35 protein-coding genes are annotated in these 42,389 nt (G+C 67.2%); 17 read left to right on the top strand and 18 right to left on the bottom strand.

Translation table 11 applies throughout. The features are described 5' to 3' along the window. The first annotated feature begins 60 nt into the window (after positions 1-60). On the top strand, positions 61-2,394 hold the full coding sequence (locus tag ACTQ49_RS12710; protein ID WP_441828211.1) for a heavy metal translocating P-type ATPase: 2,334 nt from the start codon (positions 61-63) through the stop codon (positions 2,392-2,394). Between the two features lie 153 nt (positions 2,395-2,547). Here ACTQ49_RS12710 and rplI read toward each other — a convergent pair whose 3' ends face one another. From rplI to ACTQ49_RS12665, 9 genes are all read right to left on the bottom strand, one after another. Beyond that, on the bottom strand, positions 2,548-3,000 hold the full coding sequence (rplI, locus tag ACTQ49_RS12705; RefSeq protein WP_441828210.1) for a 50S ribosomal protein L9: 453 nt from the start codon (positions 2,998-3,000) through the stop codon (positions 2,548-2,550). Positions 3,001-3,018: 18 nt separating this feature from the next. Beyond that, positions 3,019-3,258 (bottom strand): 30S ribosomal protein S18, encoded by a 240-nt coding sequence (gene rpsR / locus ACTQ49_RS12700; protein WP_094765601.1) that lies wholly within the window; start codon positions 3,256-3,258, stop codon positions 3,019-3,021. Between the two features lie 136 nt (positions 3,259-3,394). Further along, a complete protein-coding gene (locus ACTQ49_RS12695) occupies positions 3,395-3,973 on the bottom strand; it encodes a single-stranded DNA-binding protein (RefSeq protein WP_441828209.1) in 579 nt (192 codons plus the stop codon). Positions 3,974-4,120: 147 nt separating this feature from the next. Continuing rightward, complete coding sequence (gene rpsF / locus ACTQ49_RS12690; RefSeq protein WP_342090237.1) at positions 4,121-4,411, bottom strand: 30S ribosomal protein S6; 291 nt, start codon at positions 4,409-4,411, stop codon at positions 4,121-4,123. Positions 4,412-4,662: 251 nt separating this feature from the next. After that, positions 4,663-5,175: a hypothetical protein gene (locus ACTQ49_RS12685; RefSeq protein ID WP_441828208.1), complete on the bottom strand. Its 513-nt coding sequence runs from the start codon at positions 5,173-5,175 to the stop codon at positions 4,663-4,665. A gap of 213 nt (positions 5,176-5,388) precedes the next feature. Beyond that, positions 5,389-6,675: an FG-GAP-like repeat-containing protein gene (locus ACTQ49_RS12680; protein WP_441828207.1), complete on the bottom strand. Its 1,287-nt coding sequence runs from the start codon at positions 6,673-6,675 to the stop codon at positions 5,389-5,391. A 187-nt stretch (positions 6,676-6,862) separates the two neighbouring features. Continuing rightward, positions 6,863-7,249 (bottom strand): rhodanese-like domain-containing protein, encoded by a 387-nt coding sequence (locus tag ACTQ49_RS12675; RefSeq protein WP_441828206.1) that lies wholly within the window; start codon positions 7,247-7,249, stop codon positions 6,863-6,865. Between the two features lie 84 nt (positions 7,250-7,333). Next, complete coding sequence (locus ACTQ49_RS12670; protein WP_441828205.1) at positions 7,334-8,152, bottom strand: SDR family NAD(P)-dependent oxidoreductase; 819 nt, start codon at positions 8,150-8,152, stop codon at positions 7,334-7,336. Positions 8,153-8,238: 86 nt separating this feature from the next. Then, positions 8,239-8,937: a TetR/AcrR family transcriptional regulator gene (locus ACTQ49_RS12665; RefSeq protein ID WP_441828204.1), complete on the bottom strand. Its 699-nt coding sequence runs from the start codon at positions 8,935-8,937 to the stop codon at positions 8,239-8,241. A gap of 239 nt (positions 8,938-9,176) precedes the next feature. Between ACTQ49_RS12665 and ACTQ49_RS12660 the strand changes: the two genes are divergently transcribed. The 10 genes from ACTQ49_RS12660 (at position 9,177) to ACTQ49_RS12615 (ending at position 23,339) form a co-directional block, all read left to right on the top strand. Further along, a complete protein-coding gene (locus tag ACTQ49_RS12660) occupies positions 9,177-10,505 on the top strand; it encodes an aromatic ring-hydroxylating oxygenase subunit alpha (RefSeq protein WP_441828203.1) in 1,329 nt (442 codons plus the stop codon). 28 nt (positions 10,506-10,533) lie between these two features. Further along, entirely contained in the window at positions 10,534-11,202 is a 669-nt protein-coding gene (locus ACTQ49_RS12655; protein ID WP_441828202.1) for an aromatic-ring-hydroxylating dioxygenase subunit beta, read from the top strand. A 93-nt stretch (positions 11,203-11,295) separates the two neighbouring features. After that, positions 11,296-12,402 carry a VOC family protein gene (locus ACTQ49_RS12650; RefSeq protein ID WP_441828201.1) on the top strand — a complete coding sequence of 369 codons (1,107 nt, stop codon included), beginning with the start codon at positions 11,296-11,298 and terminating at the stop codon, positions 12,400-12,402. Position 12,403: 1 nt separating this feature from the next. After that, on the top strand, positions 12,404-13,135 hold the full coding sequence (locus tag ACTQ49_RS12645) for a putative quinol monooxygenase (RefSeq protein WP_441828200.1): 732 nt from the start codon (positions 12,404-12,406) through the stop codon (positions 13,133-13,135). Between the two features lie 120 nt (positions 13,136-13,255). Continuing rightward, positions 13,256-13,612: a non-heme iron oxygenase ferredoxin subunit gene (locus ACTQ49_RS12640; RefSeq protein ID WP_441828199.1), complete on the top strand. Its 357-nt coding sequence runs from the start codon at positions 13,256-13,258 to the stop codon at positions 13,610-13,612. Next, positions 13,612-14,817 (top strand): NAD(P)/FAD-dependent oxidoreductase, encoded by a 1,206-nt coding sequence (locus tag ACTQ49_RS12635; RefSeq protein WP_441828198.1) that lies wholly within the window; start codon positions 13,612-13,614, stop codon positions 14,815-14,817. Before ACTQ49_RS12640 ends, ACTQ49_RS12635 begins: the two co-directional genes overlap by 1 nt. 144 nt (positions 14,818-14,961) lie before the next feature. Then, a complete protein-coding gene (locus ACTQ49_RS12630) occupies positions 14,962-15,279 on the top strand; it encodes a monooxygenase (protein ID WP_441828197.1) in 318 nt (105 codons plus the stop codon). A gap of 198 nt (positions 15,280-15,477) precedes the next feature. Beyond that, positions 15,478-21,252, top strand: a complete 5,775-nt coding sequence (gene pulA / locus ACTQ49_RS12625; RefSeq protein WP_441828196.1) for a pullulanase-type alpha-1,6-glucosidase — start codon at positions 15,478-15,480, stop codon at positions 21,250-21,252. Between the two features lie 354 nt (positions 21,253-21,606). Further along, positions 21,607-22,467: a C40 family peptidase gene (locus ACTQ49_RS12620; protein WP_441828195.1), complete on the top strand. Its 861-nt coding sequence runs from the start codon at positions 21,607-21,609 to the stop codon at positions 22,465-22,467. 209 nt (positions 22,468-22,676) lie between these two features. Beyond that, a complete protein-coding gene (locus ACTQ49_RS12615) occupies positions 22,677-23,339 on the top strand; it encodes an isochorismatase family protein (RefSeq protein WP_441828194.1) in 663 nt (220 codons plus the stop codon). Between the two features lie 34 nt (positions 23,340-23,373). Here the strand turns inward: ACTQ49_RS12615 and ACTQ49_RS12610 are convergent, their stop codons facing one another. From ACTQ49_RS12610 to ACTQ49_RS12600, 3 genes are all read right to left on the bottom strand, one after another. After that, a complete protein-coding gene (locus tag ACTQ49_RS12610) occupies positions 23,374-25,218 on the bottom strand; it encodes an AMP-dependent synthetase/ligase (RefSeq protein WP_441828193.1) in 1,845 nt (614 codons plus the stop codon). A gap of 49 nt (positions 25,219-25,267) precedes the next feature. Beyond that, on the bottom strand, positions 25,268-27,091 hold the full coding sequence (locus ACTQ49_RS12605; RefSeq protein WP_441828192.1) for an AMP-dependent synthetase/ligase: 1,824 nt from the start codon (positions 27,089-27,091) through the stop codon (positions 25,268-25,270). A gap of 118 nt (positions 27,092-27,209) precedes the next feature. Continuing rightward, positions 27,210-28,001 carry a deoxyribonuclease IV gene (locus tag ACTQ49_RS12600; protein WP_441828191.1) on the bottom strand — a complete coding sequence of 264 codons (792 nt, stop codon included), beginning with the start codon at positions 27,999-28,001 and terminating at the stop codon, positions 27,210-27,212. A gap of 111 nt (positions 28,002-28,112) precedes the next feature. On the opposite strand from ACTQ49_RS12600, the gene ACTQ49_RS12595 reads away from it, so the two are divergent. From ACTQ49_RS12595 to htpX, 3 genes are all read left to right on the top strand, one after another. Next, entirely contained in the window at positions 28,113-28,565 is a 453-nt protein-coding gene (locus ACTQ49_RS12595) for a hypothetical protein (RefSeq protein ID WP_441828190.1), read from the top strand. Positions 28,566-28,642: 77 nt separating this feature from the next. Further along, complete coding sequence (gene pta / locus ACTQ49_RS12590; RefSeq protein WP_441828189.1) at positions 28,643-30,736, top strand: phosphate acetyltransferase; 2,094 nt, start codon at positions 28,643-28,645, stop codon at positions 30,734-30,736. Between the two features lie 123 nt (positions 30,737-30,859). Next, complete coding sequence (gene htpX / locus ACTQ49_RS12585) at positions 30,860-31,750, top strand: zinc metalloprotease HtpX (RefSeq protein ID WP_441828188.1); 891 nt, start codon at positions 30,860-30,862, stop codon at positions 31,748-31,750. A 45-nt stretch (positions 31,751-31,795) separates the two neighbouring features. On the opposite strand, the gene ACTQ49_RS12580 is transcribed toward htpX, so the two are convergent. Then, the gene (locus ACTQ49_RS12580; protein WP_441828187.1) at positions 31,796-33,286 is read right to left on the bottom strand and encodes a carboxyl transferase domain-containing protein; all 1,491 of its coding nucleotides are present in this window, start codon (positions 33,284-33,286) and stop codon (positions 31,796-31,798) included. Positions 33,287-33,448: 162 nt separating this feature from the next. On the opposite strand from ACTQ49_RS12580, the gene ACTQ49_RS12575 reads away from it, so the two are divergent. Beyond that, positions 33,449-34,639 (top strand): acetate/propionate family kinase, encoded by a 1,191-nt coding sequence (locus tag ACTQ49_RS12575; protein WP_441828186.1) that lies wholly within the window; start codon positions 33,449-33,451, stop codon positions 34,637-34,639. 6 nt (positions 34,640-34,645) lie between these two features. On the opposite strand, the gene ACTQ49_RS12570 is transcribed toward ACTQ49_RS12575, so the two are convergent. The 4 genes from ACTQ49_RS12570 to ACTQ49_RS12555 form a co-directional block, all read right to left on the bottom strand. Continuing rightward, positions 34,646-35,674 carry a Gfo/Idh/MocA family protein gene (locus tag ACTQ49_RS12570; protein WP_441828185.1) on the bottom strand — a complete coding sequence of 343 codons (1,029 nt, stop codon included), beginning with the start codon at positions 35,672-35,674 and terminating at the stop codon, positions 34,646-34,648. Next, the gene (locus tag ACTQ49_RS12565) at positions 35,671-36,696 is read right to left on the bottom strand and encodes a Gfo/Idh/MocA family oxidoreductase (protein WP_441828184.1); all 1,026 of its coding nucleotides are present in this window, start codon (positions 36,694-36,696) and stop codon (positions 35,671-35,673) included. Before ACTQ49_RS12565 ends, ACTQ49_RS12570 begins: the two co-directional genes overlap by 4 nt. Positions 36,697-36,802: 106 nt before the next feature. Then, positions 36,803-37,831, bottom strand: coding sequence for a sugar phosphate isomerase/epimerase family protein (locus ACTQ49_RS12560; RefSeq protein ID WP_441828183.1), 1,029 nt, complete (start codon positions 37,829-37,831; stop codon positions 36,803-36,805). A gap of 1 nt (position 37,832) precedes the next feature. Further along, complete coding sequence (locus ACTQ49_RS12555; protein WP_441828182.1) at positions 37,833-39,047, bottom strand: Gfo/Idh/MocA family protein; 1,215 nt, start codon at positions 39,045-39,047, stop codon at positions 37,833-37,835. A gap of 172 nt (positions 39,048-39,219) precedes the next feature. Here ACTQ49_RS12555 and ACTQ49_RS12550 point away from each other — a divergent pair, with 172 nt between their 5' ends. Continuing rightward, complete coding sequence (locus ACTQ49_RS12550; RefSeq protein WP_441828181.1) at positions 39,220-40,215, top strand: LacI family DNA-binding transcriptional regulator; 996 nt, start codon at positions 39,220-39,222, stop codon at positions 40,213-40,215. A gap of 104 nt (positions 40,216-40,319) precedes the next feature. Continuing rightward, positions 40,320-41,303 (top strand): 5-dehydro-2-deoxygluconokinase, encoded by a 984-nt coding sequence (iolC, locus tag ACTQ49_RS12545; protein ID WP_441828180.1) that lies wholly within the window; start codon positions 40,320-40,322, stop codon positions 41,301-41,303. 77 nt (positions 41,304-41,380) lie between these two features. Here iolC and ACTQ49_RS12540 read toward each other — a convergent pair whose 3' ends face one another. Next, complete coding sequence (locus ACTQ49_RS12540) at positions 41,381-42,241, bottom strand: sugar phosphate isomerase/epimerase family protein (RefSeq protein ID WP_441828179.1); 861 nt, start codon at positions 42,239-42,241, stop codon at positions 41,381-41,383. Between the last annotated feature and the right edge of the window lie 148 nt (positions 42,242-42,389).

Raw genomic sequence — 42,389 nt, 5'->3', positions numbered from 1 at the left:
GGGCGGGGGGGGGGCGCGCCCCCCCCCCCCCCCCCCCCCCACCACTGCAGAAGGTCCCAGATGAGCGCTCCGGTCACCCCTCGCCCAGCCACCCACGGCGGCAGCGAGACCCTTGGCCAGCAGCTGGAGCTCGACATCTCCGGCATGACCTGCGCGGCCTGCGCCAATCGCATCGAGCGCAAGCTGAACAAGCTCGACGGCGTCACCGCCATGGTGAACCTGGCCACGGAACGCGCACTCGTGCAGGGACTCGGGCCCGACGATGCCGAGCTGGCCATCGCCACCGTCGAGAAGGCCGGCTACGGCGCCGCGGTGCACGACGACGAGGACGACACGTGGACCCAGCGAGCCGCCGAGGAGCGCACCTCCTCGCTGCGGCGACGGATGGGAGTCGCCGGCCTGTTGAGCATCCCCCTGATGTCGCTGACCCTGCAATTGGCCCTGGTGCCCAGCGTCCGCTTCCCGGGCTGGCAGCTGGTGTGCGTGCTGCTCGCCCTGCCGATCGTCACCTGGTGCGCCTGGCCCTTCCACCGCGCCACCATCCGCGGCATCCGACACCGCTCACTGAGCATGGACACGCTGATCTCCCTGGGTGCGACCGTGAGCTTCCTGTGGGCGCTGTGGACGCTGAAATATCCCGCCACCGATGCCGGCTGGTGGCTGGGCTTCGGCACCACGCCCGCGGGCGCCGACGCGGTCTACCTGGACGTGGCGGCAGGCATGGTGACCTTCCAACTGGCGGGGCGCTACTTCGAGTCCCGCGCCCGACGCCGGGCGGGTGAGGTGCTGCACGCGTTGGGCAATCTGGCCGCCAAGGAGGTGCGTCTGCTGCTACCCGACGGCTCCACGCAGACCGTGCCCGCCGACCAGTTGCAGAGGGGACAGCAGTACGTCGTGCTGCCCGGCGAGCGGCTCGTCGCGGACGGCACGATCATCGAGGGCAGTTCGACGATCGACACCTCCGCCATGACCGGCGAGTCCATCCCGGCCGAGACCGGGGTGGGCGACGCGGTGCTGGGCGGCACCACGAACCTCACCGGCCGCCTGGTGGTCACGGCCGAGGCTGTGGGTGCGCGCACCCGACTGGCCCAGATGGCAGCCATCGCCGACGAGGCCCAGCGGCGCAAGTCACGTGCGCAGAAGTTGGCCGACCGGATCACCCAGTACTTCGTCCCGGCCGTCATCGTGCTGGCCATCGTCGTGGGCATCGCCTGGTATCTGGCGACGGGCTCCGGAGCCCGCGCGCTGGCCAATGGCGTCGCCGTACTGATCATCGCCTGCCCCTGTGCCCTGGGCCTGGCCACTCCCACGGCGCTGATGGTGGGGGTTGGCCGCGCCGGTCAGCTCGGCATCCTGGTGAAGGGGCAGGATGCGCTGGAGTCCTCGGGCAGGATCGACACCGTCGTGCTGGACAAGACCGGCACGCTGACGACGGGCCGGATGGCCGTGACGAATGTGGTTCCCGCGCCCGGCCTGACCCCCAGCGACGTCCTGGTGCCCGCCGCTGCGGTGGAGCGCAGCTCGGAGCATCCCATCGCGGCCGCCATCGTCACGGTGGCCGACGACCTTGCGGCGATCACCACCAACGACGAGCACCGCGGCGCGCAAGACCCCGCGCCCGTGGTGACCGACTTCCGCGCGCTGCCGGGATGGGGCGCCCGCGCCCTGGTGAACGGCCAGGAGTGCGTGGTGGGTCGGCTGGACGCCCACGCCAGCTCGGCGAGCACGACATTCCCGGCCCCCGAGCCTGCCGAGGGGTGGGCCGTGGACGCCATCGAGATGGCCGAACGAGACGGTTCCGTCGCCGTCGCCGTTCGTCTGGACGGCCGTCTGCTGGGGGTCATCAGCATGGCGGACCAGATCAAGCCGAGCGCCCAGCGCGCCGTCGACCGTCTCAAGGAGATGGGACTGCGCACGGTCCTGCTGACCGGGGACTCGGCGCTGGTGGCGCGTCACGTCGCCCAGCAGCTGGACATCGACGAGGTGCGCGCCCGCGTGTTGCCCGACGAGAAGTCCACCGTCGTGCAGGAGCTGCGCGATGAGGGCCGCAATGTGGCCATGGTGGGAGACGGCATCAACGATTCGGCGGCACTGGCAACCGCCAATCTGGGCATCGCGATGGGTCAGGGCACCGAGATCGCGATGAAGAGTGCCGACATCATCATCGTGCGTGATGACCTGCGCACCCTGGTGGACGCAATCCAGCTCAGCCGTCGCACGATCTCCACCATCAAGATGAACCTGGTGTGGGCCTTCGGCTACAACGTGGCCGCCATCCCGATCGCCGCCGCCGGTCTGCTCAACCCGCTGATCGCCGCGGCTGCGATGGCCTTGAGCTCGGTGCTGGTGGTCACCAATTCGCTGCGACTGCGCACCTACGAGCCGCTGGAGTGAGGCGGGGTCCGCAACCACTGTCCAGCACCGCCATTCCTCGCCCACCCCGCTGGGCCACGAGGGACCACGAAGGGCCGGACACGGAACCAGGGCCCACACCGTGATGGTGTGGGCCCTGGGCCATTCAGAGTCTCAAGCCCCTAAGGGCCGTGATCACTTGGCGGCGGTGACGTTCACGGGGATGTGAGCGGTCACGGCCTCGTGCAGCTTGATGCCGACGACGTGCGAACCGGCCAGCTTGATCGGCTTGGCGATCTCGATGGAACGCTTGTCGATGGCGGGGCCACCGGCAGTCTTGATCGCCTTGGCGATGTCGGCAGCGGTCACGGCACCGAAGAGCTTGCCCTCGGCGCTGGCGGCCTGGGCCGCGTAGGTGACCTCGATGCCCTCGAGCTGCTTCTTGACCTCGTTGGCATGCTCGATGCCACGGATCTCACGGGCATCACGAGCGCGCTTGATGCCCTCGATCTGCTTCTCGGCGCCGCGGGTCCAGCGGATCGCCTTGCCCTGGGGCATCAGGAAGTTGCGGCCGTAGCCGTCCTTGACCTCGACGACGTCGCCGGCAATGCCGAGCTTCTCGACGGGTGCGGTGAGAATGAGCTTCATCAGTCAGACTCCTCTTTCTCAGCGCGCGGTGGACGCGTAGGGCAGCAGGGCGAGCTCACGAGCGTTCTTGATCGCGATGGCGACCTTGCGCTGGTCCTGGACCGAGAGGCCCGTGACACGGCGCGCACGGATCTTTCCGCGCTCGGAGATGAACTTCCGCAGGGTCGCGGCGTCCTTGTAGTCGACGTTGTCGATGCGAACCGACTTCATCGGAACGATCTTCTTCTTGTTCACAGGCTTGCGCTGTGGACCGGCCATTGTGGTGCTCCTCATCTGCGGGAGTTCTCCCGCGAGCCCGGCTCTCGCCGGAATGTGCCTTCCCAACTGGGAATGGTGTTCTTGGTACTGGATGGGCTACTGAGCGAGTGGGGGCCGTCTCACTGGCCCCGGTCGATCAGAACGGGGGCTCGTCGCTCTGGGCCTGTGCCCACGGATCGACGCCGCCACCGCGATTGTCTCCACCCTGGCCCTGGGGTGCGGACTGCCAACCACCGCCGGCGTTGCCGCCGCCCTGGTTGCCCCAGCCCTGGTTGCCACCGCCGGCATTGCCGCCGCCGTTGTAGCCACCACCCTGGTTGCCACCCTGCCAGTTGCCCCCGGAATTGCCGCCCGACGTGCGGGTGACCTTCGCGGTGGCGTACTTCAGGGAGGGACCGACCTCTTCGACCTCAACCTCGAAGACGGTGCGCTTCTCACCCTCGCGGGTCTCGTAGCTCCGGCTCTTCAGGCGGCCCTGGACGACGACACGCATCCCCTTCTGCAGGGATTCGGCGACGTTCTCGGCGGCCTGACGCCACACCGAACAGTTGAGGAACATGGCCTCGCCGTCACGCCACTCATTGGTCTGACGGTCGAACTGGCGCGGCGTCGACGCGACGGTGAAGTTCGCGACGGCGGCACCCGACGGGGTGAAGCGCAGCTCGGGGTCGGCGGTGAGGTTGCCGACGAGGGTGATGGGAGTTTCGCCTGCCATGTTGGTCTCCGTTGGATCGGACGTGTGGACTGATGGGAGTCACGCTGCCAGTTGCCACCGACAGTTTTCCATCCCGCACCAGTCCGGGGAATGCATTGGGTGTTGTCCGGGTGTTGCCCGGACGGTCAGACGTCAGCTGAGCAGGGCTCAGTGAGCGTCAGGACGCATCACCTTGGTCCGCATGATCTGCTCGTCGATCGTCATCAGACGATCCATTTCCTTCACGGCGGCCGGCTCGGCGGTCACGTTCAGGACGACGTAGATGCCTTCCGGCTTCTTGCGGATCTCGTAGGCGAGGCGACGCTTGCCCCACACATCGATGTTGTCGACGGTGCCACCGGCCTCGGTGATCGTCTTGGTGTGCTTGTCCATCAGGGGAGAAACCTGACGCTCGTCGACGTCGGGGTCAATGATGACCACAATCTCGTACTTGCGCATACGCGTACTCCACCTCCTCTGGTCTCAACGGCCATGGGTCGGTCCCATGGCAGGAGGGCGTGTGCCGTGGACATCCAGCTTCGGGCGCTGGCGTCCAAGGGACCACGATACCGGGTGGCACCCCCGTCGACCGAATCGGGCAGGCGACGCGGGGGGTGGGCCCCCTTCCCAACAGGAAGGCGGACCCACCCCACGTCGGGATGGCCGGTCAGCGGCTCAGGCGCCAACCGTGAAGCCAGGCCTGACCGAGGTCAGCGTCCGAGGTGACGACACTGGTCCTCGGCATTGCCCTCGACGGTGTTCTGACCGCCGGTGGGAGCCGGACGGTTGCTCTTGCACTGCAGGTTGCCGTCGACGACGTTGTACGCCGCGTACTGGGCGGCGCGGTTGCCGAACAGCTGGATGTCACCGTCGACGCGGTTGCCGGCCAGCCAGGCAGCACCGCCGTCCTCCAGCTGGATGTTGCCGTCGACATAGGCATTGGTGGTGGTGACGCGGGCATGGCCCTCGCCCTGGATGTTGCCCTCGACGTAGGTGCCGTTGACCGTGACGGTCGCTCCGTCGTAGACCTTGATGTCACCGTCGACGCTGCCGCCGTTGATGGTGCAGGTGGCCCCCTTGGGCACGATGACCGATCCGCCCACCGAGCGGTTGGTCAGGGTGCCGCGGCACCGCAGGTCGTCAGCCTGGGCATCGAGCGCCGGAACCCCGGCGAACAGCACTGCCCCGATGGCCATCGAGACGGCCAGTCCAGTCTTCTTCATGCCTACTCCTCCGAGTCTTGACGGGCCCCTGTGCCCGTCCACTGCAAGCCAACGAGATGACCATGACGACCCCGTGAAGAATCGATGAGGAATCCTTCATCCACTGGATCGGATCACCCGTGGAGTTCCCCACTGAACACGCCGGCAAGGGACTGCCCCCGCACCTTCCCCAAAGGGAGGCGCGGGGGCAGGAATCCGGACGGGAGGTGGCGCTCAGCCAAAGGCCTTGATGCCGAACCAGCTGGTGCCGGACAGTTGCGCCGCACCCCACGAGGTGCCCTGGTTGCGGTAGGTGTAGAGATTGCCGTCACGACGACGCCCCACCAACTCCGCACGACCGTCGCGGTTGTAGTCACCGGGGGTGAAGGCCGCCGTGAAGGTGTTCCAGCCGTGCCCGGTCTTGCGAACACCGGCAAAGCCACCCGTGGACGATGCGAAGTAGACGCGCATCACGCCATCCTTGGCGATGGCCGTCAGATCAGATCGACCGTCTCCGTTGAAGTCACCCGCGCCAATCAGGAAACTCATGCCGTCCCAACCATGGCCGATCTGCCGAGCCGGCGAGACCGTCTTCGTCACGGTGTAGCGGAAGAGTCTGCCGTCGGCGCGGCGGGTCACCATCTCGGTCCGGCCGTCGCGGTCCATGTCTCCGACGATGGTCATCAGCTGCATGCCGCCCCAGCCACTGCCCACGCGGGTACCTCCGGAGAAGCCCTTGTTGATGCCACCGCTGTAGCGGTACAGGACACCACTGCTGTTGCGGGCGAGGAGGTCGGAGACGCCGTCGCCCGTCACGTCGGGCATGACCCCGATCCAGTTGAATCCACCCCAACCCTTGCCGACGATCCGGCCGGAGCTGAGCTTGCCGCTCGCGCTGCCGGGGTAGACGCGCAGATTGCCCGCGCTGTCGATGGCCACCACGTCGGCGATCCCGTCGCCGGTGAAGTCACCCTTGGTCTTCTTGGCTGGGCTGGTCGTGGTGGTGCGCGGACGCAGGGCGCGGCACTGGTCCTCCGCAGTGCCACGCACGGTGTTGCCGCTGCCAGTAGGAGCAGGAACATTGCTCTTGCACTGCAGGTTCCCGTCGATCACATTGCGGGTGACGTCCTGGGCTGCGCGGTTGCTGAACAGCTGGATGTCGCCGTCGACGCGGTTGCCGGTCAACTGGGCAGCACGGCCCTGCTTGAGCTGGATGTTGCCGTCCACCCGGGCATTGGTCGAGGTGACGCGCGCGTGCCCCTCACCCTGGATGTTGCCCTTGACGACGGTGCCGTTCACGGTGACGCTCGCCCCGCCGTAGACCTTGACATCGCCGTCAACCGTGCCGCCATTGATGGTGCAGGTGGCCCCCGTGGGCACGACGACCGATCCGCCGATGGACCGGTTGGACAGCGTGCCCCGGCAGGTCAGGTCATCAGCCAGCGCGTGGGGTGCCGGCATGCCGGCGAAGACCAGTGCTCCCAGGGCCGCGGCAGACGCGGCAGTGCTGAACTTCTTCATGCTCACTCCTCGGGTCTCGACGGGCTCGATCCCGCCTGCACCCAAGCCAAGCCAGCAGCCATGAAGTCAACGTGAAGAAGTCATGAGGAATCCTTCATCGAACGTGATTCTCAATGTGCCATGGAAAATCACGAGGGTAACCACCCGAAGGGAGTCCGACTCCGACGCCGCAACGGAGCCTGCGGCGTCAGCGACGCGGACGCGGCGGGCCGGGAATCAGGATCTGACCCGATTCGCGCCAGGCCATCAAGCCACCATCCACGAACTCGCAGGTCATCCCCTGGTCCCGCACCAGTTTCACGGCATGGCCGGAGCGAAGCCCGGTGTCACAGATCAGGACGATGGCCTGGCCCGGCTCGGCAAAGGGATCGTCACCGTAGACCGCGTCCATCACATTCTCGGCGAGCTCGCGCACGTCAACCAGGCGTGCCCCGGGAACATGACCGGCCTCGTACTCCTTGAGCCCGCGGACATCGCACAGCACCCCGCCCTTGGCGAGCAGCTGGAGCGCCTCATCGACGCTGATGCCCCCTTCCGGGGTCATCCGGTTGATCAGTCGGTCACGCAATCCCATGCGAGCAATCCCACCACATCAGCCAGAGCCACCGAAGCAGTGTGGCTCTGGGCGAACATGGCGTGCAGGACAAGCCATCCCGCGTCAGCGGGCTGCCAGCAGGTCGTCGGCCACCCGTCCGATCAGCCCCTTGGCATTGGCGATGTCCAGCACGGAGCCCGACGTGGTGATGCCGTAGCGGCGCGACGCGAGCAACACGTAGGCGCCGGTGTAGTCCACCGGGTCCGGGCAGCGGTGCAGCGCGGACTTGGCGGCGACGGTGCGGGCAGAGGCCTCCGCGTCGGCGAAGACGGCACCCTCCAGCCCCATCGAGGTCGGGCCACGCAGGTCCGTGACCATGCCCGCGGGGGCCACGCCATTGACCCGCACGTCCGGGGCGAGCTCATAGGCGAGCTGCTTCACCAGTCCCATCCCGGCGTGCTTGGAGGCGATGTACAGTGGGCCGCCGCCGCCGGGATACAGGGCGGAATTGGACAGGGACACGACGAACGAGCCATTGCTGGCCCTGAGCGCATCCACGGCCGCCTTCATGCCGATCAGCGGGGCCTTGACGTTCAGCCGGAAGATGTCGTCGAAGCCGGCCTCGATCTGTTCCGGGGTCATGGCCTCGACGCCGCGGTTGGCATCCCACAGACCTGCATTGGCGATGAAGGTGTCGAGCTTGCCCCATGCCTGGACGGCGGCATCGACGGCCGCCTTGTTGGAGTCGAATGAGCTGGCGTCGCCCTGGACCACGATGACGCGCTCGGGATCGCACTCACTGCGCAGCTGCTCGGACTTCTCGGCGGAGTATTCCAGCACCACGACGCGGGCGCCCTCCTCCAGCAGGGTGTCCACGAGCGCCCTGCCCAGACCCGATCCGCCGCCGGTGAGCACTGCCACCTGGTTGTCCAACCAACCCATTTGGGAACCCCTTCGTCCGCTTGCCCTGGCCTGCGACGGGTGTTGCCGCGGCGCGGTCCTGACGCTAGGCCGGGGTCACGTCACCGTCAACAGGCCGTGCCACCACCCCTGCTCGTCTGCGTTCGCTCCACGAGCCTCGCCAGCGGCTTGCCACGCTGTTCGATGAAGGGCGGCACCGGCACGCCGACCCCTTGGCAGGCCAGCTCGACCATCCGGTCCAGCACCGCGGTGGACATCCCGGTGATGAACTCCTCGTCGCGTGGCGTCCCGGCCACCCGGGAGAGGATGCAGCCCTCGATGGTGGCCAGCGAGTAGTCGGCCAGCTGGCGGGGCAGGTCGGGGTGGGCCTCGAAGACCTCGTCGGGGATCTGTTCCAACCAGGCGACGGTGAGGTTGTGCTGGGTGAGTTCGCGCAGTTTGCGGATCTCCCCCGCGGTGCTGGACGCCTGCATGCCGCGGTCCATCATCAGCTGCACGTTGAAGCGCCACAGCCCGTAGCGCTCCGGCCGGTCGACGATGCTGCGCAGCACGCCCATGACGGGATTGGCCGCATCGCCCTCCAGGCTGCGCGGCATCACCTCGGTGGTCTGCTGCGCCTCACGGACCATCGCGGCAAAGAGGGCGTCCTTGTCCTTGAAGTGCCAGTAGAAGGAGCCCGGGTGCACTCCGGCCGCCTTCTGGATCAGGGCGATCGTGGTGTCCTTGTAGCCCCGCTCCATCGCGATACGACTGGCCGCGCTGAGAATCCGCTGGCGGGTACCGCCATCCTTGCCGTCGCCCTGCATGGCCCGCGCCTTTCCCTGTGAGACTTTCCCCACAGACCCACGTTCCAAGCTACGGCACATCCTCGTTGACCCCTCACGAGGCGCTGGCTACCGTGACATTAATCACACTTGAATACCCATTCAAGTAGCATGTGGGCAACAACAGCGGACTCCAACGTCGGAATCCAGCCAGAGCAGGAAATCCCTCCTCCGGACCGGCGACGGGAGTCGGCAACCGGTCCGTCGACAAGGGAGTTCTCATGACCGACATCACCGATCTCGTGGACATCGAAAAGGGTCGCCTCAACGGCCAGATGTTCACCGACGAGGACATCTACCAGCAGGAGCTGGAGAAGGTCTGGAAGCGCTCCTGGTGCTTCCTGGCCCACGACAGCCAGATCCCCAAGAAGGGGGACTTCTTCCAGAACTACATCGGCGAGGACCCGGTGATGGTGGTTCGCCAGAAGGATGGCAGCGTGGCCGCCTTCCTGAACCAGTGCCGCCACCGTGGCATGCGCATCTGCCGCGTGGACTCGGGCAAGGCCAAGGCCTTCACCTGCTCCTTCCACGGCTGGTCCTATGACCTGGACGGCAAGCTGATGAATGTCCCCCGCGAGGACACCGCCTACCCGGAGGACTTCGACAAGAACCAGTGGAATGCCGTCCCCGTTCCCCGTCTGCACAACTACAAGGGCTTCTGGTTCGGCAACTGGGATGCTGACGCTCCTGACTTCGAGGAATACCTGGGCAGCGCCAAGTACTACCTGGATGGCTACATCGACCGCTGGGACGAGGGCATGGAGGTGGTCAGCTTCAACCGCTGGGTGCTGCCCAACAACTGGAAGTTCATGGCCGAGCAGCCCACGTCCGACATGCAGCATTCCGAGATCACCCACGTCTCCGCCGCCACCGTGCTGAACAAGGCCTCGGACGCCGCCGACCGCACCCTGCGTGGCGACAACCCCACGGGCCGTCAGTTCTTCTCCGACTACGGCCATGGCGGCGCCTGGTACGGGGAGAAGGGCAAGGAGGTTCCCAACACCGGCAAGGCCCTGCAGGAGTGGGAGAAGCGTCCGGAGATCGCCGAGCAGATCGCCAACCGCCTGGGCGACGACCGCGAGGTCCGTGGCCACCTGAACATCTGGCCGACCTTCATGGTGCTCGGCAACTACACCATCCGCATCACCCATCCGCGTGGCCCCGAGGAGATGGAGATCTGGAGCTTCGCCTTCGCCCCCAAGGGCGCCGACGAGGAGACCAAGAACTCGCTGCGTCGCGACGTGATGCGCACCTTCAGCCCGGCCGGCATGTTCGAGGCCGATGACGCCCTGAACTGGGAGGAGATGCAGGCCATCCTGAATGGCCGCGTGGCACGTGACTCCGGCTTCACCTACCAGATGACTGGCGCCCCCATCCAGTGGGACGAGGGCTGCTACCCCGGCGGCTCCACGCAGCACGTCTTCAGCGACAACGCCGCGATCAACATGTACTCGAACTACCTGGACATGATGACCAGCGACAGCTGGGAAGAGATCAAGACCAAGCGCGCCCAGCACCGCATGGGCAAGCCCTCCGAGTCCACCAACTGATCCCGTCGACGACGCCGAGGAGACAATCATGAGCAACAACAACCCTGACAAGTCGCAGCCCAATGGCATGGACGCCGAGGAGCTCAAGGTCCACATGACCACGGTGCGCCACACCGAGCTGGACGACGCCCTCCCGGAGCTGCCGGCCACCAATCGGGTCCAGGCCCTGCTGGATGCCGTCGACCCCGAGCTGCAGCGTGGCATCGAGCGCTTCCTCTACGAGGAGGTTCAGGTACTGGACGACCTGGAGTGGGGCGACTGGATCGACTTCTTCGCCGATGACCTCATCTACTGGGCCCCGGTCCAGGAGGAGCGCTACGCCCGTGAGCGTCGCGAGAACCGCATCAAGAAGTTCGGCACCTCGGTCTACTTCGAGGAGAACAAGGTCCAGCTCAAGCAGCGCGTCGACCGTCTGCTGACCAACATGGCGTGGGGCGAGGAGCCCCCGTCGCGTGCCCGCCACGTCATCAGCAACATCCGCGTGACCAAGGGCACCCGCGACGGCGAGTACGTCGTGAAGTCCAACTTCTACGACTACCGCTCGAACGGCCAGCGCTACCACGACTCCATCACCGGTGAGCGCACCGACATCATCGTCAAGGACGAGAACTCCACCTGGGGCTTCCTGATCCGCGAGCGTCGAATCCTGTTCGACATGGCGATGATCCTCAACAAGAACCTGAGCCTGTTCTACTGATCCACAGCTGAGTTCACAGCCGCCATGGGGCAGGCCCGCCCACCGCAGGCCTGCCCCATGGCACCCCCAGACCCCATCGGGAGAGGAAGAACCTTGAAGATCACCACCCTGGCCAGCATCGGCGTGGTCGTGCGCGACCTCGACCAGGCCCTCGAGGGCTACGCCCGGCTCCTGGACATCAACGAGTGGGCCGTCCACGAACGCGGCTCCGACGTGCTCTCCCAGATGGTCAGCCGAGGCCGCCGCAGCGCCGGCACCTACCGCTCGGCCTTCGGCTCCGCAGACTTCGACCCCGAGGGCCCCGGCCCGATGGGTGGCGCGCCCCGTCGCACCCCCTTCGAGCTGGTGCAGCCCACCGGCGGCGAGACCCCCTTCAACGAGTACCTGCTCTCCCGCGGTGAGGGCATCTGCTTCCTCACCCTGCTGGCGGAGGCCGAGGAGGCCCAGATCCGCGCGCACTTCGACGGTCTGGGCATCGCCGTGGCACACAGCCACGCCGTCGACGGCCGCACACGCACCTTCTACGACACCCGCAAGGAACTGGGCGGCTATCTCCTGGAGGTGCTGCCCGCCAGCGGTGACGCCCCCACCGGCCTGAACGCCGTCGGCGGCGAGGCTCGCAGTCTGGACGGCGCCGCGCTGCGCGGTGGCCGCCGCGCCATCCCGATGCAGGGCATCAACCACTTCGGCGTCATCATCGACGACACCATGGAGTCGATCGAGCAGTACCGCCGTATCCTGGGCATCCAGAAGTTCGACATCAAGACCTGGCAGACCGAGTTCGGCCGCCTGGACAATCCCTTCTACCGGGACCAGAACCCAGTGCAGCACGGCTACTTCACCGCGCAGGGATTCGTCGGCGACATTGGCTTCGAGATCATCCAGTGCACCTACGGCGACGCCCACTACAACCGCGAGTTCACCGACCAGCGCGGTGCCGGCATCCACCACATGTTCCCCTTCCTGACCAAGAGCCAGGACGAGTGGGATGCCGTGGCCGCCGACATGACTGCCTTGGGCGCCCCGGTGGTCATGGGTTCGGACCTGCGCGGTGGGGCCTCGGCCTACTGCTACTACGACACCTTCGAGCAGCTGCACGGCTTCCTGGTGGAGGGCGTGTACCGCCGCTTCGTCGCGGAGGACCAGTACATGGCTCCCGACTGGACGGTGGACTTCGCCACCGAGATCGCGGAGGCCTGAGATGCTGCGCGTCCTGCACACCATCCACGACCTGGCAGAGCCCGAACCGCTGGTGATCCAGCTGGGAGCCATCCGCGAGATCGAGGGCTGCGATTCCGCGGAGCTCTACAAGGGTCTTGACCCCGACGAGACCTTCCACGCCGTCACCATGACCTGGGAGGACGAGCAGAGCTTCGACGCCTTCTGGGCTCGCGTGCTGGACGGTGAGTTCCCGGAGTACCTGCGTCTGGTGGAGGGAGCCGCTGACGAGTCCGGCGTCACCGAGTTGTACCGGTGCGAGCGCTTCGCGCTGAAGAACGGCGCCTGGCAGCCGGAGGAGGCCGCGGAGACCGGACGCGCCATCATGTGGCCGGCCCGCGACCAGGTGCGCGTCATCATCCAGAACGCCGTCCAGGCCAGCGATGCCATGTACGTGAAGATCCGCCAGGAGATCATCGACACCCGTCGCGAGGTGGGCTGCCTCAGCTACACCTGGTGCGAGAACGTGGAGATGCCCGGCCACCTGCTGCTGGAGGAGGTCTGGGCAGACCAAGTGGTCTATGACCAGCACTGGGCACTGCGCCTGCACATCGCCGACTTCATCGGCGACAACCTGCGCACCCCGGCCACCCCTCAGCGCGGTCCTCTGGCCCGGGAGTTCTACCGCCGTCAGGTCTTCGAGCACCACTACAACCGCTGGCAGCCCACCACAGCCTCGGAGTTCTCCGGGACCATCGTCTGGCCCGCCAGCTGAGGGCCTGACTCGCCCGGCGCCCACTTGACCCCTGACAAGGCGCAGGGGTTGCACACCTGAAAGACTTGATGTCCGCGCCAAGGAGGCCGCGGACGCGTGACAAGAACAAGGAGAGAATCCATGGCCGAGCCGATCAAGGTCGCCACCGTCGGAGACATCGAGGACGAGGAGGCCATCGTCGTCGACGGTGACACCAACGGGACGGGCGAGGACATCGCCGTCTTCTTCTCCGACGGCAACTACTACGCACTGGACGACATCTGCACCCACGAGACCGCGCAGCTGTCCGACGGCTGGATCGAGGGCGACGAGGTGGAGTGCCCGCTGCACTCGGCCAAGTTCTGCCTGTCCACCGGTGCCGCCAAGTGCCTGCCGGCCAGCCAGCCGGCCAGGACCCACAAGGTCGAGGTGCGCGGCGACGAGATCTGGCTCTACCCCGGCACCCCGGTGGACGGTGCCGTCCTCGGAGCCGAGTGATGTCCGAGCAGCTCGTCATCGTCGGCGGCGGTCTGGCCGGTTTCACCACCGCCCAGGAACTGCGCAAGTTCGGCAGCGACCTCAGGATCACCATCGTCGACCCCGAGGGACTGCCCTACGACCGCCCTCCGCTGAGCAAGGAGTACTTCGACGGGTCGATGCCCGCCGAGAAGCTCGCCTTTCGCCCGGCCGCCTGGTACGAGGAGAACCAGGTGGAGCTGGTGACCGAGAAGGTCACCCGCCTGCTGCCCGGTGAGGGCAAGCTCGAGCTGGGCAATGGCCAGGTGCTCACCGCGGACCACACGGTGCTCTCGCTGGGCGGCCGCGCCCGCATGCTGCCGATCCCCGGTGGTGACCTGCCGGGCCTGCTGCAGCTGCGCACCATCGCCGACGCCGACAAGCTGCGCGAGACCCTCAAGCCGGGGGTTCGCTTCGCCATCATCGGCGCCGGTCTGATCGGCGCCGAGGTGGCCTCCACCGCCGTGAAGATGGGCGCCGAGGTCAGCCTGATCGATCCCGTGCCGGTGCCGCTGGTACCCGCCTGCGGCGCGATCATCGCCGGCCGCCTGCACGACATGCACGAGGCCAATGGCGTGAAGGTGTACTGCGCCATGACCCAGCAGATCGAGCTGGTGGGCGAGGAATACCGGATCACGATGGCCGACGGGAACATGGTCGTCGCCGATGCCGTGCTGGTGGCCGTCGGCCTGGTGCCCAATACCGAGCTGGCCCTGGACGCCGGCATCACCGTGGACAACGGTGTGATCGTCGACGACGCCCAGCGCTCGAGCATCCCGAATGTCTTCGCCGCCGGTGACGTTGCCCGCCATCGCCTGGCCGATGGCACCCTGGGCCGCCGTCACGAGCACTGGGAGTCGGCCATGCACGCCGGTCAGAATGTGGCCGCCGCGCTGGCCGGACAGCCGCTGCCCGTGCACGGCGCCGGCTGGATGTGGTCGGATCGTTACGGCGTCCATCTGGAGGCCGTGGGCGACATGGTGAACGGCACCGAGGTGCTGCGGCAGGTGGACGGCGTTCCCGCTGCCGCCTTCCGCCTGGATGAGGAGGGCCGCATGATCGGCGCCGCGACGATCGACGGCGGAACCATGGTCCGCGCCGCCCGCCGCATCATCGACCGCGGGATCGTGGTCGACGCCGAGAAGCTGGCCGATCCGTCGGTCGACCTGAAGAAGCTGGCTCGCTGAGCCAACCGCACTGCACCCTCGCGGCGCCCCACCCGTCCCACGGGAGTGGCGCCGCAACCGTCGCCGCAGGGGGTGGCGCCCACAGCCGTCGCCACGGAGCGATACGGTGCTGTCCACACGGTGCGATCCAGTGAAGGAGCTGTCATGCCCACTCTCGTCCAGATGAACTTCCCGCACGAGGGCCCCTGGGGTTCCGAGATGTCCGAGGCCTTCCGCAGCCTGGCCGAGACCATCAATTCCGAGCCCGGCTTCCTGTGGAAGGTGTGGATCGAGAACGAGGATGCCGAGCTCTCCGGCGGCATCTACCTGTTCGAGGACCAGGCCAGTGCCCACGCCTATGTGGCGATGCACCGCGAGCGGATGGCCGGTTTCGGCGTCAGCCAGATGGACGTGCGCTACTTCGACGTCAACGAGCCACTGAGCACCCTCAACCGCGCCAGCCTGCAACCGTCGAAGAGCTGATCCGGCCCGCATCCCGGTCATTCGAGGCTCACACCACGAGACCCTTCAGCAGTTCACAGGAACTCGCAAGTGGTACTCCAGCCCTGCTCTTCCCAGTGTCAGAGGTGCCCACTAGCGTGATCCCCAGATCGGAGGCAGCGCTGCCTCCGGCACTGAGTGCCGCGACCCACTCGCGGCGCCGGAGCACAGGAGATCGACGTGGTTCACACCATCTGGCGACGGACGAGCGCGCTGCTCGCCTCAACCCTTGCGGTGACCTTTGGCATGGGGGCCCAGGCACCCCGCGCCATCGCCGCCGATCGCAGCATCACCCTGGTTGGCAGCCTGCAGAGCGAACTCGGCTGCAGTGACGACTGGCAGCTCGATTGCGACCAGACCCGGCTGGAGGCCCAGCCCGACGGCACCACCCACAGCAGGACCTTCACCATCCCCGCGGGCAGCTGGGAGTACAAGGTGGCGGTCAACCAGTCCTGGGACGAGTCCTATGGCGACGGTGACAACAACGCGCGCCTGGTGCTGCAGGGTCCCGCCCAGGTGGAGGTGAGCTTTGATGACGAGAGCCACCAGATCGGCCTGACCCCCAAGACCCTGGCCGGCGGCGTCACCGACGCGGACAAGGCCCTGGCCGGCGATTCGCTGCGCCAGGCCGTCACCCAGGAGCGCTTCTACTTCCTGATGGCCGATCGCTTTGCCAATGGCGACACCAGCAATGACACCGGTGGGATCCGTGGGAGCCGCCTGGAGCACGGTTTCGACCCCACTGACAAGGGCTTCTACCACGGTGGCGATCTCAAGGGCGTCATCAACAAGCTGGACTACATCAAGGGTCTGGGCACCACCGCCATCTGGCTCACTCCGTCCTTCAAGAACCGCCCGGTGCAGGGCGAGGGCGAGAACGCGTCGGCCGGCTACCACGGCTACTGGATCACCGACTTCACCCAGATCGATCCCCACCTGGGCAGCAATGCGGACATGAAGGCCCTGGTGGACCAGGCCCATGCCAAGGGCATGAAGGTCTACTTCGACATCATCACCAACCACACGGCCGACGTGATCAGCCATGCCGAGGGCAAGTACGAGTACATCTCAAAGGAGGCCAAGCCCTATCTGGATGCCTCCGGCAAGGTCTTCGACGATGCCGACCACGCCAACTCCCCGGACTTCCCGGCACTCGATCCGGCCACCAGCTTCCCCTACACCCCGGTGATCGCCGACGCCGACAAGGAGCTCAAGGTTCCGGGCTGGTTGAACGACCCGACGATGTACCACAACCGCGGCGACTCGACCTATGCGGGTGAGTCGAACACCTATGGCGACTTCTCCGGCCTGGACGACCTGTTCACCGAGCGTCCCGAAGTGGTCAAGGGGATGACCGACATCTACCGCACCTGGGCGGGCTTCGGCATCGACGGCTTCCGGATCGACACCGTCAAGCACGTGAACACGCCCTTCTGGAGCGAGTTCAGCCCGGCCGTGACCCAGGCGGCCACCGACGCCGGCACCAAGGACTTCTTCATGTTCGGCGAGGTCTACGACTCCGACCCGAAGGTGATGAGCACCTACACCACCGCCGGCAAGCTGCCCGCCACGCTGGACTTCGGTTTCCAGGGCGCTGCCCTGGCCGCCGCGCAGGGCAAGGGGACCACCGGGCTGCGTGACTTCTACGCCGGCGACGACTGGTACACCGATGTCGATTCGAATGCCTACCAACTGCCCACCTTCCTGGGCAACCACGACATGGGCCGCGTGGGCATGATGCTGGCCAAGGCTGGCTACAAGGGCGACGAGCTGGCGCAGCGAACCGAGCTGGCCAATTCGCTGATGTACCTCACGCGGGGCAACCCGATCACCTACTACGGCGACGAGCAGGGCTTCATCGGCGCCGGCGGCGACAAGGACGCCCGTCAGGACATGTTCGCCACGAAGACCGCGCAGTACCAGGCCGAGCAGCTGATCGGCGGCGGGACCATGGGCAGCACGGACCATTTTGACAGCTCGGCGCCGCTGTACCAGCACATCGCGGGCCTGTCGAAGCTGCGCGCCGAGCACCCGGCGCTCGCCGACGGAGCACAGATCCACCGCTATGCCACCCAGGGCGCGGGCATCTACGCCTTCAGCCGGATCAACCGGGCCGACGGCACCGAGTACGTCGTCGCGGTGAACAATGACACCAAGCCGGCCAGCGCCGGTTTCCAGACCTACACGCCGAACACGAAGTTCGCACCGCTGTACGGGACGTCGACGACCATCACGGCCGGCAAGGACAGCCAGCTCAGTGTCACGGTGCCCGCGCTGTCGGTGAGTGTCTGGAAGGCGAAGAACCCGATGCGCGACCGTGACGAGGCGCCCGCCATCCAGTTCCGGACGCCCACCGCAGGCGCCGTCGTGGGTCAGGGCCGTACCGAGGTGGCCGCATCGGTGCCCGAGAACACCTTTGCCCAGGTCAGCTTCGCGATGCGCCCGGTTGGCACCGACGAGTTCACCCCGCTGGGTACCGATGACAATGCCCCCTACCGGGTCTTCGCCGACACCAGTGCCCTGGAGAAGGGCACCCTGGTGGAGTTCCGCACCGCGGTGAAGGACGCCTCGGGCAATGTCCAGGCCACCAGCACCTTCGCCCAGGTCGGCACCCCGGCGCCGGTCGCCGATGGCGGCACCGGCAATGTCGGTCCCGTCACCCAGCCTGATGCGGTCTCCGTCGCCGGTACCCACAACACCGAGATGGGTTGCTCCGACGACTGGCAGCCGGGCTGCGACCAGGCCCAGCTCACCCTGGATCCCAAGGACACGATCTGGAAGGCCACCCACACCCTGCCGGCCGGCGAGTACGGCTACAAGGCGGCCATCAACAAGTCGTGGGACGAGAACTACGGTGCGGGCGGTGCACCCGGTGGTGGCAACATCACCTACACCAGCCCCGGCACCACCACCTTCTACTACGACCACGCCCGCCACTACGTGACCAGCGACTCCGAGGGGCCGATCTTCACCGCCCCCGGTTCCATGCAGTCGGAGCTCGGCTGCGCCGACGACTGGACACCCGACTGCATGCAGCCATGGCTCATCGACCCCGACGGTGACGGCACCTACACCTGGACCTCCACCGCCCTGCCGGCGGGCAACTACGAGTTCAAGATCGCCCAGGGACTCTCCTGGGACGTGAACTATGGCGTCGACGGGGCCAAGGGCGGAAGCAACATGCAGCTCACCGTTCCCGCCGACGGCGTCGCGGTGACCATCAGCCACGACTCCGCCACCCACAAGACCACCGTCACCACCTCGAAGGCTGGCTCCGCACCCGATCTCACGACGCAGAAGGCCATCTGGTTGGATGCCGACACCATCGCCTGGCCCGCCGATGCCCTGCCCAAGGGAGCTTCGCCGGAGCAGATGACCTGGCGCCTGCACTGGTCTGCCAGCGCGGGCCTGGCCGTCGATGCGGAGAGCCTGACCGGCCCCGACGCCCAGCAGGCCAAGCTCACGCTGGATCCCAAGGGCATCCCGGCCGATCAGCTCGCCCAACACCCGGAGCTCAAGGGCTACCTGGCGCTCACCGTTGCGAAGACGACCGTGAAGCAGGTGCCGCAGATCCTCACCACACAGATGGCCGTCGCCATGTACGACGACCTGGGTGCGGTGGTGGACGCGTCGGGCGTGCAGATCGCCAAGGTGCTCGACGCCCTGTACGCCGGCAAGGCCAGCAAGCAGGCGATGGGCACCACCTTCTCCAGTCAGGGCATCACCTGGCGGCTGTGGGCCCCGACGGCGACGAAGGTCAGCCTGTTGACCTGGCCCGCCGGATCGCCCGACCAGGACGCGTCGAAGGCCACCCGCTTCCCGATGAAGAAGGATGCCGCCGGCAGCTGGCAGACGATCACCGGCAAGAAGTTCGAGAATGCCCGCTATCTCTACGAGGTGAAGGTCTATGCGCCCAGCGAGCAGAAGGTGGTCACCAACCTGGTGACGGACCCCTACTCGGTGGCGCTCACCCTGAACTCGACCCGTTCGGTGGCGGTCAACCTGGCCAACCCGACGTGGGCGCCGCAGCAGTGGAAGCGGACCGCCTCCCCGAAGCTGGCTCAGGGCGTCGACTCGACGATCTACGAGCTGCACGTCCGTGACTTCTCGATCGGCGACGAGACCGTCCCGGCAGCAGATCGCGGCTCCTACAAGGCCTTCGCCAGCAATGGCGACGGCTCCAAGCACCTGCGCAGTCTGGCGAAGGCCGGACTGAACACCGTGCACCTGCTGCCCACCTTCGACATCGCGACCATCGAGGAGGACGAGGCCAAGCAGGCCACGCCACCATGTGACCTGACCTCCTTTGCCCCGGACTCCAAGGAGCAGCAGGAGTGCCTCAAGAAGATCGCTGACGCCGACGGCTACAACTGGGGCTACGATCCGCTGCACTTCTTCGCCCCGGAGGGTTCCTACGCCTCCAGCACGGCCGCGGCGGATGGCGGCAATCGGGTGGCGGAATTCCGAACGATGGTCGGAGCCCTGCACGCCAACGGTCTGCGCGTGGTTCTGGATGAGGTCTACAACCACACCGCCGCGTCCGGCCAGGACGACAAGTCCGTGCTGGACAAGGTGGTGCCGGGCTACTACCACCGTCTGAACGCGAAGGGCGCGGTGGAGACCTCCACCTGCTGCCAGAACACCGCCACCGAGAACGTCATGATGGGCAAGCTGATGGTGGACGCCACGGTGCTGTGGGCCAAGGCCTACAAGGTGGACGGCTTCCGCTATGACCTGATGGGCCACCACTCGGTGGAGAACATGAAGGCCGTCCGGACGGCCCTGGACCAGCTGACGCTGGCGAAGGACGGCGTCGACGGCAAGCAGGTCTACCTGTACGGCGAGGGCTGGAACTTCGGTGAGGTGGCGGACAATGCCCGCTTCACCCAGGCGAGCCAGGGCCAGCTGGACGGCACCGGAATCGGCACCTTCAATGACCGCCTGCGCGACGCCGTGCGTGGCGGCGGCCCCTTCGACGAGGACCCGCGCAAGCAGGGCTTCGGCTCCGGCGAGGCCACCGACCCCAATGGCGCCCCGATCAATTCCCATGCAGCGGACAGCCTGGACCATGACATGGACCTGGTGCAGTTGGGACTGGCCGGCAACCTGAAGGACTTCACCTTCCGCACCACTTCCGGCGCGGTGAAGACCGGGGCCCAGGTGGACTACAACGGTGCCCCCGCTGGCTACGCCAGTGAACCGTCGGAGGTGATCACCTACGTCGATGCCCACGACAACGAGACGCTGTGGGATGCGCTGACGATGAAGCTGCCCACCAGCACGTCGATGGACGACAAGGTGCGAATGAATGGCGTCAGCCTCGCCACCACCGCCCTGGCACAGACGCCGTCCTTCTGGCACGCCGGTGCGGACCTGCTGCGCAGCAAGTCCCTGGACCGCAACTCGTACAACTCGGGTGACTGGTTCAACCGCCTGGACTGGACCGGCGCCGACAACGGCTTCGGCCGAGGACTGCCCCCGGCGGCCGACAATGAGGCCAAGTACCAGTACATGCAGCCGCTGCTGGCCGACGCCGGGAACAAGCTCAGCCAGGCCCAGGTGAGGCAGGCCTCGGCTCAGGCGGCAGACCTGCTGAAGCTGCGCTTCTCCACCCCGCTCTTCCGACTGGGTTCGGCCGAGCAGATCACGGCGAAGGTGGGCTACCCGGTTTCCGGCACCAACAAGATGCGTCAGGGGGTCCTGGTGCAGCGCATCGACGACACGGCGGGCGCCGATGCGGATGCCGCGCTGGACGGGCTGGTGGTGGTCTACAACACCACGCCGCATGCCGTCACTCAGGAGGTGCCGGCCGTCAAGGGCCAGCACTTCGAGCTGAGCCCCGTGCAGGCCAAGGGCTCCGACGCCGTGGTGCAGCAGTCTCGTTTCGACAAGGCGTCGGGCAGCTTCACCGTCCCGGCCCGTACGGTGGCGGTCTTCGTGCAGCCCGCGGCCTGACGGTTCCAGCCGCCCTTCGGGCCGCCACATGGGGCGAACCCTCCGAGCACCGCTCGGAGGGTTCGCCCCTTTGTGAGAACTTCTCATGAATCACGTCAGCCCAGCGAGCGGAGAACCCTCCAGCGGATCTTCAGGGTGAATTTTGCCCCGCGAGAATCCCTCTGAAATCCCTTGCATGCAGCGTTATTGCGGATTTCGCCGCGCCAGAAGAGTGAACTTCTTTCTGCTTTCGGCTTTATTAACGTTTCTCAGGAACGTACGGTCGGTGCCTGTCGCCACAACGGCATCGCAAGGAACGCAGTCCCCGTCGTCCAGTCCACCCACACGTGGTGCTGGACAGCTAAGGAAGATCCCATGTCGAAGATCCGCACCATCACGAACACCGCTCTGGCCACCGCCGCGATCGGTTCGCTGTCCCTGGTGGCCAGCCCCTCCGCCCAGGCCCAGGTGCCGGGCGGAGACCAGGCTCCGGCTCCGGTCAGCTCCCAGGCCAAGCAGCTGCCGAGCACTGGCGCACCGCAGGCCAAGAGCACCACCAAGGCCAGCACGCAGACCGGCAAGCTCACCTTCGGCACGCGCAGCGAGGCCGTCCGCGAGCTGCAGCGCAAGCTCACCCGCGCCGGCCACTACGTGCCGCAGACCGGGTACTTCGGCACCATCACGCAGGGTGCCCTGCGCGACTTCCAGGCGGCCGAAGGGCTGACCGTCACCGGTCGTGCCACCGCCCGCACCCTGGATGCCCTGGGCGGCATCACGGCCAGCACCTCCACCCAGAAGGCCCAGACCACCTCGGCCGCCCAGACCACCTCGGCCCAGACCACCTCCGCCAAGACCCTGCGCAGCGTGACCTCGTCCACCTCGGCCAGCTCGGCCGGGGCCCAGGCGGCGGTCAACTTCGCCTACGGCGCCCTGGGCACTCCGTACGTCTACGGCGGCACCACCGCCGCGGGCTACGACTGCTCCGGCCTGACCCAGGCCGCCTGGCGAGCCGCCGGGGTGAGCATCCCGCGCACCAGCTACGCGCAGTGGGGAGGCCTGCAGAAGGTCTCCACCGCCAACCTGCAGCCCGGTGACATTGTCGTCTTCTACGGCGGCAGCCACGTGGGCATCTACGTGGGTGGTGGCGACATCATCCACGCCTCGCGTCCTGGCAAGCCCGTCGAGAAGGTCTCGATGAACACGATGCCGGTCCTTGGCGCTGTGCGCCCTGCCTGATCACCGGCGCTGTGCGCCCTGCGTGATCGACCCGGAAGCCCTTCGAGCCCCGGTGCAGTCCTGCACCGGGGCTCGAGTGCGTCTGGCTGCAGGGCCGTCACCCCGCACGCCACACCCCCTGCCGCCAGACAGCCCCTACCGCCAGACAGCCCCTGCCACCGGACAGCCCCTGCCACTAGGCTTCACGTCATCCGACCCTGGAGGTAGCCATGAGCCTGTTCCCCGGCCGCACGGGAGACGCCCTGCTGGTCGTCGACGTCCAGGTGGGCGTGATGGCCAGCCTGTGGCAGTCCCGTCGGGTGATCGACACGATTTCCGATCTGGTGGGTCGGGCGCGCGTCGCGGGCACTCCCGTCGTGTGGGTACGTCACCAGTCAGCCGGTTTCACACCCGGCAGCGACGAGTGGCAGATCGTCCCGGAGCTCATCCCGGAGATGGGCGAGCCGGTCATCGACAAGCGCCACGGCGACGCCTTTGCCGAGACTGATCTGGAGGACGTCCTGGCCTCGCTGGGCGCGGGACATGTCTGGCTGGTCGGCGCCCAGAGCGACTTCTGCGTCCGCAGCACGCTCTTCGGCGCGCTCTACCGTGGCCTGGACGTGACCCTCGTCGAGGATGCCCACACCACCGAGGACGCTTCCTACGAGAACCTCCCCCTGCCTGCCGAGCTGCTGGTGGCCACCATCAACCGCCTGGCCTGGACCACCCGCCTGCCCGGAGTCTCCTCCCGCGTGGCGACCGCCAGCGAGGTCGTCTTCTCCCCCGCCAGCCGGATGGACGACGACGAGAAGATCGAGGCCATCGAGGCGGAGGAGCGTCTGGAGGAGGACCAGGAGGACATCGAGCTCGGCCTGGACGATCCCGAGGACTGAAGCCAGTTCTTGCTCTTCGCCCGTCGCTCCGCGATCAGTTCTTGCCCTTCGCCCGTCGCTCCGCGACGAGGGCATACATCTCGTCGATGACCTCCGCGAAGCGCTTCTCCACCTCACGTCGCTTCACCTTGAAGGTGGGGGTCAACAGGCCGTTCTCCATGGTGAAGGCGTCCGGCATGATCTTCAGCTCACGGACCTGCTCGTGGTTGGGCAGCTTCTCGGTCACCGCCGCCACCCGAGCGCGCATCTCCTCCAGCAGCTCCGAGCTGTTCACCAGCTCGGCCGGATTGGCGAAGGCCAGCCCCTTGGCCTCGGCCCATGCCCGCAGCTGGGGCATCGACGGGGTCACCAGCAGTGTCAGGCAGGGTCGGTTGTCGCCCAGGATCACCGCGTGCTCCACCAGCGGATCGGTGCCGATCAGCGCCTCGATGGGCTGAGGGGCAATGTTCTTCCCATTGCTGGTGACGATGATGTCCTTGAGCCGGTCGGTGATGACCAGATAGCCGTCATTGTCCACATAGCCGGCATCGCCGGTGTGCAGCCAGCCGTCCTCGTCGATCGCCTGCGCCGTCGCCTCCGGATTGTTCCAGTAGCCCTGCATCAGGTTCGGCCCCCGGTAGAGGATCTCGCCACCCTCACCGATGCCCAGTTCACCACCCGGCATGACGGGCCCGCAGGTTCCGAACCGGAAGGCGCGCGGCGGGTTGTAGGCCATCAGCGGCGAGGACTCGGTCATGCCGTAGCCCTGGATCATCAGCAGCCCCGCGGCAGAGAAGAACTCCTCGATCTCCCGACGCACCGGAGCACCTCCGCAGCCCAGGTAGGACTTGTTCCCACCCATCGCGGCGCGGATGTTGGACAGCACCAGCTTGTCTGCCAGCGGCAGCTGCGCCCGCCAGTACAGCGCAGGCTCCTTGCCCTTGCGGTAGGCGCGCTGACACTGGCCACCCACCCGCAGCGCCCAGTCAAAGACCCGCTTCTTCGCCGGGTCATCGGCCACCTTGGCGTGAGCCGCCGCATAGACCTTCTCGAAGAGTTTCGGGACGCTCATCAGCATCGTCGGACGAACCTCGACGAGCAGGTCGGCCACCTGCTTGGGGTCCGGAACATAGCTGGTGGTGCAGCCGTGGGCGAGGACGAAGTAGGTCCAGCCCCGCTCGAAGGCGTGCGAGAGCGGCAGGAAGCTCAGCGAGTGGTCGTCGGGGCCGGGGCGGAAGCCATCGGTGATGCCCACCGTCTGGGCAGTGAGCGCCCGGTGCTGCAGGGCCGCGCCCTTCGGCGCGCCCGTGGTGCCGGAGGTGTAGATGATGGTGAGCAGATCATCGGGGGTTGCAGCCGCCAGCCGGGCCTCCACCTGGGCGTCGAGGTTCTCCCGATCGGCATCGGCGGTGGCGCAGAACTCGTCGAGACCCATCAGCTCGCCATCACCGAAGAAGCCCACCACCCGGTCCAGCAGGTCCTCCCCGTCGGCCGCCTCGTGCGCGCGAGAGGCCAGGGCGGCGGACTCGACGAAGATGGTGCGCGCCCCGGAGTCGCGCAGCATGAGCGCCACCTGCTGCACCGTGGAACTGGGGTAGATCGGCACGGAGACGGCACCGATGGTGGCGCAGGCCAGGTCCACCTGCGTCCACTGCGGCCAGTTCGAGCCGAAGATGGCCACCCGGTCTCCCACCTGCACCCCGGCCGCCACCAGCGCGGCGGCGGTGTGGCGGACCTTCTGGTCCAGCTCGTCGAAGGTCTGCTCCTGCCAGCGTCCGTCCACCTTGACCCGGGTGACCACATGACTGCCGCGACGGGCCACGCTCGCACGAAACTGCCGTGCGATGTGGTCCTCGGTCTGGAGATCGGCCCTGAATCGGGCGTCGGTCTGTGGGTCCATGGTCATTCCCGTCCGTGGAGTTGTGGTCTGGTCCAGTGTCCTGCTGGCGTCAGTGGTTGGAGTGCGAGCCGCGCCGACGTTCCTGGAGCTTCACGTACATGTCGTCGATGGTCTCGCTGAAGCGCTTCTCCACCTCGCGTCGCTTCACCTTGAGCGTCGGCGTGAGCAGTCCGTTGTCCAATGTGAACTCCTCCAGCAGCACCCGCAGGTCACGGATCTGCTCATGGCTGGGCAGCTTCTCGGTGAGCGCCGCGACGCGCTGGCGGACCTCCTCGGCCACCTCGGAGTTCTCCATCAGCTCCGCGGGCGAGGTGTAGGCGATGCCCCTCTTCTCCGCGATCTCGGCCAGGTGCGGCAGCGACGGCTTCACGAGCAGCGTCAGGCAGGGACGGTTGTCGCCCAGCAGCACGGCGTGCTCGAAGAGCGGGTCTGCCAGCAGCATGCCCTCGATGGGCTGCGGGGCGATGTTCTTGCCGTTCAGCGTGACGATGATGTCCTTGAGACGGTCATTGACCACCAGGTAGCCGTCGGTGTCGACATAGCCGCCGTCACCGGTGTGCAGCCACCCATCCTCGTCGATCGCCTGCGCCGTGGCCTCCGGATTGTTCCAGTAGCCCTTCATCTCAGTGGGGCCGCGGTACAGGATCTCGCCTCCCTCGCCGATCGCCAGCTCGCCACCGGGCATCACCCTGCCGCAGGTGCCGAACTTGAACTCACTGGGCGCATTGAAGCTCACCAGCGGCGACGCCTCCGTGAGGCCGAAACCGTTGAGGATCAGCAGGCCGGCAGCGGAGAAGAATTCCTCCACCTCCGCGCGCAGCGGAGCCCCACCGCAGGCCATGATGGCCTTGTTGCCGCCCATCGCCTCGCGAATGCTGGAGAGCACCAGCTTGTCTGCCAGCGGCAGCTGCATGCGCCAGTAGAGGTTGGGGGTCTTGCCCTTGCGGTAGGCGCGCTGGCACTGGCCACCCACCCGCAGCGCCCAGTCAAAGATGCGCTTGCGCATGGGGTCGTCGGCCACCTTGGCGTGGGCCGTGGAGTAGACCTTCTCGTAGAGCTTGGGAACGCTGGCCAGCAGCGTGGGCTTGGCCAGCACCATCAGGTCGGCCACCTGCTTGGCGTCCGGCACATAGGTGATCATGCAGCCATGGCTCAGGTTGAACATCGTGAAACCGCGCTCCAGCGCGTGCGAGAGCGGCAGGAAGCACAGGCTGTGGTGCTCCGGCGTGCAGCGCAGGTGCACGTCGAGTGACGCGTTCTGGGCCATGATCGCCTTGTGCTGCAGCATGACGCCCTTCGGGGCGCCAGTGGTGCCGGAGGTGTAGATGATGGCGGAGAGGTCCTCCGGGCTCACCACGTGCTCGTAGCGGCGCTCCACCTCGGCATCCAGCTGGGCAATTCGCTGCTGGTCGTCGCCCACGCGGCGCTGGAAGGCGTCGAGCGTCCACACCCCGTCGAGGTCGATGGGGTCGAAGGAGACGATGGCCTCCACCCCGGGCATCTCGTCGATCACCTCCAGGCAGCGCTGCGCCTGGGACTGGCCGTCGACGAAGATGCCGCGGACGCCGGAATCGTTGACGATGTGCCGGATCTGTTCGGGAGTGCTGGTGGCGTAGATCGGCACCGGAACGGCACCGATGGTCATGCAAGCGAAGTCCGCCTGGGTCCACTCGGGTCGGTTGTTGGCGAAGATCGCCACGCGCTCACCGGGCTGGATGCCCACCGCCACCAGGGCCCGCGCCGTCTCGCGGATCGCGCGGTCCAGCTGGGCGTAGGTCTGCACCTCCCAGCGATCACCCACGCGGACGCGAGTTGCGGGCCGATGCCCGTGCTCGGCCACCGTCGAACGGAACATGTGCGCGAGATGCTCCATCTCAGTCCCTTCCCGAGAAGAACTGCCTGAACCTACGGTTGCGTAGGCTCAGCGGCAATTCTTGCACCCCGACGCCCCAAACACCATGCCGAAGCCAGGCGGGGGCCAGACGGGGCCGTCAGGCCAGCTGCTCCTTGAGGTAGTCAATCTCCTGGGCGTGCACGGCTGCATCGCCCGGCGTCTCCAGCACCACAGAGGAACCCGCGAGGCGAACCACCTCCAGCAGACCCTCGGGATCCACCTGACCCTGGCCGAGATTCGCATGACGGTCCGCGCCCGAGTCGAAGGCGTCGCGGGAGTCATTGCAGTGCACCAGGTCGATCCGGCCGGTGATGGCCTTGATCCGCTCCACCAGGCCGACGAGCTCCTCGCCACCGGCGTGCGCGTGACAGGTGTCCAGGCAGAAGCCGACCTGGTCAGAGTCAGAGGCGCTCTCGATGGTGGACCACAGCTGGTCGATCCGCTCCAGGTGACGGGCCATCGCATTGGCGCCACCCGCGGTGTTCTCGATCAGGATCGGGCAGGCCATCTCCAGCCCATCCACCGCCTTGCGCCAGTTCTCGAAGCCCACCGACGGGTCATCATCCTTGGTGACGTGCCCCCCGTGCACGATCACACCGGCTGCGCCAATCTGTGCCGCGGCGTGCACATTCTGCTGCAGCAACTTGCGCGACGGGATCCGGATGCGGTTGTTGGTGCTGGCCAGGTTGATCACGTACGGGGCATGCACCCACAGCTGCACGCCCGCCTCGACGGCCTCAGTGCGCAAAGCCTCGGCCCACTCCGCGTCGAGCTGCGGTCCCTTCCACTTCTGGGGATCCCCCAGGAAGAACTGCACTGCGGTGGCCCCCATCTCACGGGCCTGCGCGAGGGGGTCGGTCTGGTCAACATGGGCACCCAGCTGGATCATGTTTCGACTCTATCCGTCGCGTGTGACAGTTCTGGGGGGCTGCGGCCAGCACCCCGTCGGGACGCGGCGTGCCGAATGCCCCTCCGGACCATCTTTGCCAGACTGGGCCCCATGAGCACACCCAACCAGCCTTCCGGACAGATCGCCGATCCCAACGCGTTGCTGGCCCTCTCGCGACGCGTCGGACGGCAGTACGCCATGTACTTCGTGCTCCTGGGCCTGGCCGCGCTGGTTCTGGGATTCCTCCTCTTTGCCCTCGCACCGGTCCCGGCCATCGCCGTCGGACTGGTCATCGTGGGCCTCTGCGTCTTCGCACTGGGGCGCTTCGTACAGGGCCACCGCACCGTGGTCTCGCAGCTGAACCATCTGGCCCGCCCCTTCTGGGTGGTCTACGTGATCGCCCTGGTGGCCGCGGTCGCGGGGACGCTGGCCTGGGCGCAGCACGAGTGGATCGGCCTGGCGGCCGGCACCGTGGGCCTGCTGGACGGCCTGGCGACCGGTCACTTCGTCGACCGTGCCTCCCAGATATCGACGCAGCCGGGCAGTGGCCCGCGGGTGCACTGAGCGGAGCGTCACCTGCGGCCCCATTGGGAGGCACACCACCTGCACGACTGACAGTGTTACCGGCTAGGCTCGGTGACGTGACCAAAGCCGTATACATTGCGTCCTCCGAGGGCGGCGAAGGCAAGAGCACGATCGCACTCGGCCTCGTCGAAGCCCTGGCCCGTACCGTCGACTCCGTGGGAGTCTTCCGTCCACTGGTGAAGTCGTCGGAAGATGACATCGTCACCCGGACCCTGATCGCGCACGAAGCCGTGCCGCAGTCCTACGACGACGCGATCGGCATCAGCTATGCCGAGCTCGCCGCCGATCCCGACGAGGCGATGAACACCATCGTCAATCGCTACGAGGTGCTGCGCAAGAAGTACGACGCCATCGTGATCGTCGGCTCCGACTACGCCGGCGTCACGGCACCCATCGAGATGAACTTCCAGGCCCGCGTCGCGGCCAACCTCAACGCCTCGGTCCTGCTGGTGGTCCGCGGCAAGGGCCGCACCGTCGACGAGGTCCGTCGCTCCGCCGAGGTCGGGCTCAAGGAGTTCGAGCGCGCCCACAACACCATCTTCGGCCTGATCGCCACGCGCGTTCCCCCGGAGCTGGCCGACGAGGCCCGCATCGCGCTGGCCGGCATCCGCGGAGACCTGGTCACCGGCGTGCTGCCCGAGACCAACATGCTCGCGGCGCCCACCGTCGAGATGCAGTTCAATGCGATGAAGTCCGATCTGTGGGTGGGCAGCCAGCGTGAGCTCGGCAAGGAGTCCCTGGGCATCGTGGTGGCCGGCATGACCCTGCCGAACCTGCTGAAGCGCATGAAGGATGACCACACCATCCTCATCCCGGCCGACCGCATGGACCTGCTGCCCGGCGTCGTGATGGCCCACAACTCGCCGGCCTTCCCCAATGTCGCGGCCGTGGTGCTCACGGGCGGTTACGAGATCCCCGACACGATGCGCAAGCTGCTGAGCACCGTCGATGCCCGCCTGCCCATCTGGACCGTCGAGGAGACCACCTACGAGACGGCGCAGATCCTGAGCCGTCTGGAAGGTTCGCGCACCAGCTCGCCGCGCAAGATGGAGATGAGCCGCCAGCTCTTCACCGACAACATCAATGCGGCCCAGATGCTCGACTCGCTGGAGCGGCACCCGTCGAACCTGCGCACGCCGATCGCCTTCGAGAACCAGATCATGGCCCAGGCCCGCAGCAGCCTGCGCACGATCGTGCTGCCGGAATCGGGCGACGACCGGATCCTGGAGTCGGCCGGCACCATCCTGGAGCGGGGCGTGGCCAACATCGTCCTGCTGGGCGACTCGCTGACCATCAACAAGCGCGCCCGTCGGCTGAAGATCGACCTCTCCAAGGCGAAGATCGTCGATCCCACCGACGACGTGCTGCTCAACCAGTTCGCGCAGGAGTACGCCAAGCTGCGCGCCAAGAAGGGCGTCACCTTCGAGCAGGCCAAGGAGAAGCTGGCCGACCCGTCGTACTTCGGCACGATGATGGTGCACTTCGGCATGGCCGACGGCATGGTCTCCGGCGCGGTGAACACCACAGCCAACACCATCCGCCCGAGCCTGGAGTTCATCAAGACCAAGCCCGGCATCAAGGTGGTCTCGAGCTCCTTCCTGATGTGCATGCCGGACCGCGTCCTGGTCTTCGGCGACTGCGCCGTGAACCCGAACCCGACCCCGGAACAGCTCGCTGACATCGCGATCAGCTCGGCCGAGACCGCGAAGAACTTCGGCATCGAGCCGCGCATCGCCATGCTGAGCTACTCCACGGGCGAGTCCGGCTCCGGCCCCGACGTCGACGCGGTCCGCGAGGCCACCGCAATGGTCAAGGAACTGCGCCCCGACCTGGTGGTGGAGGGCCCGATCCAGTTCGACGCCGCCATCGACCCGGCCGTCGGCCAGAAGAAGATGCCCGGCTCGCCCGTCGCGGGACAGGCCACCGTCTTCGTCTTCCCGGACCTGAACACCGGCAACAACACCTACAAGGCCGTCCAGCGCACCTCCGGTGCCGTTGCCGTCGGCCCCACCCTGCAGGGCCTCAACTGCCCGGTGAACGACCTGTCGCGCGGCGCCACCGTCGACGACATCGTCTCCACCGTCGCCATGACGGCCATCCAGGCCCAGGAGCGGCCCGCCGGGGCGGGCTCGCCGCTGCGCGAGGCCTGAGCCAACAGCACGACGACGAGGCCCCGCCTCGGGCGGAGGTGGCCAAGACCCCTCCGGCCGGAGCGGGGCCTCGTCGCGTCGGGGTCCGGGGAATTTCTGGCGCTGGCCATCCGTTGTGAAGACATGCACAAGCACTACAACGGTCTGAAGACCGCAGCGCTCTTCGGCGGCATCTTCGGCCTGCTGCTGCTCGTGGGCGCAGGCCTGGCCAGCTACACCAACAACTCCACGTACATCCTGGTCTTCGCCCTCATCGGTCTGGGCACCACCTTCTACAGCTACTGGAACTCGGACAAGCTGGCGATCCGCGCCATGGGCGCGCAGCCCGTCAGCCCTGAGCAGGCCCCGTGGCTGTACCAGACCATCCAGGAACTCTCCGCTCGCGCCAACCAGCCGATGCCCCGGCTCTACGTCAGCCCGACGATGAGCCCCAATGCCTTCGCCACCGGCCGCAACCCGAACCACGCGGCGGTCTGCGTGACACAGGGCATCACCCAGCTGCTCGACGAGCGTGAACTGCGCGCCGTGCTCGGCCACGAGCTCATGCACGTCTACAACCGCGACATCCTGACCAGCTCCGTGGCTGCCGCCATCGCCGGCGTGATCAGCACGATCGGGCAGATGCTCAGCTTCGGCGCCATGTTCGGCGGCGGTCGCAGCGACGACCGGGAGGGTGGTGGCGGCGTGCTGGGCATGCTCGCCGCGGCCTTCATCGCCCCGCTGGCAGCGTCGGTGATCCAGATGGCCATCAGCCGCACCCGTGAGTTCGACGCCGACGAGGACGGCTCCGAGCTGACCGGAGATCCGCTCGCCCTGGCCAGTGCCCTGGCGAAGATCGAGAACGGTGTGGCCCACGCCCCGCTGCCGCCCACCAAGGACATGGTGAACGCCAGCCACATGATGATCGCCAACCCCTTTGGTGGCCTCGACGTCCGCCAGGCCTTCAGCACCCACCCGTCGACGGCCGACCGCATCATGCGCCTGGAGCAGCAGGCCCAGCGCATGGGGCAGTGACCCTGCAGCTCCCGTCGAGCAGCCCCCGAGCCTGCCGCGGGCCGTTCAGCCGAGCAGCTTGAAACGGTCTCGTCGCATCACCAGACGCTCGGGGGTGGGCATCTCAGCCAGCTCCCGCAGGTGGTGGCTGATGGCCTCGGCGATCGCCCGGGAGAAGGCCTCTCCCCCGTCTGCCGCCGGGTCCTCCGGCTCCTGGATCACCTCGTGCACCACACCCTCGGCGTGCAGGTCGTTCACCCCCAGCCGGTGCAGACGCGCCATCTCGGCGGCCCGCTCGGCGCTGCGGTGCACGATCGCGCTGGCCCCCTCCGGCGGCAGCGGCGCCAACCAACCGTTCTGGGCGCCCAGGGTCCGGTCCGACGGGAGCATGGCCAGCGCGACGCCGCCGCCACCTCGCCCCAGCAGCACCGAGATCGTCGGCACCGTGAGGTCTGCCAACAGACCCAGGGTGCGGGCGATCTCACCCGCCAGGGCCGATTCCTCGGCCTCCTTCGTGAGCGCACCGCCGGGGGTGTCGATCAGGTTGACCACCGGCAGGCCCAGCTCCTGCGCCAGCCGGTAGCCTCGCTGGGCCAGCCGAAGACCCGCAGGGCTCAACGACTGCTGCTCCACCGGCAGAGCCCGGTTCTGCCCCACCAGCACCATCGGCAGGCCGTCCAGACGGGCAAGTCCGACGCGCATCACCGGGTCCATCTGGCCGTCGCCGGTCCCGCTCAACCAGACCACATCCTCGCACTGCCAGTGCACCAACTCCGCCAGACCGGGACGACGCTCGTGACGGGTCGCCACCACCGCCTCCCAGGGATCGGCGGCATCGGCCAGCTGGGAGCGGCCACGCTGAACGGTGCCGGGCACGACGCTGGGAGCCCCCAACGCCTTCAGCACGCGGGCCCACACCGGCCGTACCTCTCCCACCGGCACCACTCCGTCGACGATGCCCAACCGGAACAGGTTCTCCGATCGCTGCACGCCCTCCTCGATCCGGGTTCCGCTGATGGCCTCCTGCGCACGCGGACCCAGGAAGCCCACCAGCGCTTCCGGTTCTGCCAGGGTCACCTGCCCCAGCGAGCCCCAAGAGGCGAAGACGCCACCGGTCGTCGGGTGGCGCAGGTAGACCAGGTACGGCAGGCCCGCCCGACGGTGGGCCTGGGCGGCCTGGGCAATCTTGATCATCTGCACGAAGGCCGTGGTGCCCTCCTGCATGCGGGTGCCGCCGGAGCAGGGCGCCATCAGCAGGGGCAGCCGCTCGTCGGTGGCCCGCTCAATCGCCCGCAGGATCTGGTCGCTGGTGGTGTGGCCGATCGACCCGCCCAGAAAGCCGAACTCACTGACCACCAGGGCCACCGGATGCCCGTCGAGCATCGCCCGGCCCGTCAGCACCGCCTCGTCAAGCCCGGTCGCCTCGCGCGCCTTCTCCAGATCGATCCGGTAGTCCGGGTCGCTGGTGCGATGTGGCGACGACGGCCACCGCTCGAAACTGCCCTCATCCGCCACCATCTCGACGAATTCACGAGCGTCGTACCGGGTGCGTGCCATGACATCCACTCCTCCGCGGGGCTCCGTCGTCCCGCGGTACCACCGTATTCATTGAAGGGCTCGACGGGAACCCGGTCCGCCTTTCAGTCGCCGTACCACCTTGCCTCGACGGCTGCCCCCCCCACCATGGGCCCCGGCCGCCTTCATCGCTACGCTGTTGCCATGCCGAAGCCCATCCTGTTGCTGAACTGCGGTTCGTCCAGCATCAAGTACCAGATGATCGACGCCGACACCGAAGCCGTGATGGCCGTCGGCCTGGTGCAGAAGGTCGGCGAGCCGACCCCCGGAACCATTGACCACGAGGTGGATGGCGAGGAGTTCCACGACGAGGTCTACTTCCCCAGCCACACCGAGGCAATCGCCGCAGTGGTCAAGATGTTCGACACCTACGGCCCCGACATCATCGACGCCGTGGCGGTGGGCCACCGGACGGTGCACGGCGGCACCGACTTCAACTCCACGACGGTGATTGACCAGGCGGTCATCAACAAGCTGGTGGAGCTCAGTGGTCTGGCGCCACTGCACAACCCGCCCGGCATCGCCGGCATCCGCGCCGCCCGTGAGATCCTCCCCGACGTGCCCCACGTCGCCGTCTTCGACACCGCCTTCTTCGCGGAGCTGCCGGCCGAGGCGTACACCTATGCGATCGACCGCGAGGTGGCCCGCAAGTACCAGATCCGTCGCTACGGCTTCCACGGCACCTCCCACCAGTACGTGAGTGGCCAGGCCGCCGCCTTCCTGGGCAAAGACATCTCGGAGCTCAAGCAGATCGTCTGCCACCTGGGCAATGGCGCATCGCTCTCGGCCATCGACGGCGGGCACCCGATCGAGACCACGATGGGTCTCACTCCCCTGCAGGGCCTTGTCATGGGCACCCGTTCCGGCGATGTCGATCCCGGGCTGCACGCCTACCTCGGCCGCGTGATGAACCTGGACGTGGCGGGCGTCGACAGCCTGCTCAACAAGCGATCCGGCATGTTCGGCCTCACCGGCAAGACCGACATGCGTGACATCGACAAGCTGATCGAGGCCGGCGACGAGGACGCCCGGGTGGCCATGGACGTCTACGTGCATCGCCTGGTGGGTTACATCGGCAACTACGCGACCCATCTGGGTGGGCTGGACTGCATCACGTTCACCGCGGGCGTCGGCGAGAATGCGTCGAATGTTCGCAAGATGGTGGTGGACAAGCTGGGCATCTTCGGCGCGGAGCTGGACGACGAGGCGAACTCGATCCGCTCCAAGCAGCCGCGGCGGATCTCCACGCTCGACTCGGCCGTCGAGGTGCTGGTGATCCCCACCAATGAGGAGCTGGCGATGGTCCGCGAGACCATCAAGGCGATCGGCGGCTGATCCGACTCACTCCATGACGAAGCGGTCACCGATCTGGTCGCGCACCTCGTCCATCACGTCGAGGTAGGAGATGGTGTCACCCAGTGGGCGAAGCGGAGTCTGGGTCCTGCCCTCACCGATGCAGCGGGCCACCTCAAGTGCCTCGTGGAAGAGGCCCGCATGCTCGATGGCCTCCTCGTCGTAGCGCAGGGTGGTGCCGCTCGCGCGGTCCAGATAGGTGAATCCGCCGGGTTGGTAGAACTTGCGGTCGAACTGCACCATGCCACGGGTGCCGCTGATGCAACCCACATTGGGCAGTTCCACCAGGCAGCTGGTCTGGAGCGCGGCCTGGGCGCCCGAGGGGTAGCGCAAGGACATGGACACGCTGCCCATCACTCCGCTGGACGCCCTGGTGCCGACCGCCCGGACCTCGTCGGGCTGCCCCAGCAGCCACGTGGCGAACATCACGGGATAGGTGCCAAGATCCAGCATCGCGCCGCCAGCCAGCTCCGGATCCAGGATCCGATGGCCGGCGTCGAACCACTCGCCCTGGTCTGCCTGGACACCCAGGATCTCCCCCAGGTCGCCCGAGGTCACCAACTGGCGCACCACGTCGAACTTCGGCAGGAAGAGGGTCCACAGCGCCTCGGCGCAGAAGACACCCGCCGCTTGGGCAGCCGCTGCCACCTCGCGTGCCTGCTGGGCATTGAGAGCCATGGGCTTCTCCACGAGGACGTGCTTCCCGGCCGCGACCACCCGCAACGCATCCGCATGATGGTTGGGATGCGGCGTGGCGACGTAGACGACGTCGACGGCGGGATCGTCCAACATGGCGTCAAGGCTGCCGTGGCTCCGCTCGGAACCCATCGCGGCACCGAACTCCTCTGCGCGTTGCTGGCTGCGTGAGGCGACGGCGGCAATCCGTTGGGTGGTGGAGGCGCGTAGGGCAGTGCAGAAGCGCTCCGCGATCCATCCGGTTCCCAGAATCCCCCAACCCAGCTGCGGGACGTCGTCGGGGCCGGGTCGGCGGGAGGTGGGCAGACTCAGCCGACTCATCGTGCACCGCCCTCGGCGAGGTCGGCACCAGCGATCTCGTCGAGCCGGACGGGCCGCTCCTCCCGACGAGAACGGTCGCAGGCATCGGCCATGCGCAGGGCCTGCACCCCGTCGAAGACGGTGCAGGGTGAAGCCGTCTGGCCACGGGCGACATCCAGAAAGGCGGCCAGTTCCACCTGGTAGGCGGGCAGGAAGCGGTCCATGAAGTTCACGACTCGGGGCCCTGTGGGCCAGGCGACATCCTGCTCCGCGGACACCAGCGCCAGACTCTCGTCGAGCCCGACGGCAACGTCGCCCAAGGAACCGTGCACCTCCATCCGCACGTCGTGACCGTAGGAGTTCTCACGGCTTCCGGAGAAGGTGACCAAGGTGCCATCGGCCATGGTGAAGATGCCCATGCCGGTGTCGATGTCGTCGGCCTCCGCGATGTAGGAGGTGCCCTTGTTGCCACCGACGGCGTAGGCGACCTTCGCCTCGACACCTGTGACATAACGGATGGCGTCGAAGTCGTGGATGTTGCAGTCCCGGAAGAGTCCTCCGGAGACACGGATGTAGTCCTCCGGCGGAGGTGCGGTGTCCAAGGAGCAGGCGCGCACGGTGTGGATGAAGCCCAGCCGGCCGGAGGCGACGGCCTGGCGAGCCCGCCGGTAGCCGGCGTCGAAGCGCCGTTGGAAGCCGATCTGCAGGGGCACCTCACTGCGCCGCTCGAGGCGAGCCAGTTCGATGGCCTCATCCAGGCTCGCCGCGACGGGTTTCTCGCAGAAGGTGGGCAACCCCGCCGCGATGCCCGCCCGGATCAGGTCGCCGTGCGTGGTGGTCGGCGAGGTGATGACCAGGGCATCGATCCTGTCCAGCATGGTCTCGACGTTCGCGGAGTAGGTGACCCCCACCTCCTCCGCTGCTCGCCGGGCCACATCGGGGAAGGCATCTGCGAGGACCACCTCGTCGACACCGGGAAGATTCGTGAGCGTGTTCGCGTGGTACGCGCCAATGCGTCCCGCGCCTGCAATGCCAATGCGCATAATTTGACCTTACATTCGGACAAGAATTCGCGCCAGACCCCACCCGGAACATGGTGGGAGGGGCGCCGCACGCCCAGGCTGCGGCACCCCTCCACACCCCCGGAGATCACTGGATGGCGCGGACCGCCAGGCGTTGCTCCAGGATCTTGTTGGCCTCGTGCAGGGTCTTCGACGCGAACTCCAGGCCCTCGATGCGGCCCATCGAGGTGTCCTCGTGCTCGATGTTGACCCACATCTCGGGATCCACGTCGTACAGGGCCTCCAGGAAGTCGGCCCAGTACTCGACGTCGTGGCCCACGCCCACCGCGACGAAGTCCCAGGCGGACTCGCCATACTTGGGCCACTCGTTGGCCCACTCATCGCCGCCCAGATTGGTGCGCGGCTCGTCGGGTGACAGCCGACGGAAGTGGTTGTCCAGCACCGAGCGGTAGGCAGCATTGGGGTTCACGCGCGCGTCCTTGGCCGCCGAGTGGAAGACCAGGTCACCCAGGTAACGCACGGCCTTGACCGGATCCATGTGCTGCCAGAACAGGTGCGAGGCATCCAGCTCCACGCCCACATGGGTGGCACCTGTCATCTCCACCAGCTTCTGGATGTCGAGCGGGGTGAAGACCAGGTTCTGCGGGTGCAGTTCCAGGGCGACCTTCACGCCATGGTCGGCCGCGAGCCGGTCCATCTCACGCCAGAAGGGCACGGCAATGTCCCACTGGTAGTCCCAGACGTCGAGTGCTGCGGAGTTCCACGCATTGACGATCCAGTTGGGGTGTTTGGTGTTGGGTTCCCCACCGGGCAGGCCGCTCATGGTGACCACGCGGTCCTGGCCCAGCCGCTCGGCCAACTTGATGGAGCGGCGCACGTCCTCGGCGTGCTTGTCTCCGATCTCGGCATTGGGGTGAAGCGGGTTGCCATTGCAGTTCAGGCCGGCGATCTGGACACCGGTGCCCTCGAACTGGCCCAGGAAATCATCGCGGGCGGTATCACTGGTCAGGATCTCGTCGATGTTCGGGATATGAACCGGGGGCAGGAAGCCACCCGAGTTGATCTCGATCCCGCTCAGACCAGCCTCGGCAACGGCCTTGAGGGCCTCGGGCAGCGGACGGTCGTGCAGGATTGCGTTGTAGACACCCAGCTTCATGTCAGTTCTCCTCGTCGGTGATGGAAACGTCATCGATGGAAACAGCGGCGCCGCCCTGCTGGGCCGATTCGGCCACGGCATTGAGGACGACCATGTTGCGCAGACCCTCGTCGAAGGAGGCATTGCGCGGGAGCGACTTCTCCTCGGGGATGCCGGCCACCTCTTCGAGGAAGGCGCGCGCCTGGAAGTAGAAGCCGTCGTTCTGGCCGACCCCGACGCCGGGGGCGTCCATCGGGAGGCCGTTGGAGAAGTAGGGGTGGTCCGGGCCGCACGAGATGCCGCGGTAGCCATTGCGGCCGTAGGGCCCATCGTTGAGGAAGAGTTCGAAGTGGCCGGGGTTGACCATGTCGAAGCGAGCGGCGCCCTTCTCACAGAAGACCTCGAACTTGAGGCCGTTCGGGTGACCGGCGGCAACCCGGGAGACCTCGAAGGTGGCGACGCCACCGTCCGCGAGCCGGGCCCCGAAACCGGCGTAGTCGTCGTTGGTGACCTCTTCGAAGGTGTCGCTGACGGCGGCCGGGCCGTGACCCTGGACGTCAGCCAAGGGCAGCGGACGCTTGGTGATGGCGGTCAGGAAGCGGCCACCACTCACCTCGGTGATCTGCCCGCCCATGAACTCCCCGATGTAGCTGAGGTGGCTGGCCACGTCACCCAGCGCGCCGGTGCCGGGGGCGCCGCGATAGCGCCAGGCCATCGGGGACATCGCGTCGAAGGAGTAGTCACACCAGTAGCGGCCGCTGAAGTTGATCACCTTGCCGAGCGTGCCGTCCTGGATCAGCTCGCGGATGGCGGCGATGGCGGGCTGGCGACGGTAGGTGAAGCCCACGCAGGCCACGGTGGAGGCCTCGCGCGCAGCCTTCGCCATGGCACGGGCATTCTCGATGGAGTCGCTCAGCGGCTTCTCGCACAGCACATGCTTGCCTGCGGCGAGCAGCCCCTCGACCATCTCGCGATGCAGGGCATTGGCCACGACGACACTGACCACGTCGATGTCGTCGGCCTCGGCGATCTTGTGCCAGTCGGTCTCGAAGCGTTCGTAGCCGAAGCGCTTGGCGGCGGTCTCGGCGAAGCCGGCATTCGCGTCGCAGATGGCGACGTGGCGGATCTCCGGCAGCACGGACTCGTACAGGGTTGGGGCCACTCGATAGGCCTCCGCGTGCGATCGTCCGGCCATGCCGGCGCCGATCACGGCCACGCCCAGGGATTGCTTGGTCACGACATCCTCCTTGATGTGTCTCTGGCCTTGGCGCTCGACATTATTTGGAGCGCTCCAAGTACGATCAACGCTAGGCCCCACTCCAATGAGAGTCAAGACATTGTCCGAACAATTGGGTGCGAGCTTCGCCACAGCTGCCCAGTAGGCTGTGACGACGAGGAATGGAGGAGCCATGGCCAGCAAGAGCCCCGCCAGGCCGACGATCTACGACGTCGCCCAGGAGGCCGGCGTCTCCAAGTCACTCGTCTCTCTCGTGCTCAATGGATCCGACTTGGTGAGCGAGACCAAGCGACTCGCAGTACAGGAGGCCATCGAGAGACTGGGGTATCGCCGAAGCCGCACCGCCTCCAATCTTGCCCGCCACCGCAGCCACACCATCGGCCTGGTCGTGGACAACTTCGAGAATCCTTGGTTCGCGCCGATGCTGCACGGCCTGCGCGAGGCCCTGGCCCCCCATGGCCTGCACGTGGCCATCAGGGAACAGCACATCTCGCCCAACCACCCCACGGCCATCGACGAGTTCCTGGAGAGCGGCGTCGACGCGCTGGTGGTGGCCGCCGAGCCCGGGCACGACTTCGCGGACCCGGGAGTCCCAACGGTCGTGGAGAGCACGCGGCTGCACGGCATCACCGGGGCCGACCTGGTCGGGTCGGACCAGCTGACAGGGGCGAACCTGGCCGTGGAGCACCTGGCCAACCTGGGTCACCAGCACATCGGCCACATCTCCGGAGAGGGGGGTGCCGCCGCCACACGGCGTGCGGGCTTCGAACAGGCCATGTGGGCGCGTGGACTCGAACCCTTGGTCGCCGGAAGGGACCAGGACACCACGGAAGAAGGCGGCTACCTCGGGACCGTCGAGCTGTTGCGACGACATCCCCAGATCACGGCCGTCTTCGCCGCGAACGACATGATGGCACTGGGTGCGCGGGCGGCACTGCGCGAGGACGGTCGAAGTACCCCACGGGACTGCGCCCTGATGGGCTACGACAACTCCCCCGTGGCACGCAGCCGCCTGCTGGACCTGACGACGATCGAGCCCTGCACCCACGAGGTCGGACTGCGTGCCGCCGAGGCACTGCTGCGCCGAATGACGGAGCCAAGCGCCCCCACCCTCAATGTGCAGATCACCCCGCGGCTGGTGGTCCGATCCTCGTCGCTCCCAGCCTGACGCCCAGCTGCAATTGTCCGGACAAATAGAGGGCTACATATGGCTTTTGTCCTGACAAGACCCTAGAGTTGTGGTGTCGAGCAGCGAGGCTCAGGAGGAGTCCAATGTCCCCGTCCACCACCACAGAACCAGTCATCACCATGGGTCGCATCGGCGTCGACCTCTACCCGCTCCAGATTGGAGTCGGCCTCGAGGATGTCACGTCCTTCGGGAAGTTCCTGGGTGGCAGCGCCACCAATGTGGCCGTCGCGGCCGCCCGGCTGGGCCACCAGGACGTGGCCACGGTCACGGCCGTCGGCGATGACCCCTTCGGCCGGTGGCTTCGCACCGAGATGAAGCGACTGGGCGTCAAGGACGACTTCGTCGAGACCACCGACGACCTGCTGACCCCCATCACCTTCTGCGAGATCTTCCCCCCGGATGACTTCCCGCTCTACTTCTACCGGCGCCCCACCGCCCCGGACCTCCAGCTGCGCCCCTATGACATCCCGCTGCGCTCCATCGTTGAGGCCAAGCTGTTCTGGTTCACCGGCACCGGCCTGTCCCAGGAGCCCAGCTACTGGGCACACATGACCTCGCTGGAGCACCGGGGCCGCACCCAACACACGGTCTTCGACCTCGATTGGCGCGACATGTTCTGGCGCGAGCGCCACATCGCCTCCGAACGCTACGCCGAGGCACTGAAGTACTCCACCGTCGCGGTGGGCAACAAGGCCGAGTGCGAGGTCGCGGTCGGTGAGACCGAGCCCGAGCGCGCCGCCGACGCCCTGCTGGAACGTGGCGTGGAGATCGCCATCGTGAAGCAGGGCCCCAAGGGCACCTTGGCCAAGACCAAGGACGAGCGCATCGAGGTTCCCCCCACCAAGGCGCAGACCGTCAACGGTCTGGGGGCCGGCGACGCCTTCGGCGGTTCCCTGGTCGACGGCCTGCTGCGGGGACTGCCGCTGGAGGAGATGATCCAGCGCGCGAGCGCCGCGGGCGCCATCGTGGCCTCCCGACTGGAGTGTTCCACCGCCATGCCCACCGCTGAAGAGATCGACGCGGTGGTGGCGGCAGGCGACACCGCGGTGCTCGGCGAGCGCCCCTGACCCCATCCCGAACCGAACGCACAAGGTCCCCGGCGCACGAGCGCCGGGGACCATTGCTGTCCGAACGGGTTCTGGCCTCAACCCAGGGCCGACAGAGCCTCCAGCGAGGCCTTGGCATTCTCCACGGGGCCTCCACCGGCGGGGGGCTCCTCGTCGATCATGATGTCCTGCTCCAGGACGTAGTAACCGTCGAAGCCGGCTTCGTCGAGCGTCTTGACGATGGCACCGAAGTCGATGTCGCCCTGACCGACAGGCGTGAACATGCCGGCCTTGATGCCTTCGCTCCAGGTGATCTCACCGGGCAGCAGCTTGTCGGTGAGCTCCTTGCGGATGTCCTTGGCGTGGACGATGTCCACCCGGTCTGCGTACTTCTTGACCAACTCGACGACGTCGCAGCCACCACACGCCATGTGGCCGGTGTCCAGGCACAGGCCGACGGTGGAGTTGTCCAGCACACGCTCGATCTCGTCCGCGTTCTGCACCATGGTTCCCCAGTGCGGGTGGAGGCAGGCGGTGACCCCACGGGCGGCGCAGACCTCGCGGATGCGGGACAGGTTGCCGAAGAGCGTCTCCCATCCCTTCTCGTCCAGCACGGGGCGGTCGTCGTAACCTTCACGGCCGGAGTCGGCCGCCAGGATCAGGAAGTCGCCACCGGCAGCCTCGAAGGCGTCGAGCTCCTTGTTGACCATCGGGATCGGATCGAAGTCCGGGTCATGCATCACGGCCAAGAAGAAGGCGCCGACGGGCTTGAGCCCGAACTTGCCCACCACCTGGGCCCGCTCCACGGCATCGGTGGGCAGCCACCCCTGGGGGCCGAACTCGGTGGCCGTCAGACCGATCTGCTTCATCTCGGTCAGGACCCGCTCGGGATCCATCTGGTGTCCCCAACCGGGGACCTCACACACGCCCCAGCTGATGGGGGCTCCGGCAATCTTCATTGACAACTCCTTTGTTGGTACTGCTCTGGCACCGCGGCGTCCTCGCCGTGGCATCCGGAAGGCGGTGGGGGGGGGGGGGGGGGGGGGGGGGGGGGGGGGGGGGGGGGGGGGGGGGGGGGGGGGGGGGGGGGGGGGGGGGGGGGGGGGG

Origin of the sequence: Luteococcus sp. Sow4_B9 (assembly GCF_052116585.1) — a bacterium.
In the GTDB taxonomy this organism is placed as follows: domain Bacteria; phylum Actinomycetota; class Actinomycetes; order Propionibacteriales; family Propionibacteriaceae; genus Luteococcus.
Note: the sequence above shows the minus strand (reverse complement) of the source record. Positions and strands in the feature narration are given on the sequence as shown.

Bases quoted from the DNA above. Each gene is read 5' to 3' on its own strand.
- ACTQ49_RS12710 (WP_441828211.1), top strand. From the start codon at position 61: ATGAGCGCTCCGGTCACCCCTCGCCCAGCCACCCACGGCGGCAGCGAG.
- rplI (WP_441828210.1), bottom strand. From the start codon at position 3,000: ATGAAGCTCATTCTCACCGCACCCGTCGAGAAGCTCGGCATTGCCGGC.
- rpsR (WP_094765601.1), bottom strand. From the start codon at position 3,258: ATGGCCGGTCCACAGCGCAAGCCTGTGAACAAGAAGAAGATCGTTCCG.
- ACTQ49_RS12695 (WP_441828209.1), bottom strand. From the start codon at position 3,973: ATGGCAGGCGAAACTCCCATCACCCTCGTCGGCAACCTCACCGCCGAC.
- rpsF (WP_342090237.1), bottom strand. From the start codon at position 4,411: ATGCGCAAGTACGAGATTGTGGTCATCATTGACCCCGACGTCGACGAG.
- ACTQ49_RS12685 (WP_441828208.1), bottom strand. From the start codon at position 5,175: ATGAAGAAGACTGGACTGGCCGTCTCGATGGCCATCGGGGCAGTGCTG.
- ACTQ49_RS12680 (WP_441828207.1), bottom strand. From the start codon at position 6,675: ATGAAGAAGTTCAGCACTGCCGCGTCTGCCGCGGCCCTGGGAGCACTG.
- ACTQ49_RS12675 (WP_441828206.1), bottom strand. From the start codon at position 7,249: ATGGGATTGCGTGACCGACTGATCAACCGGATGACCCCGGAAGGGGGC.
- ACTQ49_RS12670 (WP_441828205.1), bottom strand. From the start codon at position 8,152: ATGGGTTGGTTGGACAACCAGGTGGCAGTGCTCACCGGCGGCGGATCG.
- ACTQ49_RS12665 (WP_441828204.1), bottom strand. From the start codon at position 8,937: ATGCAGGGCGACGGCAAGGATGGCGGTACCCGCCAGCGGATTCTCAGC.
- ACTQ49_RS12660 (WP_441828203.1), top strand. From the start codon at position 9,177: ATGACCGACATCACCGATCTCGTGGACATCGAAAAGGGTCGCCTCAAC.
- ACTQ49_RS12655 (WP_441828202.1), top strand. From the start codon at position 10,534: ATGAGCAACAACAACCCTGACAAGTCGCAGCCCAATGGCATGGACGCC.
- ACTQ49_RS12645 (WP_441828200.1), top strand. From the start codon at position 12,404: ATGCTGCGCGTCCTGCACACCATCCACGACCTGGCAGAGCCCGAACCG.
- ACTQ49_RS12640 (WP_441828199.1), top strand. From the start codon at position 13,256: ATGGCCGAGCCGATCAAGGTCGCCACCGTCGGAGACATCGAGGACGAG.
- ACTQ49_RS12635 (WP_441828198.1), top strand. From the start codon at position 13,612: ATGTCCGAGCAGCTCGTCATCGTCGGCGGCGGTCTGGCCGGTTTCACC.
- ACTQ49_RS12630 (WP_441828197.1), top strand. From the start codon at position 14,962: ATGCCCACTCTCGTCCAGATGAACTTCCCGCACGAGGGCCCCTGGGGT.
- ACTQ49_RS12620 (WP_441828195.1), top strand. From the start codon at position 21,607: ATGTCGAAGATCCGCACCATCACGAACACCGCTCTGGCCACCGCCGCG.
- ACTQ49_RS12615 (WP_441828194.1), top strand. From the start codon at position 22,677: ATGAGCCTGTTCCCCGGCCGCACGGGAGACGCCCTGCTGGTCGTCGAC.
- ACTQ49_RS12610 (WP_441828193.1), bottom strand. From the start codon at position 25,218: ATGGACCCACAGACCGACGCCCGATTCAGGGCCGATCTCCAGACCGAG.
- ACTQ49_RS12605 (WP_441828192.1), bottom strand. From the start codon at position 27,091: ATGGAGCATCTCGCGCACATGTTCCGTTCGACGGTGGCCGAGCACGGG.
- ACTQ49_RS12600 (WP_441828191.1), bottom strand. From the start codon at position 28,001: ATGATCCAGCTGGGTGCCCATGTTGACCAGACCGACCCCCTCGCGCAG.
- ACTQ49_RS12595 (WP_441828190.1), top strand. From the start codon at position 28,113: ATGAGCACACCCAACCAGCCTTCCGGACAGATCGCCGATCCCAACGCG.
- htpX (WP_441828188.1), top strand. From the start codon at position 30,860: ATGCACAAGCACTACAACGGTCTGAAGACCGCAGCGCTCTTCGGCGGC.
- ACTQ49_RS12580 (WP_441828187.1), bottom strand. From the start codon at position 33,286: ATGGCACGCACCCGGTACGACGCTCGTGAATTCGTCGAGATGGTGGCG.
- ACTQ49_RS12575 (WP_441828186.1), top strand. From the start codon at position 33,449: ATGCCGAAGCCCATCCTGTTGCTGAACTGCGGTTCGTCCAGCATCAAG.
- ACTQ49_RS12570 (WP_441828185.1), bottom strand. From the start codon at position 35,674: ATGAGTCGGCTGAGTCTGCCCACCTCCCGCCGACCCGGCCCCGACGAC.
- ACTQ49_RS12565 (WP_441828184.1), bottom strand. From the start codon at position 36,696: ATGCGCATTGGCATTGCAGGCGCGGGACGCATTGGCGCGTACCACGCG.
- ACTQ49_RS12560 (WP_441828183.1), bottom strand. From the start codon at position 37,831: ATGAAGCTGGGTGTCTACAACGCAATCCTGCACGACCGTCCGCTGCCC.
- ACTQ49_RS12550 (WP_441828181.1), top strand. From the start codon at position 39,220: ATGGCCAGCAAGAGCCCCGCCAGGCCGACGATCTACGACGTCGCCCAG.
- iolC (WP_441828180.1), top strand. From the start codon at position 40,320: ATGTCCCCGTCCACCACCACAGAACCAGTCATCACCATGGGTCGCATC.
- ACTQ49_RS12540 (WP_441828179.1), bottom strand. From the start codon at position 42,241: ATGAAGATTGCCGGAGCCCCCATCAGCTGGGGCGTGTGTGAGGTCCCC.